Genomic DNA, 56,247 nt, shown 5'->3' on the forward strand with positions numbered 1-56,247 from the left:
AGCGCGACACTGCCCCGCAGCGACGCGGGCGGCAGCGCGGGCAGCTGGGTGGAGTCGCCCTGGTAGACCTCGCCGGTTCCGGTTGCGCCGTGAGTCTGGGCGAGGTGGATGTTGTCGGGCGGCCAGGGCCGTCCAGCGGGGTTCGTACTCGACGCCGATACCGTGTCGGCCCAGGTGGATGGCTTCGACGATGACGGTGCCGATGCCGGCCATCTCGGCACCGGGGATCACGCTGGCGGGGCTGCCCAGCGCGGTCTGTGCCCAGCCGGCCGCCGTCTTCAGCCGGGTCAGAAGCCTTCGTTCGTTTGGTCGCCGCGACTCCAGACGTTCCGCACCTTGACGAGGCGTTCGACGGTCATGCGTAGACCTGCGGTGCAGCCCTCCGTTCGGACCGCCGATCCCGGCACGCCGCAAAGCCTCGTCGTGGTCCCCGCCAGCGACGGCGACCTGCACCGCTCCCACCGCGGTCGTCAGGCGGCAGCGGTCCCGCGAACCGCGCCCTGCAATTCCCGCGGGCACCACTCGCCGACGGTGTCCCGGCTCGTGGCGACGACCAGCACCGCGTGGGACTGACCCAGGATCTCGTGCGCGACCCTGCGCGGGTCGTCCCCGTCTCCCTGGTCATTGCCCTCGTCGGCGCCCGCCGGACCGGGGGGACGGAACGTGGCGGACTGGGTCCGACTGGGACCGGGGCCCAAGCGGAGCGAGCCTGGCATTGAGATCGCGCAGCTGGTCGTTGAGGTCGCGCAGGTGGTCTTGGATGTCGGTCAGCACCTCGTCCCGCGCCGCGGTCGGCTCAGGTGAGTTTTCGCCCGGACTCTTCCGGGGCGACCCGGGAACGTGAAGTTTTGCGCTGAGAGGAAGATGTCATGGGACTCAGCGTGACCAATTGATCAACCCGTCGTCAAGGTGAACCCGGGCGCAGTCGCCGGATTTGCGGCGGTGGGACCGTTCGGCTGACGGTCCGGTAACGACCGTGCTTTGCCATGATCAACAGATGATGGCGGATGGCGCTGTTGTAGCGGGACGTGCTTGCGCATGGCGTTGACCGCGAGGAGGTCCGCCTGCTCCTTCGCGGCCAGCAGTTCCCGCCCAATCGGTCAAATCTCGGCGATACATCAACCGCAGAATCAGCTCCAACAAATTGGGAGCCCGCCGCCAGAATGGCGAACAGGTGGCGACTGGACCGCGCAGGTCGACCGTCGGTCACTGACCGGAACCACTCGGCTGGACCGGCCGGGGTTCCAGGAAGGCCAGGTCCGCAGCGCCGACGCAGAACCGAAACCGGCGGGAGGACACCGCACCAGAGGGGGTCCTCGCGACGTACGCCGGCTTCTGGCTCTGCTCGATCGTCTGTAGGATCAAGTCACGAACTCCGCCACCCATCCGGTCGACCAGTTCCAGCGGAAGCAGTCGCCGCAGAGCCGGCGATGGCTCCAGACCAAGCTCGGACACGAGCAGGTGCCGGCATCGGTCGTACTGGCTGATCGCCTCATACCGGTTGCCAGTCGCGAGATGGGCTTTGATCAATACTTCGTGGGCGCTCTCCCGCAGAGGTCCAGCGCGCACCGCGGCAAGACCCGCGTCGACGGCCTCGCCATAACGACCAGTCGACGTCAATCGCTCACACATGGCTTCGAGCGCGTAGAGCCGCAGCTGGTGGTACCTCTCCCGTTCGACTATCACCCAGTCGTCGTCATACCAATCGGGCAACAGGTCGTGCGACAGGTCCGACCGAATTGCCGCGGTAAGGGCGTCGCCACATGAGCGTCCACCTTCAAGCAGTTGATGGGCACGGGTCTCTGCCTCATGAACGTCCACGACGACGTGCGACTCCAGCTTCAACTGCTGACCGGAAGCCTTGATCACGTGCCTGCACAACCGCTGCACGCGCCAGAGCGACGATCGCAGATTTGCGCTGGCCTTGACATTCGTCGTATCTGGCCACAGGGCGCCGGCCACAAATGAACGCGTCAGCGGCCGACCGTGCAGAGCCAGGAGGGCCGTCAGGCGCTGGCCGCTCCAACTGATATCGACCGGTTCACAGTCAACGAGCAAGGAGAAACCCCGAAGTAGCCTAACCGTTGTCGAGCGGACGACCGCGTTGTCCATCGGCCCTCCCAACGGGACGATTCGGGCCACGGGGTCTGGGTCGCTCCGATGCCAACAAGATCAGCGATGACGTCACGTCACGGCACGTCGTAGTGTGCCAAAGTATTCGAACGCACCTCACCCAGGCGTCACGCAATTGGCGGTTCGCGATAAATCGGACTACCCAGATGAGTTGGATGCCTCCAGCAGGGTCGCCAGCCAGTTCCGGACCGCCTGACAGGCGTCCTCGACAGTTCCGGCGCCGGCCACTCTGCTCTCCCGGCCCTTCGTCGTCTGCGTGATGCGCACGCGCAGGCGTTCGGTGGAGTTCTCCTCGACCCACGCGCGCAGAATGAGGATTCCGGCGCGTTCCGTGCCTGGACCAATCACAGGAAAAGTATGCATCCGACGCATCACGCTGCCGTCACCTGACGCCGGTTCCATCCGCGGAGACCGTCGGTGCCCATCGCCCGTCGATGATGGCTGCCTCGTGCTCGCCCGGCCAGGGCGGCATGGTGATGCCGATGGCCTCCAGCGGAGTGACACCATGGCTACGGACCTGGAAACACGTGCCAACCGGGAGGGTGAAGGAAATGCCCGGCCGCAGGTCGAGCTCTTCCTCCCAGACTCCGGACCTGCGCCACATCCGGCCGGCACCGGCGACGATGTACCAGATCTCGTCGACGGTTCGATGGACGACGGCGTTACTCGTGTGCCCGCCGTCCAGCCTGAAGTGGGCCATCCCGCCACGGTTGGCGGCACAAAGAACTCGCACCTCAGAGCCGTCCGGCGCAATGGCATCGGGTTCCGCGGGCAAAGCCTTGTCACAATGCGGTGACCCATTCGTCTTCGCATGTACCAATGAAGCCAGTGCTCCCCATAGTCTACGGACGAGTCCTCTGTTCTTGAGTAACTGGTCGTAGATCAGTATCGCTAGAAAACCGACGACGAAGACCGTGACGCTGGGCTTGACGCCCGGCTGGCGATCGGGATCGTCGGAGTAGTACGCCAGGTAGGTCCACGCAGCCAGTACGGCGGGATAGATGGCAGCGGCGGCGAATGGCTCGTTGATGATCCAGAGCAGATTGTTCGGTCGGCGGAGGAACTGACCCGCTGGCTTGCTGCCGGCGCCAACAGGCAGGTCGAGTCTGCTCTCCATGTCCCCGCCCGCCTGAAGCAGGGCATGACACTTCTTGATGCAGAAGAGTTCATAGGCCAGGAGACCGGCCGTCACGGCGATGCCGAAAAGCCCGACCGGTTTGAGGAACTGTTCCCGGATCTCATTCTGTTGGCCTATCAGAAGAACCAGACCGCCGCCAGTTACCAGCGGTAGAAAGCCCAGCAGCTTCGCCCGGAAGTCGTCGACCGCACGATATGTGTTGCACAGTTGATCATAGGCGATCCGGCGATTCGCGGCGCCCTCGTTGTCCGCCACAGCGACCGCCTCTTCTACGTTGGGTCCTGAGCGCCAGTCAGCACATCCGCCGCTGTTGACCACCACGACGTACTGCCGCATCCGCCTTCTCCGGACGAACCGCCTTGGCCGCCGTGGCGAAGAACGCATCGACGCAGTGCCGTCGGTCACGTCCCTTCAAAGCCGGTTCGCATCGTCGGCCGGACGGGCGGCGGCCTGGCCGTCGCCAGCTGGGCCCTCGCCGACCTGGGGGTCGTCCCCGGTCGTGTTCTGAACTGCGGGAGTGGCCAGGTATCGCTTGAGCAGCTCGTCCACCGCGCCGGCCTGCAGTTTGGCCGCCTTCTCTGTCCTCGACGTGGCCACGCACTCGCGCTCGGCAATGGCGCCGGAGAGCACCGTGACAGCACGCCACTCGCGCCGCATGCAGTCCATGGTGCCGTCGAGGCAGTCGAGATAGCTCGTGACCGTGAATCCTCTCCACAGCTGCTCGGGCTGCAAGCGCCAGCGCAGCACGCGGGCTCGGGCATAGAACGGGACCAGGTCGGCGTCGGGCGTGGCGTTCTTGACCTCGTCGGCGAGGGCATCCGCGTCGGACTTGACCGCGGTGACGCGCTCCGTCAGAGCTGTCTGCTCGTCGACAAGCGTTTCGAAGTACGTGTCCAGCGCTGTAGCTTCGTAGCGCATCCACGCGACGCGGCCGGCGAGGGCGGCCAGGGTCTCGTCGCCGATGGACTCGTCGGCGTTACACGGCGGCCGCTGACAGCCGGGCGGCGGCGACGCCTTCTCGATCTCCTTCCGCAGGGCCTTCCAGACCCTGCGGACCTTCCTCTGCAGATCCCGGTCGATACCGCAGCGGAGATCCTTCAGCGTCGCCTCGTTGACGGTCCATGCCTCCTTGGCCACCTTCGCGGCGGGCTCACGGGCCGCCGGGTAGGCGTCCACGGCTTCGATCTGCTGCGTGTCGCGAGGCGTGAGGATGCCGTCGGCCTCCGCTTCCACCTCAGTGCGCCGGGTGCGGCCCCGCAGTTCACAGCGGTACTCGATCCGGCCGGCGTCGGCGGCCTTCTGGCCCTGCTCGGTGGTCATTCTCCACCCCCATCTGCTCGACAGGCCGCAGTCTCACCGCCCGGCTGTCACCGCGGCGTCGCCGGGCAACGGCCCGGTGACGATCGCCGGCCGAGCATCGCAGGCATGGCCGGATACAAGGCACTCGCCGCCGTGGGCACCAGCATCCAGAGGATGCTGCGCAACGGCATCGACACCGTGATTCCGCCCGGCCAACGTCGCCCCAAGCCGATCTTGATCGGCACGAAGGACTTGGACGATCTCTCCAAGCCCGGCGCGGCCATCAGTTATCCCGCTCTCGCCATCTTCTGCTACCGGCTCAGCGTCGACCGGGAGACCCGGCCGGGCTGGTCGGCGGTCGCCAGCGGGGACGGCGTGCCGCGCCTGCCTTTGTGCATGCACCTGCTGATCACCGCCTTCGACGAGACGGTGGAAAGCGAGCTGCAATGGCTGGGGATCGCCGCGAGCCTGTTGGAGACGACCAGCGTGTTCACCGGCCCGCTACTGGACATCGACGGCGGCTGGCACGAGGGCGACACCATCCAGGTCACCCCGGAGGACATGGCGCTGGAGTCGATGAGCGAGGCGTTCCAGGCACTGACCGCGAACTTCCGGCTGTACCTGCTGTATCAGGCAAAGGTAGTGGTCATCGAGGGCCTGCCCGAACCGGTCGTGGGCCGCGTCGCGACGGTCGGCGTCAACGCGAGCAAGGTCCGCTGATGGCCGGTCCGGACGAGATCGTCACGCCGGGCGGCAGGATCGCCGTGCTGCACCGGCTGGCCCTGGCGGTCGAGGCGGTCGACGCGGTGAACCGGCGGCCCGCCGCGGGGGTCCGGGTGGGCCGGGAGACGGGTCGCCGCTCGGTCTTCGCCGATCCGGCGCTGGTCGGCATGCCATCGGCAGGCAACGGTCGGGGGCGGCTGGTACTGCGGCACGATCGGCCGTTGCCCGGGGCCATCCGGATCCGGCTCGACGATCCCGCCCGCCGCTGGGTACCGCGCCGGCTGGATGTGAGCGTGTGGACGTACGACGAGGTACGCGCGGCCGACGCGGACCCGCCGGGCGCCAAGGTGCCACCCGAGGACCGACTGATCCGGCCGTGGCTCAGGCCTGGTGTGGGCTACCCGTGCCCGCCTGGTGCGACCGGCTTGCGGTTCGGCGTCCGCCGCGGGCCGGAGCGGGTGGCATGGCCGCGCCTGGAGGTGTTCGATGCGGGTGGTTTCCCGGTCGGGTGGGCACACGGCGACGGCCGCGGCGAGGTACTCGTACTGATCCGCCCCGGCGCCCCGGCAACCGGCGACTTCCCCATCGTGGTCCGGGTGCACGCTCCTGATCCGGACTGGCGCGACCGGCCGCCGGCGCCCGCAAAGGATCCGCTGCGGTTGCTGCATCCCGAACCCGTAGCGCGGGCGCCGGGGCCGGCGGATCCCGCCGTCCGCGGCGACCTGCCGCCGCCAGGCTATCTGCCACCCACCGACCATCTGCTCACCTGCACCGTCGGCCGGGTGAAAGCCGCGATCGACCTAGCCATCGCCTGACGTGACCCAGGAGGCCCGCGCATGCCCGAATATCTGACCCCAGCCGTGTACGTCGAGGAGACCAGCTTCCGGTCGCGGTCGATCGAGGGCGTGCCGACCAGCACCTTCGGCATGGCCGGCGTGACCGAGTACGGCCCGGTGCCGGTGCCCGCCGGAACCCCACCGCTGACCCCCGTGCCGACGTTGGTGACCAGCATGACCGAGTACGAGCGGGCATTCGGCGGGCTGCTGGTTGGGGGCAGCCACTGCCAGGTCGCCCTGGCCGCGCGTGCCTTCTTCGCCAACGGCGGCCGGCGCCTCTACGTCTCCCGGGTCTTCTCGTACACCCGGACCACCGGCGCGAACCCACAGATCGACGAGGCCGCGAACTTCGCATCCCTGCAGGTACCGGCGACCGGGAACAACCCCCTTGCCCGGTGGCGGGCCCGGTGGCCGGGCAGCTTCGGTCGGCAGATCAGGATCACCGTGGCGCTGCGGCGCAGTCGCAACGTGCTGATCGGCGGGCAGCTGGTCGGGGTGCAACCCGGCGCCGCGGTGGAGACGGCCGCCGCCGGCGCCGCCGTGCCGCGGAACGCGACGGTGCCCATGCCCGCGAACGTGCAGATCGTCGCCCGGGCGGCGGACGGAAGACTCGGCTACCGCACCGCGACCGGGGTGGCGTTCCCGCCGGCGAACGCGTCGGCGTGGCACCTCACGCTGGTCGTCACGGTGCAGGCCGGCGACCGGGTCGACGCGTACTCCGAACTGGAACTCGACCCCGCGCACCCGCGTTCGGTGTTCAACGTGCTGCAGCGCCAGGACCCGCCGGATGAGTTCGCGCTGGTGTGGCTGGATCCGGGGACCGCCACGCCGGGCGCCGGCCAGCTGGTGACCGCCCTACTCACCCCGGACACCGGCGTCTACCTCACCGGCGGGGGCGACGGCCTGACCGTCACCCCGGCCGACCTGATCGGCGCGGAGGCCGACCCCGACAACATCGCCGAACCGGCGACCGGCCTGACCGCGCTCGGCGAGGTCGAGGACATCGCCATCGTGGCCATGCCGGACACCGTCGGTCTCTCGGACGGCGATCAGAAGACCGCGGTCGACGGGCTTCTCGCGCACTGCCAGGACCTCCGCTACCGGATGGCGATCGTCGATCCGCCCCGGGACAGCTCGATCAGCCAGGTACGTGAGTTCCGCTCCAAGTTCGACAGCAAGTACGGCGCTCTCTACTTCCCGTGGGTGAGGATCATTGACCCGACCCGGCGGCCCGACCCGGGCGGGCCGACTCCGATGGTCGACGTCCCGCCGTCCGGCTACGTAGCGGGCATCTACGCGCGCAGCGACATCGAGCGGGGCGTGCACAAGGCGCCGGCGAACGAAGTGGTGCTCGGCATCGACCGGTTCGTCACCAACGTGACCTTCGACCGGCAGGCGGTGCTCAACCCGGAGGGCATCAACGCGCTGCGGTTCTTCGAGGGCCGTGCCAACCGGGTCTGGGGCGCCCGGACGATGTCGTCGGATCCGGAATGGAAGTACGTCAACGTCCGGCGGCTGTTCATCTACCTCGAGCACTCGATCGACAACTCCACCCAGTGGGCGGTCTTCGAGCCGAACAACGAACGGCTGTGGGCGTCGATCCGGCAGACCATCGAAGACTTCCTGCTCAGCGTCTGGCAGACCGGAGCGCTGATGGGCAACCGGCCGGAGGAGGCGTACTTCGTGCGTTGCGACCGCACCACGATGACCCAGAACGACCTGGACAACGGGCGGCTGATCTGCCTCATCGGGGTCGCGCCGACGTACCCGGCCGAGTTCGTGATCTTCAGGATCGGCCAGTGGACGGCCGACAGTCAGAGCAGCTGAGCGAGGAGTAGACGATGGCCGTGCGCGACAATCCCTACAGCGCCTTCAATTTCCTCGTCAAGCTCGGCGACGGCGGCGGTGAGGACCAGATTGCCGGCGGGTTCTCCGACTTCAGCGGGGCCGGCAACACCATCAAGTACGCCGAGTACCGCAACGGCAACGACCGGCAGAACCACGTCCGCAAGGTCGCCAATGTCAACAGCACCGAGGATGTGACCCTCAAACGGGGCATCGTCGGCGACCTGCGCCTGTTCGAGTGGATCCGGCAGACGCGGGCCGGCAACTTCCAGCCGCGCACCGTCACGGTGACCCTGCTCGACGAGGCCCGCAACCGGGTCTGCGAATGGGTGCTACAGCAGGCGCAGCCGACCAAGTGGGTCGGCCCGACGCTGGCCGCGAAGGGCGGCACCGACCTGGCCATGGAGGAGCTGCACCTGGTCGCCGAGAGCATCGACTTCCGGTCGCTGTGACCCGGCCCGGCCTGGCGTTGGGCGCACCCGGCATCTACCGGGTGCCGCCCCGCGCGGCCCTGCGGTTCAATCCGGAACGCCTCGACGTCGCCGGGTTCGTCGGGGTCGCTCCGCGGGGACCGGTTGACGAGCCGATCGCGGTGGACAGCTGGTCGGACTATCGGTGGCGGTTCGGCGGCACGGAGGGTCCGGGCCTTCTCCCGTATGCCGTGCACGCGTTCTTCGTCCAGGGCGGCGTCCGTGCCCGTGTGCTGCGGGTCTCGCCGTTGCCCCGCGATCATGATCCGGCCCGGGCGCGGCACCGTCTGCGGATGGGGCCGGCGACGTTGGTGGATGTGCTCGCCCGCGATGAGGGTGCGTGGGGCAGCCAGCTCACGCTGCGTTGGGACTTCGCCGTCGCGCAACGCTTCGACACGACGTACTCCGGCGGCTCGATCGACCTTCCGCCGGGGGTGGTGCTGCCGGCGCACTCATTGCTACGGCTGCGCGGCCCCGGTCTCCCGCCGGCCGGATCCTTCGCCTGGACGGGACGATCCGGCTTCCGCGCCGACGCGGCCGGGCGGCGTACCGACCAGGCGCCGCTGACCCCGGCGGGTCCGGCCCCGCGAACCGGCACCGTCGAAGCAGGTGTGATCACATCGACGATCCTCGTGGTCGACACCGACCCGACGATGCGCCGCGACGAACGCTTCACCGACCTTGGACTACGGGCCGGACACCCCCGCTTCGCCGGCCGGATCCTCGCCGACGACTCCCTGCTCATCGAGCCGGACGGCTGGCCGGACGCGTTGCTGCCGCCCGATGCCTACCTCACCTCCGCGCTCGCCACCCTGGTCGTCGAGGGCGTCGACCGGTACACGGGGGTCAGCCGGGCCAGCTTCTTCGGCGATGTCGACCCGCGGCTGCTACCGACCGGCGGCCCCGAGGGCCTCGACGAGCTCGACGAGGTGAACGGCGTCGACCGGATGGCCCTGGACCAGGAGATCGGTCTGCTCGCCGTACCCGACCTGAGCTGGTCCTATGCCGAACCCGCAGCCGTGACCATGATCGAGCGGCCGCGTCCGGACACCCGCTTCGGGCCGTGCGCGGCCCCGCCGGTGCCGGTCCGCGCCACTCCCCCACCACCCGCCACCCAGCTGGACGCCCGGACCCAGCTCGACGAGATCCTCCAACGGCAGCGCCGGGTTGCCGAGCACGCCGCGCACCAGCGTCGCTTCGTCGCCCTGCTCGACGTGCCCCGGCGGCTGCCGGTGCGGAGCATCGCCCGCTGGCGATCCGACTTCGACTCCTCCTATTGCGCCGCCTACCATCCGTGGCTCGGTGTCGTTCGCCCCGACATCGCATCGCCGACCACCGTGATGATCCCGCCGTGCGGGTTCGCCGCCGGGATCATCGCGGAACGGGAAAACCGGCTCGGGCTGCCCTGGGGGCCGGCCAATGAACTCGCCGCCGACGCCGTACTGATCACCGAGCCTGTCACCGATGCCGAACACGACACCCTGCACCCGCTGGGCATCGACGTGTTCCGGGCCGAACGCGACGGGTTCCGGCTCACCGGTGCCCGCACCCTGTCCCGCGACCCCACCTACCGGCAGCTCAGCGTGCGCCGGCTGATGACCATGCTGCGGATCACCCTGGACCGGCAGCTGCAGCCGACGGTCTTCGAACCGAACACCGTGCAGCTGCGTGCGGCCGTCCACGACGCCGCCGTCGCTCTGCTACGGCAGCTGTACCGCGGTGGGGCGTTCACCGGCGCCACCGAGGACGAGGCGTTCTTCGTCCGATGTGACGACACCGTCAACCCGGCCTGGTCGCAGGCGCAGGGCCGGCTGGTCGCCGAGATCGGCGTGGCTCCGGCCGAACCGCTCGAGTTCATCGTGCTGCGAATCTCGCAGGACGCCGCCGGTGGGCTCACCCTGGAGGCCGGTGGATGAACGAGCTCATCCAGACCTTCAACTTCCACGTCTACCTCACCAACAGCGCCCGCGCTGCCGAGAGGATCTGGCGGCCGCCGCCCGACCTGGCCGCGAAGAAAGAAGCCGCGCAGCCCGCGCCCCCGATGCCGCCCGGCGCCGGCGGCGAGGGTGGCTTCCAGGAATGCACCGGTCTCGGCGTTGACGTCGACCTCAAGGAGTACGCCGAAGGGGGCCGCGACGACGGCCTGGTGCGCTTCGCCGGCCGGGTCAAACTCCAGCCGATCATCCTCAAACGTGGCATGTTCGTGGCCACCGACGGCGGCTACGCGAACACCTGGATGTGGGACTGGCTGCGCGGGCTCGTCGAGGGAGTACGGCCGGTGCCGCGCTACGACGGCACGATCACCGTCGGCGACCCTGCCGACCGGCGGGTCCTCGCACGCTGGACCTTCGACCGGGGCCTACCGCTGAAGGTGACCGGCCCGCAGCTCAACGCCCGCACCGGCGAGATCGCCATCGAGGAGCTGCAGATCGCCCATGAGGGCCTGCGGCTGGAAACGGCCTGAACAGGAAGAGATTCAGCGATGACCGTACTGGCACACGCCACCCTGCAGCGGCTGACCTACACCCAGCGGCCCTCGCCGACCACACCCGCCAAGGCCAAGCTCGACGGCGTCGCCTGGGAGGTGCAGTTCAACCCCGCCAGCCTGAAGATCACCCGACGCAACAACGTGGATCGCAACGGTCTGACCACGGGTACGCAGAAACGCACCAACCCGGCGCAGGAGTCGTCCACGCTCAGCTTCACTCTCGAGTTCGACACCGCCGAGCAGGGCACCACCGCCGAACGGATCGACGTACGTGCGTGGACGGCGCTCATCCGGCAATTCGTCGAACCGCCCGCGGACCGCCCCAGCGGACCGCCGCCCGGGGTCCGGTTCGCGTGGGGAAAGTTGATCTACAACGGGATCATCGACGAGGTCACCGAGGACATCGACCTGTTCGCCCCGAACGGGACCGCCCTGCACGCCAAGGTCGCCGTCACCATCAAGGAGCAGAACTTCGCGTACGAGGCGGTGGCCGGGGGCGCGGGCGCCCTGGATACGAGCGCCGCGACCGACCCCGGCGCGCCGGGCAGTTCGGGGCGGGCCGAGCCGGACGAGGGGACCACCACGCAGCCGCGTCAGGTGGTCGCCGCCCAGCAGGGTGAGAGCGTGCAGCAGTTGATGGGGCGGTTCGGGCTCGCACCGTCGCAGTGGCGGGCCGCGATGAACGACCTGCAAAGCCCGCTGGCGTTACCGGCCGGGACGCCGGTGCAACTGACTCCGGCCGCGTTCGCCGCGCCGTCCGGCAGCACGGCCACCCCCGGCTTCACCGCGGGTTCGGTACCACGCTCCCCCGAGATGCTGGCGTCGGCGCTCGGCCTGAACGCCGAGAGCTCTCCCCGTTCGGCCAGTGTCGGGGCCGGGTCGCCGGCCGGCGGCGGACCCACAGGGGGTGGGCCGGCGGCCGGACGCGCCGCGGCGGATCCGCGGGCTGCCGGTCTCGCGCTGGCCGCCGCCGGCGGGGTCGCGGCGGCCATGCGTGCCGTGGCGGCGGCCCGGTCGGCCGCGGCCGCGGAGCAGGCCCGGGCCGGGTTCGCGGTCATCGCCACCGACGGTTTCCCGGCGACGGTTCCCGACGGCTCGCCAGCAGCAGTGGACCCGCGTGCGGCGACCTACGGCAGCCGCATCCCGTTGCGACGCCGCGGCAATGCCGAAACCCTCGCCGACATCGAGACCGGTGGCGCACCCGCCCTGTCGGCGCGCGCCCGCACCGTCGAGACGCCGTCCGCCACCGACCCGTGGGGCCGCCTGCCCGCGTACCGGCAACGGGCCGGTGACACCCCAGAAGCAACTCTGGTCACGGGAAGGGGGTGCTTCGGTGACTGTGCACATCGGTGAACTGCACACCGACATCCGGACACCGCCGCCGACGGTGAACCGATCCGACGATCGACCTCCCGCACCGGCCGACGAGCAGGTCGCCGACATCCGGCAGCGCGCAGACTGGGCCGCCGCACGGGTCGCCGCCGAGGGTTTCGATGATTGAGGCGCCGCTTGCCGTCGTCTCACCGGTCTTCACCGTCGACGGCGAGCTCATGCGCGAACTGGCCCGGGACTGCATCCGCCTCGAGGTCTGCGAGGGCGTCGAGGGCCTGCGTCGGATGGAGGCCTGCCTGCTGGCCACCGGCGCGGGCGCGCTCGGCCCGCCCGGCGACCTGCTGCACCTCGACGGCGGCACGATCGACCTGGGCCGGGCGCTGCGGGTAGCGATCGGGCCGGAACACCAGCAGCGGTACGTCTTCGACGGCCGGGTCTCGGCGATAGAGCTGAGCCTCGGCGACGCGGATCCGCCGCACGTGACGGTGTTCGCCGAGGACGCGCTGATGGGCCTTCGGATGACCCGACGGATGCGCACCTACCGCGACCGCACCGATGCCGAGATCGCTGCCGAGATCGCTCGCGAGCACGGCCTGCGGTCCGACACCGACGTGACCGGCCCCCGCTACGACGTGGTCCAGCAACTCAACCAGAGCGATCTGGCGTTCCTGCGGGAACGGGCCCGGCTGATCCAGGCCGAGATCTGGTGCACCGGCCGTACCCTGCACTTCCGCTCGCGACCGGCGCGCACCGGCAGCGAGGTGACACTGGTCCGCGGCGGCGACCTGATCGCCGCGCGGATGACCGCCGACCTGGCCCACCAACGCAGCGAGGTGGTGGTGACCGGCTACGACGCCGAGCAGCGCGAGGTCATCGACGAACGGGCCGGCGCCGACGTGTTGGAGGCCGAGGTGACCGGGGGCCGGCTCGGCGCCCGGCTGGTCGAGCGGGCGCTCGGCGCCAGCACCACGCTGCGGGTCCGCGAGGCGGCGCTGAACAGCGCGGAGGCCGGCGCGTGGGCGCGGGCCGAGATGCTGCGCCGCGGCCGCCGGTTCGTGACCGTGTGCGGCACCACCAACGGCACCCCGGACCTGATGGTCGGCAGCCGGTTGACGCTGCGGCGGGTCGGCAAGCCCTTCGACGGGCCCGGCTACTACGTGACGCACGTGCGCCACAGCTTCGACCTCAAACGCGGCTTCCGGACCCGCTTCGACGCCGAACGCGCGACTCTGAACGAGGTGGCCTGATGGGACTTCCGGCACCGGCCGACGGCGGTACACCTGGCTACTACGGCGTGTATCCGGCAATCGTCACCGATCTGGTGGACGAGGACGGCCTCGGGCGGGTCGAGGTGCGCTTCCCGTGGCTCGGCACGGACGGCGACCGCGACGTGCGGGCGTGGGCGACGCTCTGCTCCCCATACGCCGACGACTCTCAGGGACTTCTGGTGCTACCCGAGGTCGGCAGCCAGGTGGTGGTCGCTTTCGAGGCGGGCAATCTGCGCCGCCCGTACGTGGTCGGCTCCACCTGGAACGGCCGGGAGGCGTTGCCGCACCGGCCGGCCGCAGCGAACGACATCCGCCTGTTCCGCTCCCGCGCCGACAGCCGCCTGGAATTCGACGACGCCGCCGGCGCGCAGAAGGTACGGATCACCATGGCCTCCGGCCACGAGGTCACCCTCGACGACGGCGCACAGGAGATCACCGTGCGGCACGCGACCGGCTGCACCGTCCGGCTGACCGTCACCGCCGTGGAGATCCAGGCCAACGTTTCGGTCGACGTCACCGCCCCGATGGTCAAGGTGGACGCGCCGATCGCCACGTTCAGCGGCATCGTCAAGGTCGGGACGCTGATCGCCGAGCAGATGGTGATGTCGCCGGCATACACCCCGGGCGCCGGGAACATCTGGTGACCGCGGCCCCGCACGGGATGGCGCTGCGCGCGCCCTGGTACGCCTGCCTGCGCGAGGACACCGACCGGTTCGGGGTGGAGGCCCTGTCGCCGTGCATCCAGAAGTACGACGCCGACGACTTCGTGACGAAGCTGGTCGCCGATCCGCAGCGGTCGCTGCGGTGGACGCCGGCGGACTACTGGTCCTTCCCGGTGCTGCGGACCACGGACGACCGCAAGACGCTGCGTGCCGTGCTCAGCCCGTACAAGATGGCCCGCTCCGAGATCCGCAAGCTCTACCAACCCAACCATCAGCGATTCTACGCGGTGACTGCGGAGCTGTTCTGCGACGTGGCCGGCCTGCCGCGGCCCGGGCCGGGTGACGACGTAGCGGTGCGGTTCGTCATGCGCCGGACCCAGGTGACCTTCGCCGCGGACGCGGACCGCACGCGGCTGCGGGAGTTCGGCCGGCTGGCGGCGAAGGAGCTGGTCGGGCACGACCCGTTCGTGGGCGAGGACCCCCGCGACGAGATGGCGGCGGATGTGGCCGCCGCCTACCGCGCACGGGCTCGCGACGCCGAGCGCGTGCGCGCCTTCGAGCAGCGGCACGCGGCCACCATCGCCGAGCTCGGTATCAAGTCCGAGGTTCAGGGCTGGTACGTACGCAGGGACGGGCGGGCCGGATGGCATCCGGTGCCGCAGAAGCCGGCCGACCCGGTACCGGAGGGCGCGGAGCAGACGTTCCCGATGTGGCGGATCCCCCGTCCAGAACAGGACTGCGTGCCCGGACCGGGCCGATCGCTCTGGTTCGGCACGGTGCCGACCTACAGTGGCGAGAACGACGCGGACGGCGCGCCCAAGCTGGGCGACAAGGCGACGTACCACCTGCAGTGTCTCGCCGAGAAGCAGCGGTCGGGCGGGTGCCCGCCGATCGTCACCGTCAGCGAGCCGACTGTGCAGTTCCGGTTGGCCGCCTTCTTCGACCCGTCGGGCACCGCGAACCGGCGCATCCACGTGCGGTTGCCCGACTTCGAGTCGGTCCAGGCCCATCTCTCCGGCGGCCGGCCACTCGGCGGCGTGGAGTTCGAACGGCCACCCGGCTCCCAGCTGCCACCCGGCCCGTTCGGCAAGGTCCCCGACCAGCCGGCCGCCGGCCAGGCTGGCGGTGCGGCGACGGAGAACTGCTTCTACGCCATCGAGCTGATCACGATCGTGGCGATGTTCGTGCTCGGCCTGTTCATGCCGATCGTCATTTTCGTATTCCAGCTGTGGTGGATGCTCATGCTGAAGTTCTGCTGGCCGCCGGATACTGCGGTGGTGGCGGCGCTCGACAAGCTGACCGGCACAACGCTCCTGGGCGGCCTGGACCCGGCAGACAAGGCCAAGGTCAGCGCCCTCTTCGGCGTGGCCGAGGAACCCGCGACGGCGAAGCTGGTCGACGCCCTCGTGACCGGCAATCCACGGCTGGCCACTGACCTGGACGGCAAGACCGACCAGGCGAAGAAGCTGAGCAAGGAGTTCGGCGAGGCGATGCAACCCACCGGTCCGGCGCGGCCGGCCCAGACCCGCCCACTGCCGGACGTGCACGATCCGCTCTGCCCGGTTACGGCGCCGCCATCGCCGCCGCGGCGAGGGCTTCCGCCGCGGCCCGCAGCTGAGGCTCCGTGACGCCCAGGTCGTTCATCAGCTCGAATCGAAGCTGCTGCTGCTCGGCGATCTTCGTGAGATTCGCGGCCCCGGACATCGCCGGGGATGACGCGACCTGATCGGCCTCCCGCTCGTGCGGGTCCTTCGACCGGCCGACGGCCAGGCTCCGCCAGATGGTCGACGACACACGCCGCCCGGCAGCCTCCTGATCCGCCCCTGGCGGGCGCCGACGGCCGCGGGCGTGGTGCCCGGGGGTTCCACGCTGGCCGCGCCGACCACTATGGCCGCTGGGCTGTCACCCGTCCGTTGACGCAAGGCGCTTGAACGATGCTTTGTAGCGCACGGCTCGCTGGCCGCTGTTTCCGCTCACGCGGACAGCGGATGTACGCGCCGCCACACATGACGGCGCTCGGTCATTGCTGGCGTCGACTCACCGCACCCTGACGACCGGCCGACGTTCCAGGTCCTCACCGTCCGCAATCGCTTCGATCATCTTGATCAGCGTGGCGCCGACAAACCGAGAATAGTCGAAGGACAACGTCCCGAACTCGACGAGTAGCAACGACCACTCCCCCAGGCCGAGGCGATTGTGGACGTCGTAGTAGTAGAAGCTACCGCCGCCGTTGTCGGCGATCGCGAGGACGCCCGGCATCGACGTTCGTATCTCATCGTCCTCATTGAAGGCGACGAGTTCCTCGACTGGCAGGAAGTTCATGATTGACCTTTCACCGGTCAGCGTACCGGCATTCGACAGCGACAGTAGAAGGCGATAATCAGGCGGAAAAACGACGCCGAGCTGGCGCTCGCATTCTGTTATCGCCTCGTCGGTGCCGGGTTCCTGCGGCTCCCACCGGTCGCCGAGTCGCTCAAGTAGCGTGTTCAACTCGCTCATCACGGACTCCCAGGTCGCCATTTGCCGAATAGGCCAGTGAGGTGGATGTCGAGCGCCGGCCCCTTTAATCCGCCGCCGATCGCCCGCTTCTCCACCGCGAGGTAGATGGTTTCGAAGTACTGATCCGATTCCCTCAGCATCCGATCGCGGACCGGCTTCGACACACCAGCCTCGGTCAGATCCTCCATCATCCACGACCGTTCCATTTCGTACGTACGCTTCCCGAACGGCGTGGTCTTCATTCGTGTGGCCTGCCGCGCGCTGACGATTCTGTGCGGCGTTCGGGCGTGGCGGTCGCGCAGCAGGATGCACCGTCCGGCATCTGGATCGTACAGTCTGCCAAATCTCTGCTTCGCCCATTCGTTCTGGATCCCGTGGTGCGATTGAAAGAAGTTGTTGGTGCCGACTTTTTTGTGTGTGCCGTACGAGGCGATATCGTGCTCGATGACCTGCACCTTGTCGGGGCGCGGGTACACCCACAGGTCTTTCGCGTCACGGAAGGGAGTAACGCCGTGCCGCTGTCCTTTTTGGACGATTGCCGTATCCAGCACCCTCTCGAGATCCTTGAGATCCTCCACGTCGTCAAGGGTCTTGATCGTCCGATTGAGATCCTTGATGCGCTCCGGATGGTGCAGGAACTCGCGCAGGCCCGGATGGTCGCCCGTGATGCCGAGCTTGTTTACTAGCTTGGTGAGCTTGTCCACCTGCACCTTCGTCGCCGTGAGCGGAATCGTGCAGGGGCTGTCGCAGATGGTCAGAAGTCGTCGGACCTGCGGATTCATTGTCGCGAACAGTTCCGCGAGCTCGCGATTGGCGCGTAGGGCCCTTCTAGCGGCCGGGCTGAGCGCGGCCCGCCACGCCCACATCGAGCCGAGCACCCTCCTGCCCGTGGGCGAGAGCCCGACGCCGAGCGCGTTGAGCCCGATGGAGAGGCCGAGTCCGAACAGGGCGCGGCGGCGGATGGCCTTGGCGTCTTCGACACTGATGCCTCGGACGTCGCCATGGATATCGACCTCCGCCATATCCAGCATTTTTTGCGCTTCGGCGACGTCCACCGCGCCGACGGCGATGTCCACGGCCATGTCGACGGCCTTGAGAATTAGTCCGACAACGCCACCGGTCAGCATTGCGGCTATGCTGAGCGCAAGCTGGCCGATCATCATCAGGACCTGCTTCCAGGTGCGTCGCCGCTCACCCTCGACCCGCCACCACACGATCGTGCGCGCAAGAAACGGGCTGCTGTTCCGCGCCATTCCCGTCATCGCCATGTACATGGTCGTGCCGGGGTCATACTCGCCGATCTTCAGTCTTGCCCGCGCCTCCTCGTACACGCCCGGTGCGTAGTCAAGCGGGTCGTAATCGCCCGACTTCACGTCGTCGATCACATCCGCGAAAAGCCCAAGAACCCGCTCGAGCTCGGCGATCTGCTTCTTCCGGCGGTCCGGATCGCCGAGAAGCTTCGCCTCTGCCTCCATCGCATCAGCCGTGCCGTAAAGAAACTTGGTGTCCTTGGACGTGAGCTTGAGCGAACTGATCTCCATCGACTCGACTTCGCCGGTCGTGAGGGTTTCGGCGAGCGTGCGCAGCTGTTCAGCACCGTCGAAGAGCTCGACGACGCGCCGTGGATCCGGATTCTCCAGGGTGGCCTTCTTGGTCAGCAGCTCGCGACGATTCTCCCGGAGCATGTCGAGGGCGACCTGCTTGAGCATCGGAAGCCACTCCTCGCGGATGTACTGCTCCTCGAAGGCGGCCATCTGTTTGAGCAAGGCCGCGAGCGCCGGGTATTCAACCTTGACACGCTGACTGATCAGGTCGCGCGCCTGCTCCTCCTCCGCGGCTTTGAGCCTGCTCAGTTCGTCCAGGTAGCTGAAGATCGTGATCAGGCCAAGGATCTCGGCGAATTGGGGCGCGGCCGTTCCAGGCGACCGATCGGCCGTCCATCCGGCGAGCCCTTCCTCGATGGGGACTCCTCTTCTAACCCGGTCGAGCAGGGTAAACGTCACCGCGGCCGCGGGGGCGACCGCGGCTACGTAGCCCGACGGATCCGCGGCAATAGCCGCGTCCGTCGCGCTCAACTCATCGACAGACAGCGTCTCGAAGTGCAACACCGCGTTGTCGCGCACAGTCTGCTGACGAAGCGCTGCGAAGGCGATCTTGCCGATGAGCGCAACGCGCGTCCGCTCGATCGACAAGATGCGAAACGCCTCGCGGTATTGCGGGTCCCGCCGAGCGCGCGCGGCCACCGTACCCACCAGCGTCTGGATGAGCTTCGACTCGTATTCGACAAGGTCGAGTCGCTCGAGGAAGGCCAACGGCGACACCGCGGGGTCGAGCGCGTACCTGTCGTAGAGGTACATCATCGACAGGTAGGGCGCCTCGACGCGCATGAATTGATCGATCAACGCATTGCGCCGTGTCTCGAGTGCCCGCTCCGAGAAGATCGGCTGCAGCGCGGTAAGGGAGAAGCCCGCAGGGATGAACTGAAGAGCGCGCAGTCTGGGAATCCACGTCAACAGGAACGCCTCGCCGTGGGTCTCGAGGAGCATTTTGGCGACCGACGTGCCCGGCAGGACGGTGGACGCGTACTCCTTGAGCGCCGTCTCCAACAGGGAGGTGTCGACCGTATACGGGAGACTTTCAGCCGGTGTGTCCTCGTCGGCGGCGAGCAACCGAAGAAGCAGACCATAACGCTCGCGGGTGGAACGCTGGACCGCTGTCTCACTGACGACCGTTACTGCCGGCACCTCAAGCCGCTTGAGAACCGCAGGCCAGCCGATAGACCCCGCAGGAAATCGGTAGTGCTCCGCGAGCCACGCCTCGACCGCATCGCGGATGCCCGTGTGTTCGACGGCGGCTGCGCGCTCGTGCAGGAGCATCTCCAGTCGCGCCATCGGGAGGTAAAAGCGTGCGGCGATGCCCTCGAGGTCCGCGCGAATCGCGGCCTTCACCCGCGGTCCCGTCAGGAACTCCAACGTTTCTCCCGCGGCGGCCCCCACGCCGAGTACGCCCTCGGTGGCTTCGGCGACGGCCTTGAGCAAGTCGGGTTCGCTTTGGAGTGCCGCCGCATCGGCGAGCCCATCGATATCGATCTCCAAATCAACCGGTGTGCCAGCGATCTCGACATGCAGGAACAGCGATGCCGGTGCGTCCAGCGTCGCCGCGGCACGCTGGATTGCCTTCGCGCCGTCACTCTGCTGTACGACGTGGGCGAGTTCGTGGGCCAGTAGATGCCGGCCTTCATTCGTGTCGGTTGAAAACCGCCCGGAGGCGAATGCGATGTGGGTGCCGGAGGTGTACGCGAACGCGTTGATCGCGCGCGCCGACGCATCGGCAAGCGACCCCGTATGGATGCGGGTGTCCGACAGGTCGCGGCCCAGCCGCGGCTCGAAGAACCCGCGCGTCGCCGAATCGAGGGGCACTCCGGCCTCGCGCATGGTGGACGCGACGAGGGTGCCGGCGTTCTGCTCTCCTCCGCGCGCGCACGGCGCGCACTTTCTACGCACCTGCGGACCCTCTTCCTCCTCCTGACACGCCGCACATTGGCGGTGTACGACCTGATCGTCACCGGCCAGTGAGGGAAGGGCGGTGCCCCCGGCGATGACGCGATCGGCAATTCGTTCCGCCTGACGCTCGAGCGGGTCGGTTGCCGGCGCCACTCGGAAGACGAGCGGGTCGTAGAGTGACCCCGGCGCCATCCTCGTCGGGCCATGATCCCCGGCATGCTTGCCCTCGCTCGACTGCTGCGATCGCTTGGAGCGGCCCGAGTACATGGGCGGCCTTGGACCTGTCCCCATCCTTACCTCCGCATCAGTCGTCGGCGCCGGCAGGGTTGATGAAGACTCGGACGCGCGTGGCGCGGACGCGCATCTCGCTCGCCGCCGCCATCGTCAGCCCACCTGTGTCACCCGCGCGTCGCGTCGCCGGACCGTCGGCACTTCGTGATGAGCCAGAACGGCGACGACAGCCGGTGCCCGCCGCAAGCGACCTCGGCCCTTGAGGCTCCGGACCCTGATCCAATCCAGCGCAGGCAACGACGTCGTGACGATCCCGGTCGCACCATCGGGGGCATGGCAGCGGCAACGCACGCGGGCAGTCCCGTCGATCAGTGGCTCGGCACCGGCTTCTTCTTCCCGGTCGGGCCGCAGCCGGACCGCCCCCGGCTGCAGTGGCTCAGCGGCATGGCTCGGGTCCGCCAGTCGATCGAGACGATCCTGGACACCGAGCCCGGCGAACGGGTCATGCTGTCCACCTTCGGCTGCGGACTGCGGCAGTACCTGATGGCGCCGAACACCGTGGCGACCCGGACCGCGATGGCGCAGGAGATCTCCGAGGCGCTGACTCTGTGGGAGCCCCGTATCCGGGTCACCGCGGTCACCGTCACCCCAGGCGACGATCCGAGCCTGGTGTGGGTCGACATCTCGTACGTCCGGCTGCTCGACCTGCGCCCGGACAACCTGGTCTATCCCTTCTACCTGAGGTAGGCCGCCGATGTCGCTGATCGGGCCGATCCTCGACGATCGCAGCTACGACGATCTGAAGCAGGAGCTGCTCAAGCGGATCCCGGTCTATGCCCCGGAGTGGACCGACTACAACGAGAGCGATCCGGGTGTCGTCCTGCTGGAGCTGTTCGCCTACCTGGGCGAGTCGCTGCTGTTCCGGTTCAACCAGATCCCGGACGCCACCAAGATCGCCTTCCTGCGCCTGCTCGGCCTGCGCCCGCGGCCCGCCCGGCCGGCTCGGACCCTGCTCGCGCTGCGGACCGAGCGTCTCGACGGGATGCACGTGCGGCGCGGAACGGAGGCCACTGCCGGGCGAATCGCGTTCCAGACCGAGGAGGAGGTCACGGCCTGGCCGCTGGAGGTGCAGGCATACGGGAAAACCGAGTCCGACGACGATCCGAAAAAGCTGCCGCCCACCGAGAAGAACCGGCGCGACGACGCCGTCGCCCGCCTCCCCGAGAAGGACCGGAAACAGGTCGCCAAGAGCGGGAGAACCTTCTACGAGGTGCACGCGGTTCCGGCCAACCCGCTTGACCCGGAGGCCGAACCGGTCGACGTACGGGAGTCCGCCGACGGCGCGCTGTGGGTGGCCGTCCTGGCGCGCAACGCGCAGCAGACCGGCGCAGTGGCGGAGAAGCTGCCGAACCAGTTCCTGTACGTCGGGCTGGTGCTCGACGGCCCACTCGACGTCGTACCGTCCGTCGAACCCACCACGACGAAACTGCCCCGGGTCGTCCTGGCCGATCCGCCCGCCGTCCTGTGGGAACTCTGGCGGGGCGGTACGGCGTTCGCTCCCCTGGACGTGACCCGCGACGGCACCCGAGGGCTCACCACGGACGGCGTCGTGCAACTCGCCCTGCCGCAGACGCCGCTGCCGCCGACGGAGCAGGCCGAGCCGATCGGCGGCTGGGACCGGCCACCGAAGATCGACGACCCCAAGGTCCTCGACCGGGTGGTGGCCTGGCTACGGGTGCGCCGGCCGGCCGGTGAGAACGACCGGATCGGCAGGATCCGGTGGGTCGGAATCAACGTCGTCAGCGTGGTCCAGGACCAGACGGCCCAGGCGGAACTGCTCGGCACCGGTACCGGAGACCCGGACCAGACATACCGGCTCGCGCAGCGTCCGGTCCTGCCGGGCACCGTGCGCCTTCAGGTGGAGGAGGTCGACGGCTGGCACGACTGGAAAGAGGTCGACACCTTCGCCGCCGGCCGACCCGACAACCCGTACTTCACCGTGGATCCGACCACGGGCCTGGTGCGGTTCGGCGCGCAGACCCGGGTACCGCAGCCCGGCCAGCGGATCCGGGTGCTGTGCTACCGGTACGGCGGCGGGGCGGCCGGCAACGTCGCCGCCGGGGCGATCACCGCGCTGAACGGTACCGCGGGGGTGAAGGCCACAAACGTGCTGCCGGCCGTCGGCGGGGCCGATGCGGCGTCGCTGTCCGAGGCGCTCGACCAGATCCCGGCGGAGGTGCACCGGCGCGACCGGGCGGTCACCGCCGAGGACTTCCGCGCGCTGACCCTGCAGGTGCCGGGGGTGCGCCGCGCCGAACCGCTCCCGCTGCTGCACCCGGACACCCCGGCCAAACGCGCCGCCGGGGCGGTCAGCGTCGTCGTCTTCCCCACCGATGACCTGCGCAACCCGGGTGCACCCGCGCCGGACGCCGCGCTGCTGCGCCGGGTGGCCGCCTACCTGGAGCCGCGTCGGACACTGACCTGCGAGTTGTATGTCATCCCGCCGACCTATCGCCGGATCGCGGTGTCGGTCGGTGTTCAGGTCAGGGAGGGTTACCAGGTCGATGCCGTACGCCGCTGGGTCGAACTGATCCTGCGGCAGTACCTGGCGCCGGTGCCGCCGTACGGGCCGGACGGGCAGGGCTGGACGCTGGGTCGCACGATCCGCCGAGCCGAGTTGGAAGCGGTGACGGTGCAGGTCGACGGCGTCGAATCGATTCAGTCGGAGCTGAAGCTGGCGCTCATCGTCAAGACGGGTGACGCCGAGGTGGCGGAGGAAACGCCGTCGGTCGAGCTGCGCCGGTGGGAAGTCCCCGAGCTGGTTCAGGTCACCGTGGTGCGCGGTGTCCCACCGGCGGCCGGAGCCGGTTATCCGGCGTCCGGGCCGGGTGCGGGCACACCGGGGCTGGACCCGCCGGTGCTGGTGCCGCTGCCCGCGGAGGTGTGCTGATGCCCGCGGACCGCGCGTACAGCCGCCTCGCGCACCCGGATCAGTGGACCCGGTGCGCGCACATCGGCACCGCCCTGCTCGACGGCGGCGGCGTCCAACTGGCCTGGTCGGAGCCGAAGGCTGCCAGACCGGATACGACGATGCCGTGCACGCCGCCGGACACCGGACCACACGGCCTGACGTTCGATCGGTGGTGCCGCGCCTACCGGTCCCTCCCCGCCGAGGGGCGGGTCGCGGTTCTGCCCGACGACCTCGCCCACCTGACCGAGCCGCAGTTCGGCGAACCCCGGCCCGGCACGCTGAACCGTCCGCGCGGACTCGCCGTCGACGACGCCGACCGCCTCTATGTCGCCGAGTCGGGCGCAGCGGCAGTGCACGTGGTGGACCTACGCTCTCAACGGCTGCGCGGCCGCCTCTTCATCCGGTCCCGGCGGCATCCGCGGATCCGGCCGATCGACGTCGCCGCCAGCGGCCGTCAGGCCATCGTGCTGACCCGTGATCCAGTACGGCTGTGGCGTTTCGAGGGTCGTCGTGGCCCATTGCCCGGCCCGGCCGTGCGCCGGCCGGCCGCTGCCCGCGGCCTGATCTGCACCCGGGTGGCGGCCGGTGGCGGCCGGGTGCTGCTGCTCTGGTCCGCGCCGCCGGACGGCCCGCCCGCACCGGGTGTGGTGGCGGACGCGACCGGCACGTTCGCGGTCACGGTGGACTCCGCAACCGACATCACTCTCGAGCCGGACGGCGTGCTCGTGGTGGCCCGCGCCCCGGGCAGTGTCTTCCGCCGGTTCCGCACGAACGGCGCCGAGATCGACCCGATCGGGGCACCCGGCTACGACGGCGGCGCGGTGACCGTCGCGCCGAACGGGCGCGTCGCGTTCACCACTGCCCACGGCTTCGCCTGGACGTCCGGGCCGAGCCTGCTGTTCGAGGCGACCGGATCGGTGGTCAGCTACCGTCTGGACAGCGGTGTGCCCCGTACCCGCTGGGGTCGGGTCTTCCTCGACGCGTGCCTTCCCCGCGGCACCGACCTGCGGCTGCGCTGCCTGACCAGCGACGAGGATGAGGTCACCGACCCGATCCCCGGCACGGCGCCGGCCCGCGGCGGCGTCCCGGTGCTCAACCCGGACACCACCCCGCCGCTGCCGTCGCGGCTCGGCCTACGCGACGCATCCGTGGGCCGGCCGCTGCACCGCCGGGTGACCGGCCGGGAGCAGGCGTGGGCACAGATCGACGCGGACGACGCCTTCGAGACGTACGAGGCGCCGGTCGACGCCCCTCCCGGCCGCTACCTGTGGATCATGCTGGATCTGTCCGGTACCACACTGTCCACGCCCCGGGTGCGGTCGGTCCGGATCGAACAGCCCGGCCACCGGCTGCTCAATGACCTGCCCCGGGCCTGGTCGCGGGACGAGCGTGGCGCAGCGTTCCTGCAGCGCTTCCTGGCCCCCGCCGAGGGCCTGCTGAGCGAGCTGGACGACCGCGCCGCCGCCCGTGACCTGCTGCTGCATCCCGCCGCCGCGCCACAGCAGGCCCTGCCGTGGCTGGCCGGCCTGCTCGGGCTCAGCCTGGACCGCCGCTGGCCGGAAACAGCCCGGCGGGAGCTGCTCGCAGAGGCGTTCGCACTGTTCCAGGTCCGCGGAACGCCGGCGATGCTGGAGCGGCTGCTCACCATCTACCTCGGCCCCGACGTGCGGGTGGTGGAGAACTGGCGGATGCGCGGACTGGGCGGAACCGTACTCGGCGCGGCCCCGTCCGGTCCGCCCGCACCGGCCGTCGCAGCTGACGGTTCGGCAACAGCGGGTTTGGGCCGGTTCACCGTCGGAGGTCAGCCGGGGGAACGCGGCGACGGGTACACCGTCACCGCGCACCGGTTCACCGTCCTCGTACCCGGTCGGCTCGACGGTGAACGGCGCGAGGTCGTCACGGGCCTCGTCGAGCGGCACAAGCCGGCGCACACCGTCGCGGAGATCTGCGAACTGGGCGACGGCATGCGCGTCGGGCGGCAGCTGCACGTCGGGCTGACCTCGTTCCTCGGGCCGGATGCGGGCTGGAATCCCGCAGTCGTCGGGCAGGTCGCGGTCGGCGCGGACGGGGTGGTGGGACTGCCCGCGATCGGGTCCCGGGTCGGCGACGACGCGGCGGTAGGACGGGTTCGAACCGGATGAGCACGCCGTCGCTGAGCATCGGCTCGTTCACCGCTTCCGCAGCACCGGACGCGGCCGAGCGGGTGGCGGCCGTGCAGCGGCGGCTTGTGGGCGGGGACCTGGCCCGGGCCTGGGCAACCGTGAACCTGCCCGCGGGACATTGGTGTGTGCGCCGACTCGACGTGCAGGCGAATCTGGATCCGAAGCACGGGGAGGCGGCGTTCGCGGCGCGATGGGCCGAGGCGGTCTGCGCGGCCGTACGGCGGCTCACCACGGACGGGGACGGATCAGCACCGGACGTCGTGCACTACCGCAACGACCCGGACGCGGCGGCGGACGCGGTGCTGGGGCTGGCTACCGGGCGTGAGGAGCGTCGCTGGGCATGGCGGCAGCTCGGCCTCACCGACGCCGCGACGCCGACGGTCGAGGCGGTTCTCGTGCGCCGGCCGGAGATTGTGATCGGGGTGCTGAGCCGGGTGGTGACGGCAGGTGGTTTCGTTGCGGTGCACCGGCGGCTCGGCACGGAGGGGTGGTGGCGGGTAGCCCGGGTGGTGTGGACAGCCGGAGGTGGAACGACCCCGGCGATCGTCGCGCAGCACGCCCGGACGAGCCGCGCAAGCCCGCGGATGGTGCCGGCGGGTGCCGTCGCACACGCCATGCGGCGGTCCAGGATCGTGCCCGGCGAGGCAGCGCTGGATGCGTGGGCCGTACTGGCGGCTGTCGAAGCCGATCCCACGCTCCCGCGGCGCGGGCGGGCACCCCGAACCGTCGCGGACGTCCGGCGATGGCTCGCTGACGCAGTGGACCGGCACGTCCCTGGCAGGACCGCCCACGACCGGTCCGCATCCGATCAGCCGACGCCCGCCCGGCCAGTCCCCGATGCGCTCGCGCGCGCCGGAAAGGCGGTCGATCAACCCGCGCCGGATCGTGGCACGGCGGACGCGGAGCGGAATCCCGGCCAGATCATCGCCGAACCGCCGACCTGGGAGCAGTCCAATGTGGACCGTTCCCTGGCCGAACCGCCTCTCATGGCGCCAACCCCGGAGACGGCCGACGCGTACGACCTCGCGCCGTCGACGCGGTTCCATCGCCATCAGTCCGGATCGACCGGCGCGACGACCGTCGGCACCGCGTCGGGCAGGCCCACCGGGCACGATGCGCTCGCGATACCCGCGTACGCCGAGCAGCTACCCGCCGGGCCGACGGACAGCAGCCTCGCGCACACGTCGCACGGCAGGTCGCGTGCGTCACCGGAGGTCGACTTCCCTTCCACCGACTGGGCAGGATTGCCGTTTCTGCTCGCCACCGCCTCGGCCGCCGGTCTGCCGGATCGGCTCCTTGCCGGGCCGGCCTTCGATGACCGCACGGTGGCGTGGGTCGTCCATCGGCTCGGTGCGCTGATCAGCGAGACCGACGACGTCGACCCCGGCCTGCTCGCGCTCGCCGGCCTGCACGGCTCCCGCGCCGCGGCCGTTCTCGACGCGCCGGAACCCACCGGGCCCGAACGCGCCGCTCTCGCCGAAATTGCCGCCGACTGGATCCACCGGACCGCCGAGCAGCTCGGCGCGGATGACTGTCCGCTCGGACTCGTCCGTGGCTGTCTGCGCCGCAACGGGACCGTCGACGCGCAGCCGGGATGGTTCGAGATTCATCTGCCGCTCGGCTCGGCGGACCTGGTCGTCCGCCGGGCCGGCCTGGACCTGGACCCGGGCTGGGTGCCCTGGCTCGGAGCGGTCGTGAGGTACGTCTATGACTGACAACCGGCTCGTCCTGATCGACCTGGACCGACGCATGGCCACAATAGCCAGACGCCTTGCCGCGCTCGTCGAAGAGCGATGCAGCGCCGACGTGGCCAGCTCGGTCGCCGCGTTCCTCAACGAGTGGGCGGATGCCACCGGGCCGCCCGGGCCGGAGATCGCCGGCACCCCGCTGGCCCTGCTGACCGCAGGGCTCGGCCTCACCGGCGACGAGGTGTTCCTGCTGCTGCTCGCCGGGTTGCCCGAGGAGCACGAGGGCATGGCGTCCACGCTGTCGAAGCTGCATCCGAACGGCGAGCCCCGGCCCACTCTCGGCCTGGCCGCGCTGCTGCTGGGGTCCGCCGCGCACCGCACCGAACTGCGCCGGATGCTCCACGAGGGTACCGCGGTCGGCTCCGGGCTGCTCGCGACCGCCGGTGCCGGCGCGTTCTTCGACCGGTCCCTGATCATCGCCGACCAGGTCTGGCAGGCCCTGCACGGCGTCGATGCGTGGCCGGAACGGCTGCCACGCGTGGCCGTCGTTCCGCCACCAGCGGGCCTGGACAGCTGGCTGGAGCTGCCCGCGGTCGGGCGGGCGGCGCACGCGCTGAGCACCCGCCGAGACTGCCTGCTGCTCGTCGGCACGGCCGACGAGACCATCGGGGCGAGCCGCTGTTCGGCGCTGACCCGTCACGTCGGACGGCTGGCCGTCGCCGCCCGGGTGGCGCCCGACGACGGGGTCGGGCTGGCGCTGCTCGCGCTCCATGCGATGGTGCGCGACGCGGTGCCGGTGGCGGTCGCCGGTTCCGGCGACGGCCCGGCGAAGGAGCCCGACACCAGCCGCGTGCCGGCCGGCCCGATGATGATCTGCGCCGCGCCCGGAGCGGTGCTGCCGCCTGCGGGAGGGCCGATGCTCACCGTGCCGATCGGCCCGATCTCCATCAGAGCCCGCCGCGACGCATGGCACGTCGCACTGCCGGAGGTGAACGGCGATCTGGCCCCGCTCGCCTCCCGGCATCCCCTCGACCCGGCGGTGACCGCGCTGGTCGCCCGTGATGTCGCCGTGCGGGATCGCAGCCGGCCCATCGGGCTGGCCGAGGTGTCCGCGGCGATCCGGGCGCGGGCCGGGATCGCGCTGCCCGCCGGCATCGATCTGATCACGCCGCGCGCCCAGTGGTCCGATCTGATCCTCGACGAGCACGCGTCGCGGCTGCTGCACGAGGCCGTACAGCGCCTGACGTACGAGTCAGTGGTGCTCGACGACTGGGGGCTGCGCGACTTCTCCCGCGCCGACCGGGGCGTGCGGCTGCTGCTGTCCGGCCCACCCGGCACCGGCAAGTCACTGGCCGCCGAGGTGATCGCCGACGCGGCGAAGACCGACCTGCTCGTCGTCGACGTCGCCCGGGTCGTGTCGAAGTGGCTGGGCGACACCGAGAAGAACCTCGCGGCGGTCTTCGACGTCGCCGAGCAGACCCAGGCGGTGCTCTTTCTCGACGAGGCGGACTCGCTTTTCGCCACGCGCACCGAGGTCGGCGACGCCCACGACCGGTACGCCAATCAGAGCACCTCCTGGCTCCTACAGCGCATCGACCACTTCGACGGTCTCGCCGTTCTCGCGACGAACCTGCGCCGCAACATCGACGCCGCGTTCGTGCGCCGGATGGATTTCATCGTCGAGTTCGCGCCGCCCGACGAGGACAGCCGCAGGCGGATCTGGGAACGGCACCTACCGCCGGACCGGCTCGCCGCCGACGTGGACCTGGCCGTGCTCGCCCGCCGCTACGAGGTGCCGGGCGCGTGGATCCGCAACGCGGCGATCGGGGCCGCGTTCCGCGCCGCACCCGAGTACCGCCTGATCGGACAGGACGATCTCGTGGCCGCACTCGAGGGGGAGTACGGCAAGGCCGTCCGGCCGTTCCCGGACGAGCCGGCCAAAGACACCAGGGTGCGCGACGAGCGCGCGGCCCACCTGCTGCAGAAGGCCGCACGAGAGGCGGAGAAGAAGTCATGACGGAGTTGACGGTTTGCGCCGAAACGACGACCACCACGACCACGACCGCTGACGATGACGCCTTGCCGGTGCAGCCGTTCACGGCCCTGCGCGCCGCGTACGGGATGCTCCTCGGTGAGGACGACTTCCTCGTGTTGATGGGTAACCCGCGCGGCAAGCAGATGATGCACACGTCATGGCTGCACGGCAGCGGCGTCATCTGGGGCTTCGACGTGGTCCGTGACAAGGAACGGCTGCGGGTGCGGCCCGGCCTGGCCGTGGACCGGCGGGGCCGGGAACTCCGTCTGGAGGTGAGCCAGTGCCTCGACCTCGCCGCATGGGCGAAGGAGTGGCTCGGCAAGTATCCGCCGAAAGACGGCGAGGACTCGGTGAACGCCTACGTGGTCGCCGAGTTCAACAGCTGCCTGGACCGACCGGTGCCGGCGCTGGCCGACCCGTGCGACGTGACCCGCCGGCATGACAGCCCGTCCCGGGTGGTCGAGACGACCCGGATCCGGATCATCGCCAAGCGGCCCACCCCGCCCGATCCGAAGGCGTACCACCGACTGAGGGTTCTCCTCGGACTGCGGCCGGCCAACCCCGCCAACGATGCGGACGTCCTCGCCGCCCTCGATCAGGTACGCGGCGCTCAGACGCAGAACCGGCCGGCCGAGTTGCTGCGGCAGTTCCAGCGGATGGCCGCCCTGGACGCGACGCAGCGCCGGCCCGGCGGCTGGACCGGCGATGAGCCGGTCCCGCAGTTCCCGGTCGATGAGGCAGCACGGTCCACGGAGGACGAAACGGCCTCCGGCGTCCTCCTGGCCCGGCTGGTGGTACCGGCCAAGGACAAAGCCGAGGTACGCGTCCTTCCGCTGGAACGGCCGGTGTTGCTGCCCACCGCTCTCATCCAGGAATTGCTCTGCGGTCTCGCACCGAGCATCATCGGCTCGGCGGAGGCCAGGGACGCGGGCGGGCCGCGACTGCTCGACGTCAAGTGGGCCAGTGACCGCCGATCGGTGGAGCTGCGCTTCGACGGCCGGATCGCCCGGAACTCGTGGGAAGAAGACGCGATCGAGATCTCGTCGGTTTCGCCGAGCGGGCAGGGGTGGCGGCAGGAGCACATCAACAAGGTCCGGCACAAGGACAACGATCAGCGGGTCGTCGTCGTACGGCTGGACGGCACACCGGCGTACTCGAAGGTGCGGGTCCTCGTTCGCGGCACCGGGGCGACGCCACTGTTCGGCCGCGACCCGTTCGTACCCTTCGCCGGCTGGCGAGGCGGGCCACCGGGCTCCGCGCACGAGGGGCACGATGCGGCGCACAACTCCGACCTTCCGAGTCTCACCGGCAACGCCGAAGGGAACTGACCATGACCACCGAGACCACGGCCGTTCCCACAGCGACCGTGCCGGGCTCCGAAGTCGAGACGCCCACGGCGGCTGGGGGGATCAGCCGGCTGAACGCCTTCGACGGGCTGTTCCTGCGCGCCGAGCACCTGATCGCCATGCAGGACTACGCCCGCGATCTCGCGTTGGCGGTGGGCTGCGGCGGCGGGCCGGGCGTGGTCAGCGGCTTCACGGTGACCCACGGAACGGAGTATCTCGACATCTCACCCGGTCTGGCCGTCGACCCGGCCGGGCGGCCGCTGCGCTCCCACGACGTCATCCGCCTACCGCTGACCGGAACGTTCGTCCCGGCGCTGGACGCCAACGGCTTCTGGTGGATCGAGATACTGCTGGGCACCTGGCAGTACGGCGACGCCGACGTGACCGGATCCCTCTGCGACGAGCCGTGCGGCGGCGGCACCTCGAAACGCCTCTACAAGGCGGAGGGGGTGCACGCCCGGCTGTCGTCCGCCACCCGGCCGGGGTTCGACCTCCAGCCGCCCGAGCAGCGGCGCAACTGGCTGGCCCGCGAGCTTTTCGGGGTCGAGGAGACCGCCGGAGGGCGGCAGACCCTGACCGGTGCGAGTGCCCTGCTCACGAGGAACACCTGGCTGCCGGCCGTGCCCGAGACCTCGTCGGGTGAGCAGCCGGTCGTCCGGCTCGGGGTGCTCATCCCCGGCCGGTCGAAGATGAGGGACGAGGTCGACACCTGGATCGCTCGCCGGGATCGTGGCGCCGCGCCGCCAGAGCGGGACTGGCGGTGGCGGCTCGGGATGCGGCCGTGGGACGTCTTCATCGCGCAGATCCTGCAGTTCCAGGAGCAGCTGGCGGATCGCCACGACACCCCGGCCCAGGCGGCCGAACGCAAGCTTCTGATCGAGTTCGCCGAACTGATCCGCGAGGCCGGCAGCAAGGCGGCCGGGCGGGAGCAGACCAAGCTGATGACCCGCACGCGGCTGGATCAACTGGCCGACGACTTCACCGCGCACGCGGTAGCCGCGTCGGGTCCGGCCGGAACACTGGTCGGGCTCGGATTCACCGACCTGCCGCCGGCGGGTTTCCTGCCGTACCCCAACGGGAACGTCGCGGGGGTGGCGGCATGGCTCCAGAAGCTCCTTCCGCCGATGATCTCGCCCATGGTGTGCCCGTGCCGTCTGTCCGACGTCGGGCAGGCGATCGAGCAAGCGCAGCACCGTGACCGTGTACCGCTGACGGGTTCCACCGACAGGAAGACGGACGTGCGTGTGTTGGTCCCGGTCGACGAGACGGGAAGGGTCGCCGTGGGCTGGGTCGCCTTTGCCCGACGCGACCAGGTGGTCTGCCCCGAACCGGCAGAGTCGGTGGACGAGGTGGGTGTCTTCATCGTGGAGTACGCGAAGGACACCTACGACGAGGACATCAAGAGCCTGACGACCGGAGTCCTGCCGACGCGCTACACCGGCAAGGGCCAACCCGATGGGGTGGAGAACTGGCTGGTGCGCTATCCCGTCCGCGCATGGCGGCTGCCCACCGATGCCGACTACCTCGGCAGGTACACCGCGTTGCGCAATCGGGTGAAGTCCCCGGCGGATCTGCGGATCTTCGTATTGTCCCGGGCCGACTCGGAGTCACCGCTCGGGCTGCTGCGGGCCACGCTGCTGACCGATCCGTTCGCCGCCGCGCCGCGGCTCGGGACGATCGAGGCGCACGAGGACAAGAACATCGAACGGCAGTCGATCGTCATCGCGTTCGGTCCGGACGTCCCGCCCGGGCCCAGGTTGTGAACGGACCTCCACGATGAAACCAGCACGCGGAGTCTGTGTCATCACAGTGGAGCGGCAGGCCGCTGCCGTCTGCCTTATCAGCGTGTCGACACTTCTGGACGTCACGGAGCCCCACGAGGAGTCGCGACGTCATTTCCTGACGCAGCGCGAGGCCCTAGCGGACGTCCAGCGCTTCCTTCGGGACGTGACCGCGGTGGAATGACGGCGAGGTGACGGTGAGGTGACGGGACCCGCGTAGCTTTCAGCCATGCTGTGCCCTGTCTTACGCCGCACCGCGGCTGGGCTGTGCCTGTTCACCGAGCCGCATCTCGCGGCCGGCGAACAGGTGCGGCCGGTGCCCCCGGGCAGCAGGCGCCTTGTCGCGTTCACCGCCCTCAACGGCGGCCGGGTCGAACGACGGCAGGCGGCCGGGACGTTGTGGCCAATCGGCGACGACGTACGGGCCGTCGGCAACTTGCGTTCGGCGCTGTGGCGGCTGCGGGCCGCCGGCCTGGAAATACTCGACGCCGACAAGCGGCAGGTCTGGATCCGGCCCGGTGTGCGGGTCGACGCCGATCTGGTGACGCGGTGGGCGACGCGCCTGGTCACCGGCGGATCGGCGCACCCTGCCACCGATGAGGCCTATTGGTGGCACTGCCGGCCGGGGCTCCTACCGGGCTGGAGCGATGATTGGGTCGTCCCGCATCGGGAGCGCGTGCGCCAGCGCGTCCTGCATGCGATGGAGGCGCTCGCAAGGCGGCTGATCGCCGAGCTTGACACCGGCGGGGCGGTAGCGGTCGCGCGGAAGGTGATCGCCGCGGAGCCGTTGCGCGAGAGCGCCCATCGGATCCTCGCCGAGGCGCTGCAGAGCGGCGACCGTCCGGCCGAGGCACAGGCCGCATACGCGGCGTTTCATGCGGCGGCCGGGGCGCGGTTCGGGCCGCACGCCGGTGCGACCATCCGAGCCGTGCTCGCCGGTCCGCCCCCGCACAGGTGGCTCCGGCCGACCACGTAGGTAACGTCGCGAGTCACGGCAAGGGTGGTTCGCGAGTGCTGGAAACAGGTCACACGCAGACACGGAGGTTCCGGTGGACAACCCTTCCGGCCCGCCACGAACCCGCGCCGCACGTCCGGACGGCCCGTCGACCGCCGCCCTCCAGGTACTGGAGGGTCCCCGCCTGCTGATCGCCGGGGAACGGACGGCGCTGCCGGAGGCCAGCCTCCGATTCCTGATCTTCCTCGCCCTCCGTCGGCGCCCGGTCCGCCGCAGCGTGGTGGCTGCGGCGCTCTGGCCGCATAGCGACGAGGCGCGGGCCGGCGGCAACCTGCGGTCGGCGATGTGGCGGCTGGGCGACGCCAGAGCCGGCATCGTCGACATCGTCACCGACGGCCTTGTGATGTGCCCGGACGTGTCCGTCGATCTGGAGACGGTCAACCGCTGGGCGGAGCGGGTGACAGCCGGTTCCGGGTCGGTCGCGGATCTGCAGGTCCCGGACTCCATCGATGCCGCCCTCGACCTGCTGCCCGGCTGGTACGACGACTGGGTCGTCTTCGAACGGGAACGCGTGCGTGCCCGGGCGCTGCACGCCCTGGAGCACGTCAGCCGCCTGTTGTCAGCCGCCGGCCGGCACGCCCAGGCGGTGGACGCCGCGATCGCGGCCGTGTGCTCTGAGCCGCTGCGGGAGAGTGCGCAGCGTGCCCTTGTCCTCGCTCATCTCGCCGAGGGCAACCAGGTCGAGGCCCACCGCTCGTTCCACGCCTACCGGTCATTGCTCGAGACCGAGTTGGGAGTGATCCCGTCGCCGGAGTTCCACGAACTCGTCGCGGTCCCGGTGCGTCGCGGGACTCCCAGGCGGACTGGTGAACGCATCGCATCTTCGATACCGCGCCGTGGGCTTGCTCCGTCCCGATGACGACGACCTGACAGGGCTGGAGACGAGATGAACGCGAGTGACTGGATTGCCCTCTTTGCGGCGGCTGTCGCCCTGGGTTCAGTCGCACTTCACCTGTGGCTTCGCCGCTTGGACCAGCAGGAGGCACAGCACACCAGTGTGATGACTGCGCTCCAAGGAGAGAAGGAGGCGGTTGGCTACGAAGCCTATCGGATAGGCGCGAAGGGCTGGCCACAGCGCCTCGACGAGCGTGAGCAACTGCGTGACGCACTCTGCCTGGCGTTCATCTTCGAGGGGTCTGACCGTACCCGCGCCATGATCTACCGCGCCCTAAAGGAATATCCCCGGCCCGGGCATCCGGAACTCGAAGAAACGTTGACCAAACTGCTCGCTGTCTTCGAAGAGGCAGATGATCTGGGAGTCGACTGGGACCTGCACCGCGGTTGGAAACGACTGGCCATGCTGGGGAAGATGCTAGGGGCCGCCCACGTCGCCGAGACTGCGACACGACGCCTCAGAGCCAGCTCCAGTCAAGATCGCCGCGAACGTCGCGGGACCCGCCCATCGGCTGGCTGCTGACCTGTGACGATCCATTGGGCATCAAGTGGCGTCGAGCTGCGGAAACGCACGATCGGCACAGGAGAGTTGGCCGCCTCGGATGAGACCACGAGGCTGTTGGAACTGTTCCGGGTGCAGAGAAGCGAAGGCCCGTGCCTCGGCGCGTTCCGCACCGCCGCGCGCGCCCGCTGCGGCTGCGCACCGAGGTCATCGGAGCATTGAACGTGTTCGGCACCGGCGACACCAGCATGTGGGCGCCGCCGACGGTCCGGTGGTGCAGGCGCTCGCCGACGTGGCCACGCTCGCGTTGCTGCAGGAACGCACCATCCGCCGCGGCGAAGTCCTGCCCGGACGACTGCAGGGCGCACTCGACAACCGCATCTCGATCGAACAGGCCAAGGCCGCCGTCGCGCAGGCCGACGACATCAGCGTCGACGAGGCGTTCATGCTGCTGCGTGACTACGCCCGCCGCAACAACCGCAGGCTCAAGCGAAGTGGCCCGGACCATCGTCACCGAGCCTGACGGTGTCGCGCTGATCACATCCGGCTGAGGTCGGCGCCGGGGCCGAGCAGCCCCACGAGCTCGCGGTGCGTGTGATGGTCGTGGCCGTCACGGTGCGAGGACGATCCGCCGCCGGACCGGGTCCGGTCGTAGACGCGGCGGGCGGTGATCGCGAGAACCCAGCCACGGACCTCGCCCGTTTCGTCGTCGAGGTGGTGCCGGGCCAGATGCCAGATCTCGACGAACGTCGAGCGCGTCACCGCACGGGCATCGCCCGGCGGTAGAAGCCGGACGGCCTCGCCCCAGACGCGGGGGGCCAGCAGGCCGTACAGCGTGCGGAAGGCCGGGCGCTCGCCGGCCGCGATACGGATGACGAGATCATGCAGCCGGTCGTTGTAGAACTCTTGTCGGCGGATGCCCGCAGGCACCGGAGGCGTGCGCATGTGCGGTTCCCGTGCGGTTCGACACCAGGACACCGCCGGGGTCCGGAGCGGCAAGGCTGCCAGGATATCCCTCGGACGCGGCCCCGTTCGGGCGAATATCTGCTTCACCCGAACGGGACCGGCTCAGATGGTTCTCGGGTCGTCCGTGGCCGGGCCGGGCCAGGCATCGGCCGACAGGGTGTCGAGGTCGATGCCGAGGGTGCGCAGCAGGCCGGCGTTCTCGTCCGTGTCGATGAGCGCCGAGAACTCCTTGTCGACCCAGTCGGCCCGGCCGTGCAGGTCGCGTGACCGTAGCGTCGCCACCACCACGTCTTTTCTGACGCATGTTGCTGTGGTCATGTCACTTCACTCCTGTCGATGGGTCAGTTCTCGTCCGCGACGAGTACCTCGGTGGTGAGGAAGAGCGCGGCGATCGACGCGGCGTTCTGCAGCGCGGACCGCGTCACCTTGGCCGGTTCGACGATGCCCGCGGCGACCATGTCGACGTACGTCCCGCTGACGACGTCGAGCCCGTGGCCTGCCGGACGCGACGCGACCGCCTCGACGACGACGCCGCCCTCGAGGCCGGCGTTGACCGCGATCTGTCGCAGCGGCGCGGTGAGCGCCCGCCGGACGATGTCGGCGCCGGTGGCTTCGTCGCCGGTCAGGTCGAGCTTGTCGAACGCGGTGTCGGCGGCGTTGGCCAGCGCGACCCCACCACCCGGGAGCAGGCCCTCCTCGACGGCGGCCCGGGCGTTGCGGACGGCGTCCTCGATCCGGTGCTTACGTTCCTTGAGCTCGACCTCGGTGGCCGCACCGACCGCGATCACCGCGATGCCGCCGGCCATCCGGGCAAGTCGTTCCCGCAGCTTCTCGCGGTCGTAGTCGGAGTCGGAGTTGTCGATCTCCGCGCGGATCTGCGCCAACCGGCCGGCGATCTCGCCGGGGTCGCCGTGGCCGTCAACGACGGTCGTCTGATCCCGGGTGACCACGACCCGGCGGGCCCGGCCCAACGCCTCCAGCCCCACGCTGTCGACCCTGGTGCCCACCGTCTCGCTGATGACCTGCCCGCCGGTGAGCACGGCGAGGTCGGCGAGCATCGCCGACCGCCGGTCGCCGAAGCCGGGCGTCTTGACCGCCACCGATGGGAAGGTGCCACGGACCTTGTTGACGACGAGCGTCGCCAGGGCCTGACCCTCGATCTCGTCGGCAATGACCACCAGCGCGCCGCTGACCTGCATGACCTGGTCGAGGATGGGCAGGAGGTCGTCCGGATTCGAGATCCGGTTGTCGACGAGGAGCAGATACGGGTCGTCGAGGACGGTCTCCATACGTTCGGTGTCGGTGACGAAGTAGGGCGAGACATACCCCTTGTCGAGGCGCATACCCTCGGTGAGTTCGAGGTCGAGGCCGAAGGTGCTGCTCTCCTCGACGGTGATGACGCCGTCCTTCCCGACCTTGTCCATCGCCTCTGCGATCAGCTCGCCGACCGCGGGGTCGGCGGCGGAGATGGACGCCGTGGCCGCAATCTGCTCCCGGGTCTCCACCTCGCGGGACCGGTGAGCCAGTTCCTCGGTGACCGCGGCGACCGCGGCCTCGATGCCGCGCTTCAGTGCGATCGGGTTCGCGCCCGCGGCGACGTTGCGCAATCCTTCGTGCACCAGCGCCTGGGCCAGCACTGTCGCGGTGGTCGTACCGTCGCCGGCGACCTCGTCGGTCTTCCTCGCGACTTCCTTCACCAGTTCGGCGCCGAGCCGTTCATACGGGTCGTCGAGCGTTACCTCACTGGCGATGCTCACCCCGTCGTTCGTGATCGTGGGAACGCCGTACGCGGTGCCCAGGACAACGTTGCGACCCTTCGGGCCGAGTGTCACCTTCACCGTGTCGGCAAGGGCGTTCATGCCTCGTTCCAGGCCCCGACGGGCTGCTTCGCCAAAAACGATCAACTTGGCCATCTGCGCGATCCTGACGATCGTCGTGCCCATGTACAGCACCATGGTCGGGCCGACCTGCGATGACCGCTGCTACGGTCCCCCCTCCGGGGGCTCCATCCCATTCGGTTGGCACTCACACATGGCGAGTGCTAACTCCAGTGCAGCACCTATTTCCTCCACGCGCAAACGAGACCATGATCCACAAGCTTCGCCGCGTGCGGCGAAGCGGCGTACGGTGGGTATGTCGCTCGAGTCCCCGGCGGCCGACGGTTCGCACCTGGCGAACGCTCCGCTACCGGAAGGCGGCGGTCATGATGACCGCGGCACAGAATCACCGGCAATCCCCGCCATCGACACCCCGCGCTGGCCCTCGCCGCCGTCTTCGGTGTGCTGCCCGTAGCGCTTCCCGGAACTGCCCGCATCGTTCAGCTTCGGCTCCCGGGCCGCCGGAGTCGTCCGTTGAGACAGGTCCGACGAGCCGGTAACCCCTCTTCACCTCGCTACAACGTCAGGACGGTCGCCATGTCCACCACCACACGACCAACCACCAACGTGGCCTCCGAACCGCGGCTCGTCCTCGCCCCCGTGCGCGCCGGCCGGGCGGTCCTGGACGGCGGATGGTGGCCCCGATCCTGGGATGCCGTCGCCGAATTGCCGGACCTCGTCCTGGCCCTGTCCGCCCGTTACGGGAGGATCCGCCAACTCATGCTCAACAGCGCCGCCTGGACCGGCCACTTCAAGCGCCTGCCGGTCGGCGACGGCGTGGTGCGTGCGGGCTGGTTCGCCAGCGTCGACCCGGCCGTGCTGATCGCCACCACGTACCACGGCGACCAGATCGACCTTCTCGTGGTCCCACCGTCGACCGCGACCGGCCCCGCGGAGAGGGCGATGGCACGTGCCGCCGACCCGGCCAACCGCACGCGGGCGCACGCCATCCTCATCGCGGCACCCGCGTCGGAGAACCCCGTCGAGACGGCGCCCCGCGCGGTTCGGACCTCCGACGAGCACCCGGTGTGGGACAACGACGGCGGCGCGGACCGGGCCGGGAGACGACCGTGGTGACCCCGGTGGTTCCCGCGGTCCGGTCCGCGACTCCGCGTGGCGGTGTCGCCGCCGCGCCGTGGAACCGGGTCGCCGCCGCACATCGGCGCACCGGCAGAGTGGAGTGGATCGTGCTGGTGGTCGTCATGCTCCTGCCGCAAATGGTCACCGTGCTGCTGGTCACGCGCTGACGCGGTTTGCCCTGCCAGGGGTGGGGTATTAGAGCCGCACCGGTCGCCCGGACTCCGCGACCCTTCGAAACCCATCCTCGTCAGCTGCTACACGCAGACGCGGGCCCAATGGTGTCTAAAGGAGTCCCTTCTCGTGCATGCAGTGTTGTCGACGCCCGTCAGTGAACGGGCCGCACCGGCTCCGGCCGGGCCCAAGCCGTTGGTCGAGGCGACCCAGTCGGTCGCAGAGCTCGCCGTTCTGTGGATCTTTGTGGTCGCTCCGTTCGTGGCGCTTCTCGCCGCGATACCCCTGGCGTGGGGCTGGGGAGTGTCCACATTGGACATCGTGATGGCCGGCGTCGGTTACCTGATCGCCATCACGGGCGTCACCGTGGGGTTCCACCGCCATCTCACTCACGGCTCGTTCAAGGCCCGCCGCCCGTTGCGCATCGCGTTGGCCGTCGCCGGTTCATTGGCGGTGGAGGGCGCGCCGACGAAGTGGGTGGCCGATCATCGTCGCCATCACGCGTTCACCGACCGCGAAGGTGACCCGCACTCCCCCTGGCGTTACGGCACCGGGGTGATCGCGCTCGCCAAAGGACTCCTCTACGCGCACTGCGGCTGGCTGCTCAACCGCGAGATCACCAACAAGGCCCGCTTCGCGCCCGACCTGCTCGCCGACCGCGACATCCGCGTCGTCGACCGGCTCTTCATCCCACTGCTCGTCGCGTCGCTGGCGACGCCGGCGGTCATCGGTGGGCTGGTGACCGGCTCCTGGACGGGCGCGCTGACCGGGTTCTTCTGGGCCGGCCTGGTCCGCATGGCGTTGCTGCACCACGTGACCTGGTCGGTGAACTCGATCTGCCACGTCGTCGGGGAACGACCGTTCGCCAGCAAGGACAGGGCCACGAACTTCTGGCCCCTGGCCGTCCTTTCCTTCGGCGAAAGCTGGCACAACTCGCACCACGCCGATCCAACCATCGCCCGGCACGGGGTCCTCCCTGGACAGATCGACCCCGGCGCCCGTCTCATCCGGCTTCTCGAAAAGGCCGGCTGGATTTACGACGTGCGATGGCCCACCGCGGCCCGAATCGCCGCCAAACGCGTCCCCGCACAGGCGCACCGGGGGTGATACGTGGGGGTCGAACCGTATCCCGGCGGCCCCCACCACCCCGAACACAGACACAGGAGGCATCATGAACGACCGCAATACACTTGTCCGAACCCTGCACGACGTGGGTGGAGCCGTCTGGCTGGGCGGCTCCCTGATGGGCGCCGTCGGCCTCAACGGCGCCTCCAGGAACGTGAGCGACACCGACGAGCGCGTCCGGGTCGCCTCGGCCGGATGGGCCCGCTGGGCGCCATTCTCGGCGGCGGCGATCGGAGCTCACGTCATCGGCGGCATCGGTCTGCTCGTGGCCAACCGCGGCCGGGTCAAGGGCCAGTCCGGCGTCACCGCCAATACGGCCGTCAAGACGGCCCTGACCGTCGCGGCGATCGCCACCACCGCCTACAGCGGTCTCCTCGGCGCCAAGTTGGCCAAGGCCGGACGGGTGCATGCCGAGGGCGGTGTCGTTCCGGACTCGGAGACGCCGACCGGCATCGCGGCGTCCCAACAGGCACTGCGCAACCTGCAGTGGGTGACGCCTGTGCTGACCGCCGCGATCGTCGCGCTCGGTTCGCAGCAGGGCGAGCAGCAGCGTCCCGGTCAGATGTTGGGCGGATTCACCACCAGGGTCGCCCGGTTCGCCGGTCGCTGAGTGCAGTTCGGGACACTGGCCGTCGGCCGGTGTCCCGTGGCCGCGTGAAGAGGAGTACCACCATGAGCTGGATGTCGCAGGCGCGTGTCGCCCTGGCCCGCCGGGGTGGATCGACTCCGCCGTTCCCCGCTCCCCACGTGATCGCCGTCGACCGCCCGTCCACTGTGGAAGAAGGCCTCCCGCGTGGCATCCGGATCGGCGGCGCCTGGGCGTGGCGGATCATCCTGTTCATCGCCGCCGGCTACCTGCTGCTGCGCCTGCTCGGCGGGTTGCGCGTCGTGGTCATCCCCGTAGTGGTGGCGCTGCTGCTGGCCGCATTGTTCGAACCGGCAGCCGCGTGGCTGCGGCGACGCGGGGTCAACCGGTCCCTGGCCGCCGGGATGGTTCTCATCAGTGGGCTGCTGGTGGTCGGTGGCGGTCTGGGACTGATCGCGCAGACGTTCGTCTCCCAGTTCGACGACCTCGCCGCTCAGGTGGGTGACGGCGTCGACGAGGTGCGGACATGGCTCGCGCAGGGTCCGCTGCACCTGTCCCAGCAACAGTTGGACGACGGCCTCGAACGGTTGCAGAAGTCGGTCACCGACAACCAAGGTGCGTTGACCTCCGGCGCGGTGAGCACCGCCACCACCCTCGGCGAGGTACTCGCCGGGTTCTTCGTCGTCCTGTTCACCCTGTTCTTCTTCCTCCGCGACGGCGGGCAGATCTGGCGGTTCCTGTGCCGGCTCCTGCCCGGTCCCGCGCAGGTACCGATGGCCCGCGCCGGGCACTACTCGTGGCACACCCTTGTGTCCTACGTCCGCGCGACCGTCCTCGTGGCGTTCGTCGACGCGGTCGGCATCGGCATCGGCCTGGCGGCGCTCGGGGTTCCGCTGGCCCTTCCGTTGGCCGCCCTGGTCTTCCTGGGCGCGTTCATCCCGGTGGTCGGGGCCACCGTGTCGGGCGCGGTCGCCGTTCTGGTGGCTCTCGTGACCGTCGGGCCGGTGAAGGCTCTCATCCTCCTGGCCGTCGTCGTCGCCGTGCAGCAGTTGGAAGGGCACGTCCTGCAGCCGCTCATCATGGGCCGCGCCGTCGCCCTGCATCCCCTCGCCGTCATCCTCGCCATCGCCACCGGTGTCGTCACCGCCGGCATCGTCGGCGGCCTCGTCGCCGTCCCACTCCTCGCGGTCGCGAACACCGCGATCCGTTACCTGGCCGCGCACCCGGGCGGTGAGCCCACCTCCGATCACACTCCGCCCGGCACCGAGCCGACCGACAGGGACGACCGGACCGCCGAGCGTGCCGAGGAAGAGGCGACCGAACGGGCCGACCCGCAGGATCCTCCGCCCGACGACGCCCCTGCCGGGCCGGACCACACCGATCACAAGGTGGGAGTGACAGCACAATGAGCGAACGGACCGTGGTCAGCCGCCGTGCAGAAGGTCGGCAATGGCCACCCGGGCACCGCCATGACGACGGCGTCTGCGTGATCGTGCCGCACCAGGACTCGGCGGCGCTGGCCGCCGCGATCCGCCTCGTCCTGACGAGGCCGGCAGCGGGTCCGTCCACCCCACCGACGCTGCGCTGGCCGGCGGTGGCCGAACGCTACGAGGACCTCGCCCACCGGCTCATCTACGCCCGGTCGACCACGATCGACGTGAAGTGACCACCCAGAACGCCCGGCCCACGGGCACCCGGGCAGCGAACGGACCACGACCACCCGCGCCGACGTTCGCGCACCTGATCCGGATGACCGACGACACCGGCCTGTTCGAACACGCCCGGCAAGCGACACCACGACGTGTATCGAAACACCCGTGACCGCATGTACACCCCGCTCACCGGGTATACGACAAGATGCGGCTCTGATCCGGCCTCGGGCCGGGAAAGCGTCGCCCCAATGGAGAGGTAGTCCGATGGCGTCCTCGTCGTTCATGAACCGTGTCATGACCTTCTTCCGCAGTCCGCAGGGCCGCCAAATGATCGACCGAGGCCGGCAACGCATGAACCGACGAGGCGACCCGGGCCGACCGGGCATGGGCCGCCCTGGCAACCAGAACAAGCTGAGTGCCTTCTTCTCCCGGTTCAACCGACCGCGCTGACCGCGGAGCAGGAGACCACGCGTGCAGATCCAGGTCCACACGGACAAGAACATGACCGTCAGCGACGCAATGGCCGAGCGTATCGGGGACGATCTCGAGTCCGCGCTGTCGCGTTTCAGTGATGAGATCACCCGCATAGAGGTCCACTTCAGCGACGAGAACGCCGGCGGGTCCGGCGGCTCCGACAAGCGGTGCATGATCGAGGCGCGGTTCGCGGGAGCTCGACCGGCCGCCGTCACCCACCACGCGGCGGCCGCGGGCGAGGCGTGCAGTGGTGCCGTGCACAGGCTCAAGGCCCTCCTCGGAAGCAGGTACGAGCGGTCGCACAGCCACAAGGGCGGCGACTCCATCCGTCACCTCGAGGTCCGCGAAGGGCTGAGCTGACCGACGCGCGCCGACGACAAAAGCGTGCATCAACAGGCGCAGCGGGCCGTGGCGGGATTCCAGCGGGCCCGCCGCCGCTTCCGCAGGCTCGACCATCTCGCCCGGGCCGTGGTGCGCTACGACCACACCGACGGTGGCCGGTTGGCCGCCGCGGTCACCTACTATTCGTTCTTCGCCGCGTTCTCCATGGCCCTGCTGGGCTTCGCCATCCTCGGCTCCGTGCTGGACGACGCCGCGGCCCTTCGTCCGGTTCAGGGCTACCTGTCGCGGAACCTGCCCAGCCTCGACGCGCAGGCGCTGCGGGAGGCCCGCGGCACCGCAGGGCTGGTCGCGTTCGTCGTCCTTCCGGTCGCCGGCCTGTTCTGGGTGGATGCGCTGCGCTCCTCGATCCGGGCGATGTGGCGGCTACCGCAGTATCCGGGCAACTTCTTCCTCCGTCAGCTCATCGACCTCGCAGTCCTGGCCGGGCTCGGTTTGCTGCTGACCGCCTCGCTTGCTGCCGCAGCCGGAACCAGGATCTTGCTGAACCGGCTCCTGTTCGGCGCGGCCGACGCCGCTGGGCCGCCAGGTCGGTGGCTGCTCGGAACGGCCGGCTACGTGCTCGGCATCGGCGTGAACGTGTTGCTGGCCGTGGCTGCCCTCACCGCGGTGCCACGGCTGCGGATGCGGCTGCGCCGTGTGCTCGGACCGGCGCTGTTCGTCGCCGCGGGATTGGAACTGCTCAAGACCCTCGGCCGCAGCTACGTCCAACGCGCCGAGGCCAACCCGGCCTACCAGGTTGTGGCCGGCGCCGTCGCGGTGCTCATCTCCCTCAGCGTGCTCAACCAACTCGTCCTGTTCGCCGCCGCCCTCACCGCCACCAGCACCCGCGGATCCTTCACCGATCTCGCCGAGCCCGCGGCAACGCCTGCCCGGCAGCCCACACCCACAGCCGGCCCAACCAACAACCAGCGCGTCATCCGCCGCCGCGGCCGGCCTGTCCGCCGGATGGTCGGCACGACCGGGAAGGCGCATCCGCCCGGCCGGCGGCGTTGACCCTCGGCATCTGCCCGAGCCTCCGGTTCACCGTCGCAGCTCGGTCGCCTCGCCCAGCCGCGTGAACTTGTGCGGGTTGCGGATCGCGTAGATCCGGGTGATCCGGCCGTCCTCGATGACGAAAGACACGGCCGTGCCGTTCTCGCCGCCAGGGTCGATGCGCGCAGCGATCCCGCCCATGATCACCACGTCGGGAGCCAGCACCTTGAGCAGTCCGGGCACGTCGCCGGAGGTCATAGCGGCAAGGAACCGCTCGACCACCCGCTGCTGTTCGCCGGCAGCTGAGTCGGCAAGCAGCGGACCCGCGACGACGTCCACCCGCTGAGGTCCCCCGGCCGCTGGCGTCATCGTCGGCCGCCGGCAGTGCGCGCCTGGGATGTCCCGAGCCTTGAAACGTCCCGCGTGCTTGCCCGGGGCGGGATGGATCGGTCAGTGTGCGGGCGCCACATCCTCATCGGACCGGCGTAGGATGGCGATGTCGCTCCGGATCTTGGTGATGATCATCCATCGACGGCCTACGCATGTACACCAGTCGCGTAGGTTACGCCGGACCCCGACTCACCGGACACGTCCCCCGCAGTCGCGGGCGGCAGACTGTCGCACTTCCGCTGTCACGCCGACGTCCTCGACCGAGCCGCCCCGAATGAGGTATCCCGATGACGTCGTCCGACACGGCCACCGATACCGGTCCGATCGTGCCCTCACAGGTCCACGACCCGGCCCGGTTGACCGCTGTACACCGGACCGAGCTGCTGGATACCGGACCGGATGAAGCCTTCGACCGGTTGACCCGGCTCGCCGCGACACTGTTGGGTACCCCGTACGCGTTCGTCACCTTGGTGGACGACACGCGTTCTTTCTGGAAGAGCTCCGTCGTCGCCGGCGCAGCCGGATCCGGCTACCGGCAAAGTCCGGTGGAGGAGTCGTTGTGCCAGTACGTGATCGGCGCCGGCCGTGAACTGGTCGTCACCGACGTTGCCGCCCACGACCTGGCCCGTGGCAACCCGACCATCGACCTGTTGGGGGTGGCGGCGTGGGCCGCGTTCCCGGTCCGGTCGCCGGACGGGCAGATCCTGGGCACGTTCTGCGTGACGGACACCGTGGCCCGCGACTGGACACCCCACGACCTTCAGGTTCTGGAGACGGTGGCGCACGCCGCCGCCGGTGAAATCGCACTGCGCACGGCGGCGACCGAGGCGAAGGAAGCCACCCGCCAGGCGACGCTCGCCAACGCCCGGGCGCAGACCGAGGCGCGTCGGGCCGAGGCCGCCACCGAGGACGCCCAGCGCGCCACCCTCCAAGCATTGGAAACAGCCGAAGAGGCGGCCATGCTCTCCCGCACCCTGCAGGAGAGCCTGCTCCCGCCGCACCTCCCGCAGATTCCCGGCATGCAGGTCGCCGTACGCTACCTGCGCGGGGGCCGCGGCGCCGACGTTCTCGGCGACTTCTACGACGTCTTCCGTTCCGTGCGCGACTGCTGGGGCGTCGTCGTCGGTGACGTGGCCGGCAAGGGACCGCAGGCGGCGAAGACCACCGCGCTGGCCCGATACACCCTTCGCGCCTCCGCGGCCCGCACCAGTACTCCAAGCGCCAACCTCGCCGCGCTCAACACCGCCCTGCTCGAGTGGCTCACCGAGGACACCCAGTTCATCACCGCCGTCTACACCAGCCTCCGACCCCACCCGGCCGGATTCGCGATCCGGGTAAGCTGCGGCGGCCACGACTCCGCCCTCGTCCGCCGCGCTGACGGCACCGTCGAAGCCATCGGTCGCCATGGCATCATTCTGGGCTTCACGCCCACCCCGCACCTGCGTGACCAGCGCACCCTGCTGCGCCCCGGCGACAGCCTCGTCATGTACACCGACGGCGTCACCGAAGCCCGCCACGGCCGCGACCTGTTCGGCGTCGACCGCCTCTGTCGCGTACTCGCCGGCGCTCCTCCCACCGCCACCGCGAGCGATCTCGCCGCCGGAATCGAGACCGCCGTCCTCGACTACAGCGGTCGACGCATCTCCGACGACACCGCGATCCTCGTCCTGCACGTCCCGCCACCGGCATGACAAACTCGGCCGGCCGGACCTGGCCTCCTACGAGGCCGCCGTCCTGGGCAGCGCCGCCTACATGGTGGCATTGGACGGAAGCTGCGGTCCGCGCCGCCGGCATACACAGACGGAGGCACGACATGATCGAGCCGGAGCCGGCCACCACACTGGGCCCCTTCAGCAGCGCGGGCGCAACCCCGATTCCCTGGCCGCAGGCACGCGCGGGACTGCGGGACACCCCCGTGTACTGGCTGTCGACGGTACGTCCGGACGCGCGCCCCCACGTCACCCCGCTGTTGGGGATCTGGCTGGACGGCGCGCTGTACTTCTCCACCGGTCCCGCCGAACGCAAAGCCAGGAACCTCGCCCGGAACCCGCATTGTGTCCTCACCGCCGGAACCAACCAACTCGACGGGCTGGACATCGTCGTCGAAGGCGCGGCGGTGATGGTGAACGACGAATTCGAACTCCGCACCGTCGCCGACACCTACGAGTCGAAGTACGGCCGGCGCTTCACCGCGCCCGAAGGCACCTGGTTCGGCCTGGGCGATGCCATCCGGGCCGGCAACGCCCCGGTCTACCGGGTAGCTCCCACGACCGCCTTCGGCTTCGGCAAGGGCGCCCAGTTCAGCCAGACCCGGTGGCAATTCGAACAGCCCTCGCCACAGCCCACGACCGTCGACTGACATCCCCACCGGCGTGGTCGACCGGCCGGATCACCGGACGGAGGTCCACACCGTCAGTCGCGGCCCAGGACGTCGACCACAGGCGCTGTCGCGTCGTGGGCCATGATGCTCAACTGCACCTCGGGCCGGTGCGGATCCGCGAGCGTCACGATCCAACCGTTATCCATCACGACCCGCGGCCCCCGAGGACCTGGGTGCTGCGGCTACGGAAGGCGACCACGCGTTGCCGGCCTTGGAAGGCGCGAAGCCAGGCTTCGCTTCCTCGAGCTCATTTCGATCACGTTCACGCAGCGGCGATAGAGCTACAACGCGAGCGGTGGGCCCGCGGGTCGGTGACAGCCGCCGCCTGGAAGGTGCGCAGCCGACCGGAGACGAAACCTTCTCCGCGGGCAGGTACCCGCCGGCCGTCGAAGGTCACAGCGGGGGCTGGCCGCTGTCGTCGTAGCGTTCGGCCGTGACTGTGCGCGACGTGCGATGGCGCCGCGAAAAGTAGACGAAAAGAACCAGCCCGGCGACCCCGGCGAGCATCAAGATCCAACCGACGACGTCCAGGTCTATTCCGGTGACCGTAGCGTTCACCGCGAACGCCAGGATCGCGCCGACGACGATAAGGAGGATGCCTGCTCCGATACCCATGCCCTGTGTCTCTCCACATCGGTGAGCCGCACGACGTCTGCGGGGAGCCGCAGAGCGCCGCCACCGGGGGCTGGAGTGACCACCACAGCCTACGCCGCCCCGTGCGACGGACAGTCGACGCGGTCGACACGCCGCGGTCAGCGCGGTCACAGGGCTCGTCGACGGTACGGCTCTGCTCGCCGCGACGGTCCTCTCCCCCCGTCGACGGCCCTCACGCGGGCGTGAGGGCCGCAGCGAGCACCAGACGGCGGGCGTCCGTGAGACGGGGTCACGGGCGACGATCGAGGATGCGTGAACGCGGGATCGTCGTTATCGTGTGACGAGCTGCTCCGGACCCTGGCGGCAGACTGGCATCTTCACGTCGTCGAACGGCCGGGGTATCCATGACCGTCCATTTCGGGCAGGAACTGTGTCGTCGTCACGGGGAGGCGCTCGCACGGGTAGCGTCTCTCATGCTGGGTGACGACGACGCAGCGGACGAGGTGGTGAGCGACACCATCGCCGCCGCGTGCCGGTTCGATGATCAGCCCGAGCGTCACCTCGCCACCCGAATGTATCTCGCCCGGTCTGTGTACCACCGTTGTCTGGGACTTCTGGCCACGTACGAACGGTTCATGTTCGACTCGGGTCGCGAGAACCGCCGTCGTCTGCGTGTCTCGACGATGAGTGATACTCAGCGGGCAGTGGTCGCTCTCGTCATGTTCGGCGATCACGACCTGACGCAGACGGCGGCGACACTGAATCTGTCGCCAGCGACGGTCACCCGGCATCTGCGGGATGCCACGTCGGCACTCCTGGGGGTCACCGATCCGGTGGGACCGAGGCGCCGGGCAAGTACCTGGTGACGCAGGGCGTACATCTTCGCACGGCGACCGTCGTTGGTATGTCAGCCGTCGTCAGGTCCGGCCATGGCGAGCGAGATCTCGCCTGCAGCGGTGGAAGGCGCCGCGACGGGCGGCCCGACCCCGCTCGTACTGCTTGACGACCCGCACCGCGAGGGCCAGGACCAGTAGGGCCACGCCGGCGACGATCGCGAGAACGGTGATGAGGGTGTTCATGACGCGCTCCACTTCGGTGTTCGCGTCCGGTCCGCGAACTGCGGGCACGGTAGGTACACGGCGCCGTGACCGGCGGACGGGTCGTCCACCGACGGTCTGGCCACCGGCCGACGCGCCACCACGCCCGCCTGATGGACGTCTGGCGTCCGCAGGTCGTGCAGCCGGAAGGATCGACACGGGGCGGTCTGCCCAGGCCTCAACCATCACTCATGACACCTGTGCCGACCTCGGCAAATCCGCGGGAGGGCGCGACCGTGCGGCAAGAATCACTTGTGACATTGGGTGTGGCTCGCCGGCGTCAATGTCGGTGTTGGGGCCGTGACCGTCATGCGCGGCTACGGGATCGACGATGAGCACCGCGCACGCACCTGACCGGTGAGTGACAGCCCGGCTGACGATGTGACGCTCTCCCAGCTCGTTCCGCTGCGGTTGGTCGTCACCGAAGGCGACGCCGACCAGCCCTGGCACGACGGCCTCGTCCCGGTTGCGCAATCGATCACCGGCGCCGCCGTGCAGGCCCAGATCGACGGGGTCGATGCGATCAACCACGACATCCGCACCACCGTGTTCGCGTTCAGCCGGACCTGACCGGCGCACGACACAGCCGACGGGTGACCTCGCCTCTGCTCGACACCCGCGGAACCGGTGACGTGGACGGTGGGGCACATCGCCGTCCACGCCACCTGCCCGGTCCTGCTCATCCCAGGCGCCAGCGCGCTGCGCCGGACCGCGGCGACATCGAGCGCATCGATCTTTTGTACCGTCGGCCACATCATCGGTGCCGCGCCTCTTGTGATGGTCAAGTTCAGCCGTGACGCCACCATGACGGCCGCGATCTTCGGATTCTTCGCGATGGGCTGGTTCGGCTGGGCACAGGAACATCCACCGCGGCCCTGGACGCGATGGCTGCGCGCCGGCTCGGCTTGTGCTGCGCTGATCCTGGTAGTGGCAGCCGTGCTCGCCTGGAGGCTCTGGGATACCGCCACGGTGTTCGACGCAGGCACCGGCCGGACGTCCGGAATCGTCGTCGGTTGCCGGGTTCGCCTGGCCGGCGTCGGTGCCGGTCTGCTGACCCGGCGGAACCGGAAGGAACTCGTGCCGGCCTGGATCGCCGCGGTGGTGGGGGTGCATCTCCTGCCGCTCGAGCCGCTGCTGCACTATCCGCTGCTGTACCCGGTGGCAGCGCTCGTCACCATGGCCGCAGTCCTCGCCGTGCCCGTGGCCCGCCGAGGGTCGCTCCCGGTCAGTGCAGTCAACGGCCTCGGCGTCGGCGTGGTCCTGCTGACCGCCGCGATCCTCTCGCTGACGAGTGCGCTCACTCGCGCCTGAGCCTGGGACGCTCCGGATCGTGGCCGTGAGGTGTACGTTGAGGTGCTGCCCCGGACCCTGGTGGCGATGCCCGTTCAGCACGCTCGAAGTCCAGGGTCGGAGCTTTTCGTGGAGATCGACCGCCGGATACGGTTGTGGGGTCTGGTGGTCGCGCACGCCGGCGACGCACCGGCCTCGGTGCCGGATGTCTGTGCGGTCGCTGTCACGGTCAGTGGCGTCGACGCCGCCGCGATCACGGTCATGCTGGCAGCCACTCCACGCGAAACGCTCTACACCAGTAGCCCGCTCGCCGCAGATCTTGAGGACATTACCCTGACGCTCGGCGAGGGTCCGGGGATGGAAGCCTCAGCCGGCGGCGGTCCAGCCCTGGCTGCGGATCTGGCCGGTGCCGACTGCCTGGCCAGGTGGCCCGCGTTCGCACCGGCGGCGGTACGGGCCGGGATCCGGGCGGTGTTCGCGCTGCCGCTGCGGGTGGGCGGGATCCACCTCGGCGTTCTCGTGCTGTGCCGCGCGGGCGCGGGCGTGCTGTCGCCGCAGCAGCTCACCGATGTGTTGATCCTCGCTGACACGACGTGTGCGCTGCTGCTCGACACCGCGTCCGGCAGTACGTGGGCCGGTGGGCGGGGGCCGGAACCGGTCGGCCTGCAGCACCCCGAGGTCCACCAGGCGACCGGCATGCTGACCGTCCAACTCGGGGTCGACGCCGCAACCGCGCTGGTGCGGTTGCGGGCCTACGCCTATGCCCATGACCGTCAGCTCAGCCAAGTCGCCGGTGACGTAGTGGCCCGGCGCCTGCATTTCGCACCTGACCACAGCACCGGCGGCGACACGTGAGTGCGGACCCGCTCGACGGCACCGCCAGACCCGCCGAGATTGTCCGGGCGAACTCGCCCGGGTGAACGACGAGGATGAGTGAGATGGCCCAGACCCAGCTGACCGATGTGTTCGTCGAGATGGCCGACACGCTGACCGCCGACTTCGACCTGATCGAGTTTCTGCACACGCTGACCGAGCGATGTGTGGAGTTTCTCGACATCGCCGCCGCCGGACTCCTGCTCACCGACGGGCAGGGCACCCTGCGACTCATGGCCGCGTCCTCCGAACGATCCCGGCTGCTGGAGCTGTTCCAGCTGCAGGCCGACCAGGGGCCGTGCCTGGACTGCTTCCGCACCGGGCAACCGGTCTCGGTCGCCGATCTCGCCGGCGACGGTCGGTGGCCCCGGTTCACGGTCGCCGCCGGCGAGGCCGGGTTCGCCGCCGTCCACGCGATCCCGATGCGGCTACGCGTCGAGGTGATCGGCGCGTTGAACTTCTTCGACGTCCAACCAGGCCCGCTGGACCCGGAAAAACTGCGCATCGGTCAGGCCCTGGCCGACGTCGCCACCATCGGGCTGATCCAGCAGCGCGTCATCCGCGACCGCGACGTCCTGACCGAACAGCTCCAGACCGCCCTCAACAGCCGAGTCCTCATCGAACAGGCCAAAGGTGTCCTCGCCGAACGGCTCGGCCTGGACGTGGCCGACGCCTTCACGGTGCTGCGCGCTACCGCACGCAACGGCAACCGCAACCTGTCGGACCTCGCGCGTGGCCTGGTCGAGGGCACCGAACAGATCACCACCACACCGGTCAAAGTTGTACCAGGTCGCCCGACGCCTCCACCGCGCCGTTCCCGACGGTGACGGCGAGACCCGCGGTGCTGGCGGTGGCGCCGGCGGCGGGGTCCCGGTGGGGGCCGAAGCCGCCGTAGGTGATGTCGTAGACCCCGAACTCCAGGTAGGTGAACTGACCCTCGGTGGGCGCGGCTGGGACGGTGATGTGATACGCGGTGCCGGTCACGGGCGCCTCTTGTCCGCGGAGCTGTCACTGTTCGGGTCGGTGCGGCTCCGTGACACCACCTGCATCGCCGCGACCATCAGCCCGGCGTGCCATCCGGGCGCGCGGCCATGCTCGGGTGGGCGGACGGTGCCCACCTCGTGACCGCTGCGGGCGAGCAGCCACGCGGTCAACGAGTTCGAGTTCCACATCTCGCCGGTGTGCATCTCGTCGCGACCCCACGTCAAAGCCGGTACCTGCGGCACGAGATCCAGTAGCCGCCGCACGCGGCAGGCATCGTCACCAATCTGCCGAGGTCCGCCGACGGCCGCCCCTACGTCGGGAATGACACCCGAGTGCCACCGCCGGACCTCATACCGGAACGCCGTGAAGCGGCCGAGCCGGCGCAACCCGACGGGACCCTCCCTTACGACACCACGGTCGACGGCACCGTTGCCCCAGACCGGAGTCATCTCGATCACGACACGGTCGCCGTCAAGGCGGACCTCCAGCGCGGAGTGGTACAGATCCCGAACAGCCCGCCTCTCAAGGCGCGCCGCACACGCCTCGAATACGCGGCCGTTGACGCGCACCGAACGGCCGCCGGCACCGAGCGGCAACCAGTACAGCACCACACTCGCAGCACCTGTCACGGAGTCACCGTCCGGCTGTCGTGGCGTTCTACTGTCGTGGCGCCGTCGGCGAAGCGCCCGCGTGCGCGAGAGCGGACAGGGTCTGGCTGCCGACGATCGCCGGTGCCTGGTGAACGAGCTCGTCGTTGGTGATGGCTTCGACCATGAACCGGGCGAAGTCCACCCGGCGGGTCATGTTGCTCCGCAGGATCGGATCCCCGGCGTGCCGGCTCCACACGGGGAGGCCCTGACTGGGGCCCTCCTCCAGGTCACTGCCCCGTACGACGGTCCACCGGGTGTCGCTGGCGAAGATCCGCCGGCAGGCCTCCACCTGGTCGTCGATGTCGGCGAACCGGGCGAGTTTGGCGATCGGGCCGGCGATTCTCACGAGCGCTTTGAGTTTCCACGAGTACCGGTCCTGGCCGTCGAGGGTGATGTGCCATCCACACGAGAACACCAGGCGTGCGCGCGGCTCGGCATGGTCGAGGACCGCTTGGGCGGTTCCCGATGAGTAGCCGTGGACTCCCCGGGGGACCAGCACGGTCAACACCGCGTCGCAGCCGGCGACCGCACGCTTGATGACCTCACGGTCGTCCGTGGCCCCGGCAACAACGGTGATGCGGCCCGTGAAGGCGTCGAGCTTGCCCACGCTCGCCTCCCGGCATACACCGACCACCTCGTAGCCGCGGTCCAGCGCGTGCCCGACCATGTACTGCCCGAGCTTTCCGGACGCCCCGACGATGCAGACCTTGAAATTGGCGGAATCATGGGCCCGCGCCGGGTCCTGTGAGGACGTCATGTCCTTGCTCCTCGCCTGTGGATGCGATTCCGATCGGCTGTCCATCACCGGGGTCCGGAGCGATACCGGCCACCCTACGCCCTTTCGGCGCGTCCGCTCGATGTCGATCTGTCGGCGCGCGATGGCTGGGCCGGTGCGATCGTCGCCAGGTTCCCGAAAGTGCGCTGTCCGGAACAGCGGGGATCGGCGTAATGTGAGCGCGGGGACCGATCCGGTCCTCCACGCCTGTCAGCGATGCTGGCGCGCCTCCCACGCCGCCCGGACCTCGCGGTTGCCCAGTGATGTCCGGCGCCTCGACCGGGGCGTCGCCTCCGGCCGCAATCCGCAGCCTGTGCCCCCGAGGGGCGTGGAACCATGACCACCCTCGTCGTAGCGATCCCGAACATCCAGCCATCGCCGGTCACTGAAGCCTCGACACCGTCGAACGGCGGCCGACCGGCAGCAATCCCGACCGGCCTCGCCGGCCGAGGTTCACGACGTCTGAGCACGGCGCCGCTGGTCACGACCGAACAGTTGCTCCGGGCACGCGACCGGCTGCCGGTCGGCCACCCGGAGCGTGATCTCCTGCGCGCCCAGGCCATCGAGGACAACCTACCGCTGGCCAGGCGGCTGGCACGTCGCTACGCCGGCCGCGGCGAACGCTTCGACGACCTCGTCCAGGTCGCCGCCCTGGCCCTGATCAGAGCCGTCGACGGGTACTCCTCCGACCGGCCAACCCCGTTCGTCAGCTACGCCGTCCCGACGATCACCGGTGCGCTCAAGCGGCACTTCCGCGATACCGCCTGGGGCATGCGCGTACCACGGTCGACCCAGGAACTGCTCCTTGACCTGCCCGCGACGATCAGTCACCTCACCCACCTGCGCGGCCGGGCGCCGGCACCGGCCGAAATCGCCGACCACCTTCGCGTCAACGTCGACGTGCTCCTCGCCGCGATCAACGCCGCCCAGGTGTACCGGTTACCGTCGCTGAACACGAGCGTTACCGCCGACGACAATGTCGAGCTCATCGACCTGGTCGGGGGCGTCGATCCCGGCTACGCGGGCATCGACGACAGCATGGAGCTCGGATCACTCGTCGCGGCCCTGCCGCTGCGCGAGCGGCGCGTCCTCACGATGCGGTTCTATGACGAGATGACCCAGGCCCGCATCGCCGCCGAGATCGGTGTCTCGCAGATGCACGTCTCGCGGCTCCTGTGCAGAGCCCTCACTCAACTCCGGGTCGGCTTCCTCGCCTCGGCCGATGACCCGCCAGAGAACGCCGCCCGTTGACGCACGACCGGCAGGCTCAACCGGCGGGCGGCATCATCGCCGACCGCCGGCAGAGGCCCGACTCCTACTTGAGCCAGGGTGCCCGTTGGACGAGCGGGGTCGCCGCCCATTGGCGGCCGAGGCCGAGGGTGTTGCCGGCACCGAGCAGGGCCAGCACGACGAGGATGGCCGCGTAGACCAGGTGGTCGTCCATGAACGGGTTGCTGGCCGGAGGCAGCACCGCGGACCACATCATGACGGTCAGCAGTGCTCCTGCGCCGGCCGCGATGCGCATCCCGATGCCCAGCATCAGCGCGAGGCCGACTCCCAGCAGGGCGGCCATGAACAGCGCGTCGGCGATGCCGGTTCCGGCGATGTTCTGGTAGAAGCCGCTGAACGGTCCCTTCGCGGAGCTCAGGAAGCCGTTGGTGGGGCTGCCGCCGTTGAACCAGGACCGCTCCGACGGGGTGGCGAAGCCGAGGCCGAACGCTTTGTCCAGGAACGCCCAGAGGAAGACCCAGCCCAACGCGATGCGGATGCCGGCCAACAGGTAGCGGGCCGCTACAGCCGCACGCGGGCTCGGATCGACGGTCGGTTCGGTGGTCGGCTGCCGCATCTGGCCGCGGTCATCCAAGCGGGGTCGGTCGGCCGAGGCGTGGCGCCCGACAGTGCCGGCGGACCGGGGTCCGGCCGGAGATGCCGGCATCGGATCGGTCAGCGTTGGTGTCAGCGTCCCGACGGGAGGTTCGGTGGATCGGTGGTTCCGAGCGATGTCGACCATCGCATTCACATTCCTTCAAGGTGCTCATTGAGCAGATACCCGCGACGCAGAACGGCCGCAGGTTGGTTGTCGCGTGGCACGGCTTCGTGTACCGCCGGCCGGATCGGAGAACGTGCGGGCCGCATGAGCCGGAAGCTCGTGAGTGTTGCGCATCTTCTGGCGCGTCGACGGTGGCGAGGTTGACAGCCACCGCGTTCGGGCGACGGGTCCACCCTACGCCTATCGACGCGCTTCTGTGCGGTGCGTTCCGGCCGGGACTCCGGGCAGGCGTACAGTGAGACTGTCACTTCAGACCCCGGTGGCGCAGCACGTCGCCGGTGGACGCCTCCACCGATCAAGGCCGGTACGGCCGGATCGAGTATCGAGCGCTCTCCTTGTCGCCAACGGCGACGGACCCCGCAGGCACCACCCGGTCCCCGGTCCACTGTGGACAAGAACACCGACCGGCTCGCCCAGAGCCGGCTCGGGAGAGGACCCTACATGTCAATCGTGTGGATCGCTGTCGCCATCTTCGTCGTGGTGCTGTTGTTCCTGGCACTCGCCGTACGCATCGTCAAGCAGTACGAGCAGGGCGTGCTGTTCCGGCTCGGCCGTGTCATCGGCGTCCGCCAGGCCGGCCTGACCTTCATCATCCCGGTCGTCGACGTCCTGCAACGGGTGAGCCTGCGCATCGTCACGATGCCGATCCAGTCGCAGGGCATCATCACCCGCGACAACGTCAGCGTCGACGTCTCCGCCGTCGCCTACTACCGCATCGTCGACGCGGTGAAGTCGGTCGTCGCCATCGAGAACGTCGGTGCGGCCATCAACCAGATCGCCCAGACCACCCTGCGCAAGGTCGTCGGACAGCACACCCTCGACGAGACCCTGTCCGAAACCGACCGCATCAACGTCAACATCCGCGAGATCCTCGACGTCGCCACCGAGGACTGGGGCGTCGTGGTCACCCTTGTCGAACTCAAGGACATCCAACTCCCGGACAGCATGAAACGGGCCATGGCCCGCCAGGCCGAAGCCGAACGGGAGAAGCGCGCCAAGATCATCGCCGCCGAAGGCGAAGCCCTGGCCGCCGACGCC

The 56,247-nt window shown here is 69.7% G+C and carries 56 protein-coding genes and 1 pseudogene (1 of these 57 only partly in view); 39 read left to right on the forward strand and 18 right to left on the reverse strand.

Translation table 11 applies throughout. The features are described from left to right. The 5 genes and pseudogenes from Voc01_RS49965 to Voc01_RS49985 form a co-directional block, all read right to left on the reverse strand. Positions 1 to 213 (reverse strand): annotated as a pseudogene (locus tag Voc01_RS49965) (site-specific DNA-methyltransferase); the annotation flags it as partial. Between the two features lie 993 nt (positions 214 to 1,206). Continuing rightward, a complete protein-coding gene (locus Voc01_RS49970; RefSeq protein ID WP_203934862.1) occupies positions 1,207 to 2,112 on the reverse strand; it encodes an AfsR/SARP family transcriptional regulator in 906 nt (301 codons plus the stop codon). A gap of 159 nt (positions 2,113 to 2,271) precedes the next feature. After that, complete coding sequence (locus tag Voc01_RS49975) at positions 2,272 to 2,481, reverse strand: hypothetical protein (protein ID WP_203934863.1); 210 nt, start codon at positions 2,479 to 2,481, stop codon at positions 2,272 to 2,274. Between the two features lie 34 nt (positions 2,482 to 2,515). Continuing rightward, the gene (locus Voc01_RS49980; RefSeq protein WP_203934864.1) at positions 2,516 to 3,607 is read right to left on the reverse strand and encodes a cupin domain-containing protein; all 1,092 of its coding nucleotides are present in this window, start codon (positions 3,605 to 3,607) and stop codon (positions 2,516 to 2,518) included. A gap of 75 nt (positions 3,608 to 3,682) precedes the next feature. Next, positions 3,683 to 4,591 carry a hypothetical protein gene (locus tag Voc01_RS49985; protein WP_203934865.1) on the reverse strand — a complete coding sequence of 303 codons (909 nt, stop codon included), beginning with the start codon at positions 4,589 to 4,591 and terminating at the stop codon, positions 3,683 to 3,685. 105 nt (positions 4,592 to 4,696) lie between these two features. Here Voc01_RS49985 and Voc01_RS49990 point away from each other — a divergent pair, with 105 nt between their 5' ends. From Voc01_RS49990 to Voc01_RS50040, 11 genes are read left to right on the forward strand one after another with little or no spacing between them, the layout of a single operon-like run. Next, positions 4,697 to 5,290, forward strand: a complete 594-nt coding sequence (locus tag Voc01_RS49990; RefSeq protein WP_203934866.1) for a Pvc16 family protein — start codon at positions 4,697 to 4,699, stop codon at positions 5,288 to 5,290. Then, complete coding sequence (locus Voc01_RS49995) at positions 5,290 to 6,108, forward strand: hypothetical protein (RefSeq protein ID WP_203934867.1); 819 nt, start codon at positions 5,290 to 5,292, stop codon at positions 6,106 to 6,108. Before Voc01_RS49990 ends, Voc01_RS49995 begins: the two co-directional genes overlap by 1 nt. A gap of 21 nt (positions 6,109 to 6,129) precedes the next feature. Beyond that, on the forward strand, positions 6,130 to 7,956 hold the full coding sequence (locus Voc01_RS50000) for a phage tail sheath family protein (RefSeq protein WP_203934868.1): 1,827 nt from the start codon (positions 6,130 to 6,132) through the stop codon (positions 7,954 to 7,956). Between the two features lie 14 nt (positions 7,957 to 7,970). After that, positions 7,971 to 8,426, forward strand: coding sequence for a phage tail protein (locus tag Voc01_RS50005; RefSeq protein WP_203934869.1), 456 nt, complete (start codon positions 7,971 to 7,973; stop codon positions 8,424 to 8,426). Then, positions 8,423 to 10,360: a phage tail sheath family protein gene (locus Voc01_RS50010; protein WP_203934870.1), complete on the forward strand. Its 1,938-nt coding sequence runs from the start codon at positions 8,423 to 8,425 to the stop codon at positions 10,358 to 10,360. Before Voc01_RS50005 ends, Voc01_RS50010 begins: the two co-directional genes overlap by 4 nt. Beyond that, complete coding sequence (locus tag Voc01_RS50015; RefSeq protein ID WP_203934871.1) at positions 10,357 to 10,908, forward strand: phage tail protein; 552 nt, start codon at positions 10,357 to 10,359, stop codon at positions 10,906 to 10,908. Before Voc01_RS50010 ends, Voc01_RS50015 begins: the two co-directional genes overlap by 4 nt. A gap of 18 nt (positions 10,909 to 10,926) precedes the next feature. After that, positions 10,927 to 12,285, forward strand: a complete 1,359-nt coding sequence (locus Voc01_RS50020) for a CIS tube protein (protein WP_203934872.1) — start codon at positions 10,927 to 10,929, stop codon at positions 12,283 to 12,285. Beyond that, positions 12,266 to 12,433 (forward strand): hypothetical protein, encoded by a 168-nt coding sequence (locus tag Voc01_RS50025; RefSeq protein ID WP_203934873.1) that lies wholly within the window; start codon positions 12,266 to 12,268, stop codon positions 12,431 to 12,433. The genes Voc01_RS50020 and Voc01_RS50025 overlap by 20 nt, the downstream gene beginning before the upstream one ends. After that, a complete protein-coding gene (locus Voc01_RS50030; RefSeq protein WP_203934874.1) occupies positions 12,426 to 13,511 on the forward strand; it encodes a phage late control D family protein in 1,086 nt (361 codons plus the stop codon). Before Voc01_RS50025 ends, Voc01_RS50030 begins: the two co-directional genes overlap by 8 nt. Then, entirely contained in the window at positions 13,511 to 14,176 is a 666-nt protein-coding gene (locus Voc01_RS50035) for a phage baseplate assembly protein V (RefSeq protein ID WP_203934875.1), read from the forward strand. The genes Voc01_RS50030 and Voc01_RS50035 overlap by 1 nt, the downstream gene beginning before the upstream one ends. Continuing rightward, complete coding sequence (locus Voc01_RS50040) at positions 14,173 to 15,822, forward strand: hypothetical protein (RefSeq protein ID WP_203934876.1); 1,650 nt, start codon at positions 14,173 to 14,175, stop codon at positions 15,820 to 15,822. Before Voc01_RS50035 ends, Voc01_RS50040 begins: the two co-directional genes overlap by 4 nt. On the opposite strand, the gene Voc01_RS50045 is transcribed toward Voc01_RS50040, so the two are convergent. The 3 genes from Voc01_RS50045 to Voc01_RS50055 form a co-directional block, all read right to left on the reverse strand. Further along, entirely contained in the window at positions 15,758 to 15,988 is a 231-nt protein-coding gene (locus Voc01_RS50045) for a hypothetical protein (RefSeq protein ID WP_203934877.1), read from the reverse strand. The genes Voc01_RS50040 and Voc01_RS50045 overlap by 65 nt on opposite strands. Before the next feature lie 243 nt (positions 15,989 to 16,231). After that, a complete protein-coding gene (locus tag Voc01_RS50050) occupies positions 16,232 to 16,693 on the reverse strand; it encodes an SMI1/KNR4 family protein (RefSeq protein WP_203934878.1) in 462 nt (153 codons plus the stop codon). Then, positions 16,693 to 20,463: an eCIS core domain-containing protein gene (locus tag Voc01_RS50055; RefSeq protein WP_203934879.1), complete on the reverse strand. Its 3,771-nt coding sequence runs from the start codon at positions 20,461 to 20,463 to the stop codon at positions 16,693 to 16,695. The genes Voc01_RS50050 and Voc01_RS50055 overlap by 1 nt, the downstream gene beginning before the upstream one ends. Positions 20,464 to 20,760: 297 nt before the next feature. On the opposite strand from Voc01_RS50055, the gene Voc01_RS50060 reads away from it, so the two are divergent. The 11 genes from Voc01_RS50060 to Voc01_RS53840 all read left to right on the forward strand — a co-directional run bounded on the left by Voc01_RS50060 (position 20,761) and on the right by Voc01_RS53840 (position 35,344). Continuing rightward, positions 20,761 to 21,174 (forward strand): GPW/gp25 family protein, encoded by a 414-nt coding sequence (locus Voc01_RS50060; protein WP_203934880.1) that lies wholly within the window; start codon positions 20,761 to 20,763, stop codon positions 21,172 to 21,174. 7 nt (positions 21,175 to 21,181) lie between these two features. Beyond that, a complete protein-coding gene (locus Voc01_RS50065) occupies positions 21,182 to 23,377 on the forward strand; it encodes a putative baseplate assembly protein (RefSeq protein WP_203934881.1) in 2,196 nt (731 codons plus the stop codon). After that, positions 23,377 to 25,539 (forward strand): phage tail protein, encoded by a 2,163-nt coding sequence (locus Voc01_RS50070; RefSeq protein WP_203934882.1) that lies wholly within the window; start codon positions 23,377 to 23,379, stop codon positions 25,537 to 25,539. Before Voc01_RS50065 ends, Voc01_RS50070 begins: the two co-directional genes overlap by 1 nt. A gap of 416 nt (positions 25,540 to 25,955) precedes the next feature. After that, positions 25,956 to 27,275, forward strand: coding sequence for a hypothetical protein (locus Voc01_RS50075; RefSeq protein WP_203934883.1), 1,320 nt, complete (start codon positions 25,956 to 25,958; stop codon positions 27,273 to 27,275). Continuing rightward, positions 27,268 to 29,265, forward strand: coding sequence for an ATP-binding protein (locus tag Voc01_RS50080; protein WP_203934884.1), 1,998 nt, complete (start codon positions 27,268 to 27,270; stop codon positions 29,263 to 29,265). The genes Voc01_RS50075 and Voc01_RS50080 overlap by 8 nt, the downstream gene beginning before the upstream one ends. Positions 29,266 to 29,327: 62 nt before the next feature. Beyond that, positions 29,328 to 30,611, forward strand: a complete 1,284-nt coding sequence (locus tag Voc01_RS50085; protein ID WP_203934885.1) for a hypothetical protein — start codon at positions 29,328 to 29,330, stop codon at positions 30,609 to 30,611. A 2-nt stretch (positions 30,612 to 30,613) separates the two neighbouring features. Continuing rightward, complete coding sequence (locus Voc01_RS50090; RefSeq protein ID WP_203934886.1) at positions 30,614 to 32,392, forward strand: hypothetical protein; 1,779 nt, start codon at positions 30,614 to 30,616, stop codon at positions 32,390 to 32,392. A gap of 247 nt (positions 32,393 to 32,639) precedes the next feature. Then, positions 32,640 to 33,386: an AfsR/SARP family transcriptional regulator gene (locus Voc01_RS50095; RefSeq protein WP_203934887.1), complete on the forward strand. Its 747-nt coding sequence runs from the start codon at positions 32,640 to 32,642 to the stop codon at positions 33,384 to 33,386. Between the two features lie 73 nt (positions 33,387 to 33,459). Continuing rightward, on the forward strand, positions 33,460 to 34,284 hold the full coding sequence (locus Voc01_RS50100) for an AfsR/SARP family transcriptional regulator (protein ID WP_203934888.1): 825 nt from the start codon (positions 33,460 to 33,462) through the stop codon (positions 34,282 to 34,284). A gap of 27 nt (positions 34,285 to 34,311) precedes the next feature. Then, positions 34,312 to 34,842: a hypothetical protein gene (locus Voc01_RS50105; protein ID WP_203934889.1), complete on the forward strand. Its 531-nt coding sequence runs from the start codon at positions 34,312 to 34,314 to the stop codon at positions 34,840 to 34,842. 253 nt (positions 34,843 to 35,095) lie between these two features. After that, positions 35,096 to 35,344 (forward strand): ANTAR domain-containing protein, encoded by a 249-nt coding sequence (locus Voc01_RS53840; protein ID WP_239161063.1) that lies wholly within the window; start codon positions 35,096 to 35,098, stop codon positions 35,342 to 35,344. Positions 35,345 to 35,358: 14 nt separating this feature from the next. Here the strand turns inward: Voc01_RS53840 and Voc01_RS50115 are convergent, their stop codons facing one another. The 3 genes from Voc01_RS50115 to groL all read right to left on the reverse strand — a co-directional run bounded on the left by Voc01_RS50115 (position 35,359) and on the right by groL (position 37,700). Then, positions 35,359 to 35,766, reverse strand: coding sequence for a sigma-70 family RNA polymerase sigma factor (locus tag Voc01_RS50115; RefSeq protein WP_203934890.1), 408 nt, complete (start codon positions 35,764 to 35,766; stop codon positions 35,359 to 35,361). 123 nt (positions 35,767 to 35,889) lie between these two features. Next, positions 35,890 to 36,069: a hypothetical protein gene (locus tag Voc01_RS50120; protein ID WP_203934891.1), complete on the reverse strand. Its 180-nt coding sequence runs from the start codon at positions 36,067 to 36,069 to the stop codon at positions 35,890 to 35,892. Positions 36,070 to 36,128: 59 nt separating this feature from the next. Continuing rightward, on the reverse strand, positions 36,129 to 37,700 hold the full coding sequence (gene groL / locus Voc01_RS50125; protein WP_203934931.1) for a chaperonin GroEL: 1,572 nt from the start codon (positions 37,698 to 37,700) through the stop codon (positions 36,129 to 36,131). 501 nt (positions 37,701 to 38,201) lie between these two features. Between groL and Voc01_RS50130 the strand changes: the two genes are divergently transcribed. The 8 genes from Voc01_RS50130 to Voc01_RS50165 all read left to right on the forward strand — a co-directional run bounded on the left by Voc01_RS50130 (position 38,202) and on the right by Voc01_RS50165 (position 44,147). Continuing rightward, positions 38,202 to 38,741 carry a DUF5994 family protein gene (locus Voc01_RS50130; protein WP_203934892.1) on the forward strand — a complete coding sequence of 180 codons (540 nt, stop codon included), beginning with the start codon at positions 38,202 to 38,204 and terminating at the stop codon, positions 38,739 to 38,741. Further along, the gene (locus Voc01_RS50135; RefSeq protein WP_203934893.1) at positions 38,735 to 38,911 is read left to right on the forward strand and encodes a hypothetical protein; all 177 of its coding nucleotides are present in this window, start codon (positions 38,735 to 38,737) and stop codon (positions 38,909 to 38,911) included. The genes Voc01_RS50130 and Voc01_RS50135 overlap by 7 nt, the downstream gene beginning before the upstream one ends. Positions 38,912 to 39,044: 133 nt before the next feature. Next, on the forward strand, positions 39,045 to 40,022 hold the full coding sequence (locus Voc01_RS50140) for an acyl-CoA desaturase (protein ID WP_239161064.1): 978 nt from the start codon (positions 39,045 to 39,047) through the stop codon (positions 40,020 to 40,022). Between the two features lie 64 nt (positions 40,023 to 40,086). Then, on the forward strand, positions 40,087 to 40,650 hold the full coding sequence (locus tag Voc01_RS50145; protein WP_203934894.1) for a hypothetical protein: 564 nt from the start codon (positions 40,087 to 40,089) through the stop codon (positions 40,648 to 40,650). A 71-nt stretch (positions 40,651 to 40,721) separates the two neighbouring features. Further along, the gene (locus Voc01_RS50150) at positions 40,722 to 42,035 is read left to right on the forward strand and encodes an AI-2E family transporter (RefSeq protein WP_239161065.1); all 1,314 of its coding nucleotides are present in this window, start codon (positions 40,722 to 40,724) and stop codon (positions 42,033 to 42,035) included. Then, positions 42,032 to 42,292 carry a hypothetical protein gene (locus Voc01_RS50155; protein ID WP_203934896.1) on the forward strand — a complete coding sequence of 87 codons (261 nt, stop codon included), beginning with the start codon at positions 42,032 to 42,034 and terminating at the stop codon, positions 42,290 to 42,292. Before Voc01_RS50150 ends, Voc01_RS50155 begins: the two co-directional genes overlap by 4 nt. 487 nt (positions 42,293 to 42,779) lie before the next feature. Then, a complete protein-coding gene (locus Voc01_RS50160) occupies positions 42,780 to 43,112 on the forward strand; it encodes a hypothetical protein (protein WP_203934897.1) in 333 nt (110 codons plus the stop codon). A gap of 108 nt (positions 43,113 to 43,220) precedes the next feature. Then, positions 43,221 to 44,147, forward strand: coding sequence for a YihY/virulence factor BrkB family protein (locus Voc01_RS50165; protein WP_507772772.1), 927 nt, complete (start codon positions 43,221 to 43,223; stop codon positions 44,145 to 44,147). Between the two features lie 27 nt (positions 44,148 to 44,174). Here the strand turns inward: Voc01_RS50165 and Voc01_RS50170 are convergent, their stop codons facing one another. Further along, positions 44,175 to 44,465, reverse strand: a complete 291-nt coding sequence (locus tag Voc01_RS50170; RefSeq protein ID WP_203934898.1) for a sigma-70 family RNA polymerase sigma factor family protein — start codon at positions 44,463 to 44,465, stop codon at positions 44,175 to 44,177. 338 nt (positions 44,466 to 44,803) lie between these two features. Between Voc01_RS50170 and Voc01_RS50175 the strand changes: the two genes are divergently transcribed. Both Voc01_RS50175 and Voc01_RS50180 read left to right on the forward strand, forming a co-directional pair. Next, positions 44,804 to 46,207 (forward strand): PP2C family protein-serine/threonine phosphatase, encoded by a 1,404-nt coding sequence (locus tag Voc01_RS50175; protein ID WP_203934899.1) that lies wholly within the window; start codon positions 44,804 to 44,806, stop codon positions 46,205 to 46,207. Positions 46,208 to 46,329: 122 nt separating this feature from the next. Next, positions 46,330 to 46,875, forward strand: coding sequence for a pyridoxamine 5'-phosphate oxidase family protein (locus tag Voc01_RS50180; RefSeq protein WP_203934900.1), 546 nt, complete (start codon positions 46,330 to 46,332; stop codon positions 46,873 to 46,875). A 414-nt stretch (positions 46,876 to 47,289) separates the two neighbouring features. On the opposite strand, the gene Voc01_RS50185 is transcribed toward Voc01_RS50180, so the two are convergent. After that, positions 47,290 to 47,511, reverse strand: coding sequence for a DUF6458 family protein (locus Voc01_RS50185; RefSeq protein WP_203934938.1), 222 nt, complete (start codon positions 47,509 to 47,511; stop codon positions 47,290 to 47,292). A 452-nt stretch (positions 47,512 to 47,963) separates the two neighbouring features. On the opposite strand from Voc01_RS50185, the gene Voc01_RS50190 reads away from it, so the two are divergent. After that, the gene (locus Voc01_RS50190) at positions 47,964 to 48,356 is read left to right on the forward strand and encodes an RNA polymerase sigma factor (RefSeq protein ID WP_203934901.1); all 393 of its coding nucleotides are present in this window, start codon (positions 47,964 to 47,966) and stop codon (positions 48,354 to 48,356) included. A 51-nt stretch (positions 48,357 to 48,407) separates the two neighbouring features. Here the strand turns inward: Voc01_RS50190 and Voc01_RS50195 are convergent, their stop codons facing one another. After that, on the reverse strand, positions 48,408 to 48,569 hold the full coding sequence (locus tag Voc01_RS50195; protein ID WP_203934902.1) for a hypothetical protein: 162 nt from the start codon (positions 48,567 to 48,569) through the stop codon (positions 48,408 to 48,410). A 375-nt stretch (positions 48,570 to 48,944) separates the two neighbouring features. On the opposite strand from Voc01_RS50195, the gene Voc01_RS50200 reads away from it, so the two are divergent. The 4 genes from Voc01_RS50200 to Voc01_RS50215 all read left to right on the forward strand — a co-directional run bounded on the left by Voc01_RS50200 (position 48,945) and on the right by Voc01_RS50215 (position 51,577). Beyond that, positions 48,945 to 49,157: a hypothetical protein gene (locus Voc01_RS50200; protein WP_203934903.1), complete on the forward strand. Its 213-nt coding sequence runs from the start codon at positions 48,945 to 48,947 to the stop codon at positions 49,155 to 49,157. 57 nt (positions 49,158 to 49,214) lie between these two features. Further along, positions 49,215 to 49,898, forward strand: coding sequence for a hypothetical protein (locus Voc01_RS50205; RefSeq protein ID WP_239161067.1), 684 nt, complete (start codon positions 49,215 to 49,217; stop codon positions 49,896 to 49,898). Between the two features lie 108 nt (positions 49,899 to 50,006). Next, complete coding sequence (locus Voc01_RS50210; protein WP_203934904.1) at positions 50,007 to 50,732, forward strand: ANTAR domain-containing protein; 726 nt, start codon at positions 50,007 to 50,009, stop codon at positions 50,730 to 50,732. An 83-nt stretch (positions 50,733 to 50,815) separates the two neighbouring features. Then, positions 50,816 to 51,577, forward strand: coding sequence for a GAF and ANTAR domain-containing protein (locus tag Voc01_RS50215; protein WP_239161068.1), 762 nt, complete (start codon positions 50,816 to 50,818; stop codon positions 51,575 to 51,577). Here the strand turns inward: Voc01_RS50215 and Voc01_RS50220 are convergent. From Voc01_RS50220 to Voc01_RS50230, 3 genes are read right to left on the reverse strand one after another with little or no spacing between them, the layout of a single operon-like run. Continuing rightward, a complete protein-coding gene (locus Voc01_RS50220; RefSeq protein ID WP_203934906.1) occupies positions 51,525 to 51,734 on the reverse strand; it encodes a hypothetical protein in 210 nt (69 codons plus the stop codon). The two genes, Voc01_RS50215 and Voc01_RS50220, sit on opposite strands and share 53 nt — an antisense overlap. Continuing rightward, positions 51,731 to 52,345, reverse strand: coding sequence for a hypothetical protein (locus Voc01_RS50225; protein ID WP_203934907.1), 615 nt, complete (start codon positions 52,343 to 52,345; stop codon positions 51,731 to 51,733). The genes Voc01_RS50220 and Voc01_RS50225 overlap by 4 nt, the downstream gene beginning before the upstream one ends. Positions 52,346 to 52,391: 46 nt before the next feature. Continuing rightward, a complete protein-coding gene (locus Voc01_RS50230; RefSeq protein ID WP_203934908.1) occupies positions 52,392 to 53,141 on the reverse strand; it encodes an NAD(P)-dependent oxidoreductase in 750 nt (249 codons plus the stop codon). A gap of 513 nt (positions 53,142 to 53,654) precedes the next feature. Here Voc01_RS50230 and Voc01_RS50235 point away from each other — a divergent pair. Continuing rightward, positions 53,655 to 54,410 carry a sigma-70 family RNA polymerase sigma factor gene (locus Voc01_RS50235; protein ID WP_239161069.1) on the forward strand — a complete coding sequence of 252 codons (756 nt, stop codon included), beginning with the start codon at positions 53,655 to 53,657 and terminating at the stop codon, positions 54,408 to 54,410. 64 nt (positions 54,411 to 54,474) lie between these two features. Here the strand turns inward: Voc01_RS50235 and Voc01_RS50240 are convergent, their stop codons facing one another. Continuing rightward, on the reverse strand, positions 54,475 to 55,005 hold the full coding sequence (locus Voc01_RS50240; protein ID WP_203934910.1) for a DoxX family protein: 531 nt from the start codon (positions 55,003 to 55,005) through the stop codon (positions 54,475 to 54,477). 645 nt (positions 55,006 to 55,650) lie between these two features. On the opposite strand from Voc01_RS50240, the gene Voc01_RS50245 reads away from it, so the two are divergent. Further along, positions 55,651 to 56,247, forward strand: the 5' portion of a protein-coding gene (locus Voc01_RS50245) for a slipin family protein (protein ID WP_203934911.1). It continues 231 nt past the right edge of the window; only the first 597 of its 828 coding nucleotides appear in the window; the start codon lies at positions 55,651 to 55,653; the stop codon falls past the right edge of the window.

It is taken from the genome of Virgisporangium ochraceum (assembly GCF_016863655.1).
Lineage (GTDB): Bacteria > Actinomycetota > Actinomycetes > Mycobacteriales > Micromonosporaceae > Virgisporangium > Virgisporangium ochraceum.

Excerpts from the sequence above, each read along its gene's own strand:
- Voc01_RS49970 (WP_203934862.1), bottom strand. The coding sequence starts at position 2,112 with ATGGACAACGCGGTCGTCCGCTCGACAACGGTTAGGCTACTTCGGGGT.
- Voc01_RS49980 (WP_203934864.1), bottom strand. The coding sequence starts at position 3,607 with ATGCGGCAGTACGTCGTGGTGGTCAACAGCGGCGGATGTGCTGACTGG.
- Voc01_RS49985 (WP_203934865.1), bottom strand. The coding sequence starts at position 4,591 with ATGACCACCGAGCAGGGCCAGAAGGCCGCCGACGCCGGCCGGATCGAG.
- Voc01_RS49990 (WP_203934866.1), top strand. The coding sequence starts at position 4,697 with ATGGCCGGATACAAGGCACTCGCCGCCGTGGGCACCAGCATCCAGAGG.
- Voc01_RS49995 (WP_203934867.1), top strand. The coding sequence starts at position 5,290 with ATGGCCGGTCCGGACGAGATCGTCACGCCGGGCGGCAGGATCGCCGTG.
- Voc01_RS50000 (WP_203934868.1), top strand. The coding sequence starts at position 6,130 with ATGCCCGAATATCTGACCCCAGCCGTGTACGTCGAGGAGACCAGCTTC.
- Voc01_RS50005 (WP_203934869.1), top strand. The coding sequence starts at position 7,971 with ATGGCCGTGCGCGACAATCCCTACAGCGCCTTCAATTTCCTCGTCAAG.
- Voc01_RS50015 (WP_203934871.1), top strand. The coding sequence starts at position 10,357 with ATGAACGAGCTCATCCAGACCTTCAACTTCCACGTCTACCTCACCAAC.
- Voc01_RS50020 (WP_203934872.1), top strand. The coding sequence starts at position 10,927 with ATGACCGTACTGGCACACGCCACCCTGCAGCGGCTGACCTACACCCAG.
- Voc01_RS50030 (WP_203934874.1), top strand. The coding sequence starts at position 12,426 with ATGATTGAGGCGCCGCTTGCCGTCGTCTCACCGGTCTTCACCGTCGAC.
- Voc01_RS50035 (WP_203934875.1), top strand. The coding sequence starts at position 13,511 with ATGGGACTTCCGGCACCGGCCGACGGCGGTACACCTGGCTACTACGGC.
- Voc01_RS50050 (WP_203934878.1), bottom strand. The coding sequence starts at position 16,693 with ATGAGCGAGTTGAACACGCTACTTGAGCGACTCGGCGACCGGTGGGAG.
- Voc01_RS50055 (WP_203934879.1), bottom strand. The coding sequence starts at position 20,463 with ATGTACTCGGGCCGCTCCAAGCGATCGCAGCAGTCGAGCGAGGGCAAG.
- Voc01_RS50060 (WP_203934880.1), top strand. The coding sequence starts at position 20,761 with ATGGCAGCGGCAACGCACGCGGGCAGTCCCGTCGATCAGTGGCTCGGC.
- Voc01_RS50065 (WP_203934881.1), top strand. The coding sequence starts at position 21,182 with ATGTCGCTGATCGGGCCGATCCTCGACGATCGCAGCTACGACGATCTG.
- Voc01_RS50070 (WP_203934882.1), top strand. The coding sequence starts at position 23,377 with ATGCCCGCGGACCGCGCGTACAGCCGCCTCGCGCACCCGGATCAGTGG.
- Voc01_RS50080 (WP_203934884.1), top strand. The coding sequence starts at position 27,268 with ATGACTGACAACCGGCTCGTCCTGATCGACCTGGACCGACGCATGGCC.
- Voc01_RS50090 (WP_203934886.1), top strand. The coding sequence starts at position 30,614 with ATGACCACCGAGACCACGGCCGTTCCCACAGCGACCGTGCCGGGCTCC.
- Voc01_RS50095 (WP_203934887.1), top strand. The coding sequence starts at position 32,640 with ATGCTGTGCCCTGTCTTACGCCGCACCGCGGCTGGGCTGTGCCTGTTC.
- Voc01_RS50105 (WP_203934889.1), top strand. The coding sequence starts at position 34,312 with ATGAACGCGAGTGACTGGATTGCCCTCTTTGCGGCGGCTGTCGCCCTG.
- Voc01_RS50115 (WP_203934890.1), bottom strand. The coding sequence starts at position 35,766 with ATGCGCACGCCTCCGGTGCCTGCGGGCATCCGCCGACAAGAGTTCTAC.
- groL (WP_203934931.1), bottom strand. The coding sequence starts at position 37,700 with ATGGCCAAGTTGATCGTTTTTGGCGAAGCAGCCCGTCGGGGCCTGGAA.
- Voc01_RS50130 (WP_203934892.1), top strand. The coding sequence starts at position 38,202 with ATGTCCACCACCACACGACCAACCACCAACGTGGCCTCCGAACCGCGG.
- Voc01_RS50145 (WP_203934894.1), top strand. The coding sequence starts at position 40,087 with ATGAACGACCGCAATACACTTGTCCGAACCCTGCACGACGTGGGTGGA.
- Voc01_RS50150 (WP_239161065.1), top strand. The coding sequence starts at position 40,722 with ATGTCGCAGGCGCGTGTCGCCCTGGCCCGCCGGGGTGGATCGACTCCG.
- Voc01_RS50155 (WP_203934896.1), top strand. The coding sequence starts at position 42,032 with ATGAGCGAACGGACCGTGGTCAGCCGCCGTGCAGAAGGTCGGCAATGG.
- Voc01_RS50160 (WP_203934897.1), top strand. The coding sequence starts at position 42,780 with ATGACCGTCAGCGACGCAATGGCCGAGCGTATCGGGGACGATCTCGAG.
- Voc01_RS50175 (WP_203934899.1), top strand. The coding sequence starts at position 44,804 with ATGACGTCGTCCGACACGGCCACCGATACCGGTCCGATCGTGCCCTCA.
- Voc01_RS50180 (WP_203934900.1), top strand. The coding sequence starts at position 46,330 with ATGATCGAGCCGGAGCCGGCCACCACACTGGGCCCCTTCAGCAGCGCG.
- Voc01_RS50185 (WP_203934938.1), bottom strand. The coding sequence starts at position 47,511 with ATGGGTATCGGAGCAGGCATCCTCCTTATCGTCGTCGGCGCGATCCTG.
- Voc01_RS50190 (WP_203934901.1), top strand. The coding sequence starts at position 47,964 with ATGCTGGGTGACGACGACGCAGCGGACGAGGTGGTGAGCGACACCATC.
- Voc01_RS50195 (WP_203934902.1), bottom strand. The coding sequence starts at position 48,569 with ATGAACACCCTCATCACCGTTCTCGCGATCGTCGCCGGCGTGGCCCTA.
- Voc01_RS50215 (WP_239161068.1), top strand. The coding sequence starts at position 50,816 with ATGGCCCAGACCCAGCTGACCGATGTGTTCGTCGAGATGGCCGACACG.
- Voc01_RS50230 (WP_203934908.1), bottom strand. The coding sequence starts at position 53,141 with ATGACGTCCTCACAGGACCCGGCGCGGGCCCATGATTCCGCCAATTTC.
- Voc01_RS50240 (WP_203934910.1), bottom strand. The coding sequence starts at position 55,005 with ATGCGGCAGCCGACCACCGAACCGACCGTCGATCCGAGCCCGCGTGCG.